Annotated in this window: 58 protein-coding genes and 1 pseudogene (2 of these 59 only partly in view); 24 read left to right on the top strand and 35 right to left on the bottom strand. The window is 66.9% G+C overall.

Annotated features, from left to right (window positions below; all coding sequences use genetic code 11):
- On the top strand, positions 1 to 19 hold the 3' end of the coding sequence (locus tag ON20_RS23695; protein WP_040838683.1) for a homogentisate 1,2-dioxygenase. The gene continues 1178 nt to the left of window position 1, outside the view; only the last 19 of its 1197 coding nucleotides appear in the window; the start codon falls outside the window, past its left edge; its stop codon occupies positions 17 to 19.
- On the top strand, positions 1 to 1239 hold the 3' portion of the coding sequence (gene fahA, locus ON20_RS23700; RefSeq protein ID WP_245547429.1) for a fumarylacetoacetase. Its footprint begins 12 nt before the window's first position; the window shows 1239 of its 1251 coding nt (coding positions 13-1251); its start codon lies off the left edge, out of view; the stop codon is at positions 1237 to 1239. The genes ON20_RS23695 and fahA overlap by 31 nt, the downstream gene beginning before the upstream one ends.
- 497 nt (positions 1240 to 1736) lie before the next feature.
- Positions 1737 to 2360 carry an NAD(P)-dependent oxidoreductase gene (locus ON20_RS23705; RefSeq protein WP_040838684.1) on the top strand — a complete coding sequence of 208 codons (624 nt, stop codon included), beginning with the start codon at positions 1737 to 1739 and terminating at the stop codon, positions 2358 to 2360.
- Positions 2361 to 2420: 60 nt separating this feature from the next.
- On the opposite strand, the gene ON20_RS39145 is transcribed toward ON20_RS23705, so the two are convergent.
- The 3 genes from ON20_RS39145 to ON20_RS23720 all read right to left on the bottom strand — a co-directional run bounded on the left by ON20_RS39145 (position 2421) and on the right by ON20_RS23720 (position 4812).
- Positions 2421 to 2642 carry a 5'-nucleotidase C-terminal domain-containing protein gene (locus ON20_RS39145; RefSeq protein ID WP_040838685.1) on the bottom strand — a complete coding sequence of 74 codons (222 nt, stop codon included), beginning with the start codon at positions 2640 to 2642 and terminating at the stop codon, positions 2421 to 2423.
- A 347-nt stretch (positions 2643 to 2989) separates the two neighbouring features.
- Positions 2990 to 4348 (bottom strand): hypothetical protein, encoded by a 1359-nt coding sequence (locus ON20_RS23715; RefSeq protein WP_040838686.1) that lies wholly within the window; start codon positions 4346 to 4348, stop codon positions 2990 to 2992.
- Between the two features lie 17 nt (positions 4349 to 4365).
- The gene (locus ON20_RS23720; protein ID WP_051163164.1) at positions 4366 to 4812 is read right to left on the bottom strand and encodes a site-specific integrase; all 447 of its coding nucleotides are present in this window, start codon (positions 4810 to 4812) and stop codon (positions 4366 to 4368) included.
- A 95-nt stretch (positions 4813 to 4907) separates the two neighbouring features.
- On the opposite strand from ON20_RS23720, the gene ON20_RS23725 reads away from it, so the two are divergent.
- Complete coding sequence (locus tag ON20_RS23725) at positions 4908 to 5990, top strand: IS630 family transposase (protein WP_157228976.1); 1083 nt, start codon at positions 4908 to 4910, stop codon at positions 5988 to 5990.
- A gap of 680 nt (positions 5991 to 6670) precedes the next feature.
- On the opposite strand, the pseudogene ON20_RS39150 reads toward ON20_RS23725, so the two are convergent.
- From ON20_RS39150 to thiD, 5 genes and pseudogenes are all read right to left on the bottom strand, one after another.
- A pseudogene (locus ON20_RS39150) lies at positions 6671 to 7381 on the bottom strand (Tn3 family transposase).
- A complete protein-coding gene (locus ON20_RS23740; protein WP_040838694.1) occupies positions 7366 to 7923 on the bottom strand; it encodes a DUF4158 domain-containing protein in 558 nt (185 codons plus the stop codon). The pseudogene ON20_RS39150 and the gene ON20_RS23740 overlap by 16 nt, the downstream one beginning before the upstream one ends.
- 140 nt (positions 7924 to 8063) lie before the next feature.
- Positions 8064 to 8633 carry a 5'-nucleotidase C-terminal domain-containing protein gene (locus ON20_RS39155; RefSeq protein ID WP_245547431.1) on the bottom strand — a complete coding sequence of 190 codons (570 nt, stop codon included), beginning with the start codon at positions 8631 to 8633 and terminating at the stop codon, positions 8064 to 8066.
- Complete coding sequence (locus ON20_RS39160; protein ID WP_051163168.1) at positions 8630 to 9811, bottom strand: metallophosphoesterase family protein; 1182 nt, start codon at positions 9809 to 9811, stop codon at positions 8630 to 8632. Before ON20_RS39160 ends, ON20_RS39155 begins: the two co-directional genes overlap by 4 nt.
- 358 nt (positions 9812 to 10169) lie before the next feature.
- Positions 10170 to 11009, bottom strand: a complete 840-nt coding sequence (thiD, locus tag ON20_RS23750) for a bifunctional hydroxymethylpyrimidine kinase/phosphomethylpyrimidine kinase (protein ID WP_040838695.1) — start codon at positions 11007 to 11009, stop codon at positions 10170 to 10172.
- Positions 11010 to 11447: 438 nt separating this feature from the next.
- Here thiD and thiC point away from each other — a divergent pair, with 438 nt between their 5' ends.
- Complete coding sequence (gene thiC, locus ON20_RS23755) at positions 11448 to 13076, top strand: phosphomethylpyrimidine synthase ThiC (protein ID WP_040838696.1); 1629 nt, start codon at positions 11448 to 11450, stop codon at positions 13074 to 13076.
- 250 nt (positions 13077 to 13326) lie between these two features.
- Here thiC and ON20_RS23760 read toward each other — a convergent pair whose 3' ends face one another.
- The 3 genes from ON20_RS23760 to ON20_RS23770 all read right to left on the bottom strand — a co-directional run bounded on the left by ON20_RS23760 (position 13327) and on the right by ON20_RS23770 (position 16118).
- Positions 13327 to 13872: a pyridoxamine 5'-phosphate oxidase family protein gene (locus ON20_RS23760; RefSeq protein ID WP_040838943.1), complete on the bottom strand. Its 546-nt coding sequence runs from the start codon at positions 13870 to 13872 to the stop codon at positions 13327 to 13329.
- A gap of 135 nt (positions 13873 to 14007) precedes the next feature.
- Positions 14008 to 14775, bottom strand: a complete 768-nt coding sequence (locus tag ON20_RS23765; protein WP_040838697.1) for an SDR family oxidoreductase — start codon at positions 14773 to 14775, stop codon at positions 14008 to 14010.
- Positions 14776 to 14873: 98 nt separating this feature from the next.
- The gene (locus ON20_RS23770) at positions 14874 to 16118 is read right to left on the bottom strand and encodes a KasA/KasB family beta-ketoacyl-ACP synthase (RefSeq protein WP_040838699.1); all 1245 of its coding nucleotides are present in this window, start codon (positions 16116 to 16118) and stop codon (positions 14874 to 14876) included.
- A gap of 39 nt (positions 16119 to 16157) precedes the next feature.
- Here ON20_RS23770 and ON20_RS23775 point away from each other — a divergent pair, with 39 nt between their 5' ends.
- The 5 genes from ON20_RS23775 to ON20_RS23795 all read left to right on the top strand — a co-directional run bounded on the left by ON20_RS23775 (position 16158) and on the right by ON20_RS23795 (position 19729).
- Complete coding sequence (locus ON20_RS23775; protein ID WP_040838701.1) at positions 16158 to 16715, top strand: TetR/AcrR family transcriptional regulator; 558 nt, start codon at positions 16158 to 16160, stop codon at positions 16713 to 16715.
- Between the two features lie 474 nt (positions 16716 to 17189).
- Positions 17190 to 17519 carry a WXG100 family type VII secretion target gene (locus tag ON20_RS23780; protein WP_040838702.1) on the top strand — a complete coding sequence of 110 codons (330 nt, stop codon included), beginning with the start codon at positions 17190 to 17192 and terminating at the stop codon, positions 17517 to 17519.
- 17 nt (positions 17520 to 17536) lie between these two features.
- A complete protein-coding gene (locus ON20_RS23785) occupies positions 17537 to 17872 on the top strand; it encodes a WXG100 family type VII secretion target (protein ID WP_040838703.1) in 336 nt (111 codons plus the stop codon).
- Complete coding sequence (locus ON20_RS23790; protein WP_040838704.1) at positions 17869 to 19359, top strand: ADP-ribosyltransferase family protein; 1491 nt, start codon at positions 17869 to 17871, stop codon at positions 19357 to 19359. The genes ON20_RS23785 and ON20_RS23790 overlap by 4 nt, the downstream gene beginning before the upstream one ends.
- Before the next feature lie 10 nt (positions 19360 to 19369).
- Positions 19370 to 19729 carry a hypothetical protein gene (locus ON20_RS23795; protein ID WP_040838705.1) on the top strand — a complete coding sequence of 120 codons (360 nt, stop codon included), beginning with the start codon at positions 19370 to 19372 and terminating at the stop codon, positions 19727 to 19729.
- Between the two features lie 90 nt (positions 19730 to 19819).
- On the opposite strand, the gene ON20_RS39165 is transcribed toward ON20_RS23795, so the two are convergent.
- Entirely contained in the window at positions 19820 to 20104 is a 285-nt protein-coding gene (locus tag ON20_RS39165; RefSeq protein ID WP_051163170.1) for a hypothetical protein, read from the bottom strand.
- 6 nt (positions 20105 to 20110) lie between these two features.
- Between ON20_RS39165 and ON20_RS39170 the strand changes: the two genes are divergently transcribed.
- Positions 20111 to 20314, top strand: a complete 204-nt coding sequence (locus ON20_RS39170; RefSeq protein ID WP_051163172.1) for a hypothetical protein — start codon at positions 20111 to 20113, stop codon at positions 20312 to 20314.
- Positions 20315 to 20480: 166 nt separating this feature from the next.
- On the opposite strand, the gene ON20_RS23805 is transcribed toward ON20_RS39170, so the two are convergent.
- The 3 genes from ON20_RS23805 to ON20_RS23815 form a co-directional block, all read right to left on the bottom strand.
- Positions 20481 to 20936, bottom strand: a complete 456-nt coding sequence (locus tag ON20_RS23805) for a helix-turn-helix domain-containing protein (RefSeq protein WP_245547433.1) — start codon at positions 20934 to 20936, stop codon at positions 20481 to 20483.
- A 499-nt stretch (positions 20937 to 21435) separates the two neighbouring features.
- On the bottom strand, positions 21436 to 21645 hold the full coding sequence (locus tag ON20_RS23810) for a DUF397 domain-containing protein (RefSeq protein ID WP_040838708.1): 210 nt from the start codon (positions 21643 to 21645) through the stop codon (positions 21436 to 21438).
- Positions 21642 to 22538 (bottom strand): helix-turn-helix domain-containing protein, encoded by an 897-nt coding sequence (locus ON20_RS23815; protein WP_040838710.1) that lies wholly within the window; start codon positions 22536 to 22538, stop codon positions 21642 to 21644. Before ON20_RS23815 ends, ON20_RS23810 begins: the two co-directional genes overlap by 4 nt.
- A gap of 283 nt (positions 22539 to 22821) precedes the next feature.
- Here ON20_RS23815 and ON20_RS23820 point away from each other — a divergent pair, with 283 nt between their 5' ends.
- Positions 22822 to 23190 carry a hypothetical protein gene (locus tag ON20_RS23820; RefSeq protein ID WP_040838711.1) on the top strand — a complete coding sequence of 123 codons (369 nt, stop codon included), beginning with the start codon at positions 22822 to 22824 and terminating at the stop codon, positions 23188 to 23190.
- On the opposite strand, the gene ON20_RS23825 is transcribed toward ON20_RS23820, so the two are convergent.
- On the bottom strand, positions 23177 to 23467 hold the full coding sequence (locus tag ON20_RS23825) for a hypothetical protein (RefSeq protein ID WP_157228965.1): 291 nt from the start codon (positions 23465 to 23467) through the stop codon (positions 23177 to 23179). The genes ON20_RS23820 and ON20_RS23825 overlap by 14 nt on opposite strands.
- Positions 23468 to 23659: 192 nt before the next feature.
- Here ON20_RS23825 and ON20_RS41070 point away from each other — a divergent pair, with 192 nt between their 5' ends.
- Entirely contained in the window at positions 23660 to 23836 is a 177-nt protein-coding gene (locus ON20_RS41070; protein WP_157228966.1) for a hypothetical protein, read from the top strand.
- A 257-nt stretch (positions 23837 to 24093) separates the two neighbouring features.
- Here the strand turns inward: ON20_RS41070 and ON20_RS23835 are convergent, their stop codons facing one another.
- From ON20_RS23835 to ON20_RS23885, 11 genes are all read right to left on the bottom strand, one after another.
- Positions 24094 to 24624, bottom strand: coding sequence for a hypothetical protein (locus ON20_RS23835; RefSeq protein ID WP_040838716.1), 531 nt, complete (start codon positions 24622 to 24624; stop codon positions 24094 to 24096).
- An 81-nt stretch (positions 24625 to 24705) separates the two neighbouring features.
- Positions 24706 to 25203 carry a hypothetical protein gene (locus ON20_RS33405; protein WP_051163173.1) on the bottom strand — a complete coding sequence of 166 codons (498 nt, stop codon included), beginning with the start codon at positions 25201 to 25203 and terminating at the stop codon, positions 24706 to 24708.
- A complete protein-coding gene (locus ON20_RS23845) occupies positions 25200 to 26363 on the bottom strand; it encodes a hypothetical protein (protein WP_157228967.1) in 1164 nt (387 codons plus the stop codon). The genes ON20_RS33405 and ON20_RS23845 overlap by 4 nt, the downstream gene beginning before the upstream one ends.
- Positions 26364 to 26538: 175 nt before the next feature.
- Positions 26539 to 27177 carry a DUF3558 domain-containing protein gene (locus tag ON20_RS23850; protein ID WP_083865168.1) on the bottom strand — a complete coding sequence of 213 codons (639 nt, stop codon included), beginning with the start codon at positions 27175 to 27177 and terminating at the stop codon, positions 26539 to 26541.
- Between the two features lie 223 nt (positions 27178 to 27400).
- A complete protein-coding gene (locus tag ON20_RS23855; protein ID WP_040838723.1) occupies positions 27401 to 28003 on the bottom strand; it encodes a TetR/AcrR family transcriptional regulator in 603 nt (200 codons plus the stop codon).
- Between the two features lie 7 nt (positions 28004 to 28010).
- Complete coding sequence (locus ON20_RS23860; RefSeq protein WP_040838725.1) at positions 28011 to 28796, bottom strand: enoyl-CoA hydratase family protein; 786 nt, start codon at positions 28794 to 28796, stop codon at positions 28011 to 28013.
- An 11-nt stretch (positions 28797 to 28807) separates the two neighbouring features.
- Complete coding sequence (locus ON20_RS23865) at positions 28808 to 29968, bottom strand: acyl-CoA dehydrogenase family protein (protein ID WP_040838948.1); 1161 nt, start codon at positions 29966 to 29968, stop codon at positions 28808 to 28810.
- A gap of 68 nt (positions 29969 to 30036) precedes the next feature.
- Positions 30037 to 32157 carry an acetyl/propionyl/methylcrotonyl-CoA carboxylase subunit alpha gene (locus ON20_RS23870; RefSeq protein ID WP_040838727.1) on the bottom strand — a complete coding sequence of 707 codons (2121 nt, stop codon included), beginning with the start codon at positions 32155 to 32157 and terminating at the stop codon, positions 30037 to 30039.
- A gap of 8 nt (positions 32158 to 32165) precedes the next feature.
- Positions 32166 to 33764 (bottom strand): acyl-CoA carboxylase subunit beta, encoded by a 1599-nt coding sequence (locus ON20_RS23875; RefSeq protein ID WP_040838729.1) that lies wholly within the window; start codon positions 33762 to 33764, stop codon positions 32166 to 32168.
- The gene (locus ON20_RS23880) at positions 33761 to 34903 is read right to left on the bottom strand and encodes an acyl-CoA dehydrogenase family protein (RefSeq protein ID WP_438803434.1); all 1143 of its coding nucleotides are present in this window, start codon (positions 34901 to 34903) and stop codon (positions 33761 to 33763) included. The genes ON20_RS23875 and ON20_RS23880 overlap by 4 nt, the downstream gene beginning before the upstream one ends.
- Before the next feature lie 5 nt (positions 34904 to 34908).
- Positions 34909 to 36624 (bottom strand): acyclic terpene utilization AtuA family protein, encoded by a 1716-nt coding sequence (locus ON20_RS23885; RefSeq protein ID WP_040838734.1) that lies wholly within the window; start codon positions 36622 to 36624, stop codon positions 34909 to 34911.
- Positions 36625 to 36797: 173 nt separating this feature from the next.
- Between ON20_RS23885 and ON20_RS37465 the strand changes: the two genes are divergently transcribed.
- Positions 36798 to 36953: a CG2302 family histidine operon protein gene (locus tag ON20_RS37465; protein ID WP_169332370.1), complete on the top strand. Its 156-nt coding sequence runs from the start codon at positions 36798 to 36800 to the stop codon at positions 36951 to 36953.
- A 20-nt stretch (positions 36954 to 36973) separates the two neighbouring features.
- Here the strand turns inward: ON20_RS37465 and ON20_RS23890 are convergent, their stop codons facing one another.
- Both ON20_RS23890 and ON20_RS23895 read right to left on the bottom strand, forming a co-directional pair.
- On the bottom strand, positions 36974 to 38110 hold the full coding sequence (locus ON20_RS23890; RefSeq protein WP_040838736.1) for an epoxide hydrolase family protein: 1137 nt from the start codon (positions 38108 to 38110) through the stop codon (positions 36974 to 36976).
- Between the two features lie 38 nt (positions 38111 to 38148).
- Positions 38149 to 38874 carry an NUDIX domain-containing protein gene (locus ON20_RS23895; RefSeq protein ID WP_040838738.1) on the bottom strand — a complete coding sequence of 242 codons (726 nt, stop codon included), beginning with the start codon at positions 38872 to 38874 and terminating at the stop codon, positions 38149 to 38151.
- Between the two features lie 169 nt (positions 38875 to 39043).
- Here ON20_RS23895 and ON20_RS23900 point away from each other — a divergent pair, with 169 nt between their 5' ends.
- From ON20_RS23900 to ON20_RS23910, 3 genes are all read left to right on the top strand, one after another.
- On the top strand, positions 39044 to 40405 hold the full coding sequence (locus ON20_RS23900) for a GlnX family signal transduction membrane protein (RefSeq protein WP_040838949.1): 1362 nt from the start codon (positions 39044 to 39046) through the stop codon (positions 40403 to 40405).
- Positions 40406 to 40491: 86 nt separating this feature from the next.
- Positions 40492 to 41418, top strand: a complete 927-nt coding sequence (locus ON20_RS23905; RefSeq protein WP_051163225.1) for a glutamate ABC transporter substrate-binding protein — start codon at positions 40492 to 40494, stop codon at positions 41416 to 41418.
- A gap of 4 nt (positions 41419 to 41422) precedes the next feature.
- Positions 41423 to 43903: a serine/threonine-protein kinase gene (locus ON20_RS23910; RefSeq protein ID WP_281032897.1), complete on the top strand. Its 2481-nt coding sequence runs from the start codon at positions 41423 to 41425 to the stop codon at positions 43901 to 43903.
- Between the two features lie 19 nt (positions 43904 to 43922).
- On the opposite strand, the gene thiE is transcribed toward ON20_RS23910, so the two are convergent.
- On the bottom strand, positions 43923 to 44621 hold the full coding sequence (gene thiE, locus ON20_RS23915) for a thiamine phosphate synthase (RefSeq protein WP_040838740.1): 699 nt from the start codon (positions 44619 to 44621) through the stop codon (positions 43923 to 43925).
- 54 nt (positions 44622 to 44675) lie between these two features.
- Between thiE and thiO the strand changes: the two genes are divergently transcribed.
- From thiO to ON20_RS23950, 7 genes are all read left to right on the top strand, one after another.
- Positions 44676 to 45869: a glycine oxidase ThiO gene (gene thiO / locus ON20_RS23920; RefSeq protein WP_174361926.1), complete on the top strand. Its 1194-nt coding sequence runs from the start codon at positions 44676 to 44678 to the stop codon at positions 45867 to 45869.
- The gene (gene thiS, locus ON20_RS23925) at positions 45866 to 46084 is read left to right on the top strand and encodes a sulfur carrier protein ThiS (RefSeq protein WP_040838742.1); all 219 of its coding nucleotides are present in this window, start codon (positions 45866 to 45868) and stop codon (positions 46082 to 46084) included. The genes thiO and thiS overlap by 4 nt, the downstream gene beginning before the upstream one ends.
- A complete protein-coding gene (locus ON20_RS23930; protein ID WP_040838744.1) occupies positions 46077 to 46835 on the top strand; it encodes a thiazole synthase in 759 nt (252 codons plus the stop codon). The genes thiS and ON20_RS23930 overlap by 8 nt, the downstream gene beginning before the upstream one ends.
- Before the next feature lie 115 nt (positions 46836 to 46950).
- On the top strand, positions 46951 to 47919 hold the full coding sequence (locus ON20_RS23935) for an ABC transporter ATP-binding protein (protein WP_040838958.1): 969 nt from the start codon (positions 46951 to 46953) through the stop codon (positions 47917 to 47919).
- Positions 47919 to 48686, top strand: a complete 768-nt coding sequence (locus tag ON20_RS23940) for an ABC transporter permease (RefSeq protein WP_040838746.1) — start codon at positions 47919 to 47921, stop codon at positions 48684 to 48686. Before ON20_RS23935 ends, ON20_RS23940 begins: the two co-directional genes overlap by 1 nt.
- Positions 48687 to 49269: 583 nt before the next feature.
- A complete protein-coding gene (locus ON20_RS23945) occupies positions 49270 to 50058 on the top strand; it encodes an adenylate/guanylate cyclase domain-containing protein (protein ID WP_086009060.1) in 789 nt (262 codons plus the stop codon).
- Between the two features lie 99 nt (positions 50059 to 50157).
- Positions 50158 to 50613, top strand: a complete 456-nt coding sequence (locus tag ON20_RS23950) for a hypothetical protein (RefSeq protein WP_040838747.1) — start codon at positions 50158 to 50160, stop codon at positions 50611 to 50613.
- A gap of 28 nt (positions 50614 to 50641) precedes the next feature.
- On the opposite strand, the gene ON20_RS23955 is transcribed toward ON20_RS23950, so the two are convergent.
- From ON20_RS23955 to fgd, 5 genes are all read right to left on the bottom strand, one after another.
- The gene (locus ON20_RS23955; RefSeq protein ID WP_040838748.1) at positions 50642 to 51097 is read right to left on the bottom strand and encodes a deaminase; all 456 of its coding nucleotides are present in this window, start codon (positions 51095 to 51097) and stop codon (positions 50642 to 50644) included.
- Positions 51094 to 51777: a RibD family protein gene (locus tag ON20_RS23960; protein WP_040838749.1), complete on the bottom strand. Its 684-nt coding sequence runs from the start codon at positions 51775 to 51777 to the stop codon at positions 51094 to 51096. Before ON20_RS23960 ends, ON20_RS23955 begins: the two co-directional genes overlap by 4 nt.
- Positions 51774 to 53036, bottom strand: a complete 1263-nt coding sequence (locus tag ON20_RS23965) for an acetate kinase (RefSeq protein ID WP_051163178.1) — start codon at positions 53034 to 53036, stop codon at positions 51774 to 51776. The genes ON20_RS23960 and ON20_RS23965 overlap by 4 nt, the downstream gene beginning before the upstream one ends.
- A 70-nt stretch (positions 53037 to 53106) precedes the next feature.
- The gene (gene pta, locus ON20_RS23970; protein WP_040838750.1) at positions 53107 to 55179 is read right to left on the bottom strand and encodes a phosphate acetyltransferase; all 2073 of its coding nucleotides are present in this window, start codon (positions 55177 to 55179) and stop codon (positions 53107 to 53109) included.
- 351 nt (positions 55180 to 55530) lie between these two features.
- On the bottom strand, positions 55531 to 56541 hold the full coding sequence (gene fgd / locus ON20_RS23975; protein WP_040838965.1) for a glucose-6-phosphate dehydrogenase (coenzyme-F420): 1011 nt from the start codon (positions 56539 to 56541) through the stop codon (positions 55531 to 55533).
- Positions 56542 to 56793 lie beyond the last annotated feature (252 nt).

A 56793-nucleotide genomic window follows, 5' to 3' on the forward strand; every position in this document is an offset into this window, starting at 1 on the left:
GAGACGGGGCCCGCGGTGAAGGTGCGGGTCGAGGTACCGCGGGATTGCCTCTTCGGGCCCGACAATCTGCCGTACGGGGTGTTCGCGCCGGGCGGCGCGCCGTTCCGGGCCGGGGTGCGGATCGGCGATCACGTTCTGGACTTGGCCGCCGTACTGGACGACGAGGTTTTCGGGCGCCCGGATCTGAACGCCTTCCTGGCGCAGGGCCCGCGACGGTGGCGACAGGTGCGGGACCGGGTACGGGAACTGGTCGACGGGGAGATCGCGGCGTCGGCCCTGTTCCCGGCGGCGGAGGTGCGGATGGCGCTGCCTGTCCGGATCGGGGACTACGTCGACTTCTACGCCAGTATCGACCACGCGATGAACTTGGGCAGGTTGCTGCGCCCCGACACCGAGCCGCTGCTGCCGAACTGGCGTCATCTGCCGGTGGGGTATCACGGGCGCGCCGGAACCGTGGTGGTGTCGGGAACCGAGATCGTACGGCCGTGCGGACAGCAGCGCGGCGACACCGGCGCTCCGGTCCTCGGCCCCTCGCAGCAGCTGGATATCGAGGCCGAGCTGGGTTTCGTCATCGGGGTCGGCTCGGACCGTCCGATGGCTGTCGACGAGTTCGCCGACCATGTCTTCGGGGTGGCGCTGGTCAACGACTGGTCCGCCCGTGATCTCCAGGCTTGGGAGTACCGGCCGTTGGGCCCGTTCCTGAGCAAATCGTTCGCCACGTCCATGGCGCCGTGGATCACTCCACTCGACGCGCTGTCATCGGCCCGGATACCGCTCGGCCCGCAGACCCCCGAACCCCTGCCCTATCTGCGTGGCCACCAGGACTGGGGACTGGATATCGAGCTGTGTGTGCGCTGGAACGGCGAGGAGGTGTCGCGTCCCTCGTACTCCCGCATGTATTGGTCACCGGCTCAGATGCTGGCCCATCTCACCGTCAACGGTGCCGGCACCCGTCCTGGCGACCTGTACGCTTCGGGTACTGTCTCCGGCCCGGCGAAGAACCAGTGTGGTTCCTTCATCGAACTGTCCTGGGGTGGTTGGGAACCGGTCCATGTCGCCGGCGCGGAGCGCCGCTTCCTGCTCGACGGCGACGAGGTCACCATCACCGCGACAGCACCCGGTCCTGTCGGCACGCGGCTGGGACTCGGCGAGGTCGCCGGCCGTGTGCTGCCCGCACGGGTCGAGGGCGCTTCGCTTCCCACGGCGTCCGATGCCTGTGCCGACCGCTCGGAGACGTAGCCGAACCGGCCTTGTTTTCCGCGGCGAGCGGGGATCTATGGTCTGGGGGAGCGGGTTTCCGGCCGTCGACCTCACCGGGAACGGCGGCCGGGATTCGCTGGGCGTCGAGTCGGTACCGAAGACCGTGGCACCGAAGCCCGGGCCGCGGGGCTCGGCCCGTGGGTGCCCGGCATCGGCCGAATCTGGTGTGCCCTGGCAGACCTGGCTCGGCGAGGCCGATGGGCTTCTCGCCGGCGGCGATCCGGCGGCCGTCGATCGCGCCCTGAAGGCCATGTACACGATGAAGAAGATCGATGTGCGGGCCATGCGGGACGCCTACGAGGGTAGGACCGCGGGCCGAAACCGCTGCCCGGTTCGGGTCCGATCGCGGGAGGGGCCAGACCGGAGATGTAGACGAACGCTTATGCAGCCGAGAGTTCTGACGATGGTTCGTCTCGGTTGTGGTTGCTGTACTGGTTCAACGCAAAGCCAACGGGTTTCGAACACCAGGAGCAACCATGCGAATCGCAGTTTTCGGCGCAACCGGTTCCATCGGACGGCATGTGGTCGAGCAGGCATTCGAGCGCGGATACGAGGTCACCGTCCTCACCCGTGACGCCGGCCGGGCCGCGTGGACCGGTCCTCGGCCGCACGTGGTCGAGGGGAACGTGCTGGATCCGGACGCGGTGGAACGGACCGTGGCCGGTCAGGACGCGGTACTGGTCACGCTCGGCAACGGCCGCAAGGGAGTGGTGCGAGCCGAGGGAACCCGGCAGGTCATCGCCGCCATGGAACGGCACGGGGTGAAGCGGCTGGTCTGCCAGTCCACCCTAGGCGCCGGCGACAGCCGCGGCAACCTCGACTTCCTGTGGAAATACATCATGTTCGGCCTACTGCTGCGCCCGGCCCACGCCGACCACGAACAGCAGGAGGAATATGTGCGGGCCGCCGATCTGGATTGGACCATCGTGCGACCCAGCGCCTTCACCGACGGCCCCCGCACCGGAAACTACCGGCACGGTTTCGCCGCCGACGAACGCGGACTCGACCTGAAGATCTCCCGCGCGGATATCGCGGAATTCCTGCTCGACCAGGTGACCGACCGCACCTACCTGCACAAGACGCCCGGAATCTCGAACTGAGGGCCGACGGCCGTATTCGAGGGGCGACCGCGCCGCACCGGGCGCCCGGGATCGGATCGCTCAGCGCCGCTCGATCCGCGGCATGGGCGGCCCGATCGCCCCTCGGGCGCGGAGATAGGTTTCGAGAGCGTCCAGGTCGGTTGGTCCGACGGTCATATCGACACCCCGGGTGAAGACATCGAATCCGTCACCCCCGGAGGCCAGGAAGTTGTTGGTGGTCACCCGGTAGCTCGCGACCCTGTTCAACGGCTGCCCACCGACCCGGACACTGTCGTCGAACACCTTATGTCCGGCGGCGCCGCGTCATCGTAGGCGTAGGTGACAGGGGTCCGGGTAGAAAACGGCCAGGATTGAACGCTGAACGCATTCACGCTGGTCGTGCCGGTAAGGAAGGATCGTGCCGCCAGGTATATGAAGACCGGTGTGGGTTTACCCGGCAGTGATCCGGAGGTCGTTTCGCAAGCTTTGTTCCAGAATCGTTGCGCGGTAACTACTTTCGGAAGAGGTGGGCCATGCCCGTCGGCTCCTGCGTCGGGGCTCCGGTCAGTACGGACAACACCATCCAGACCTTTGTCCTCGATCGCGAGCCTGATTCACGGTGATCTCGCCACTGCTCACGGTAGTTGTCGTCAGCCGCGCGGTAGCTCGAGTAGGTGCTCGGCGGAGGAGATGAGGATCGACTCGGGTGACCTGCCCCGGAAAAGCCGTGTCACCTCGGCTTCTGGCCACCCCGATATCCAGTGCAGCAGGTTTTCCCGGAACGTCGGCGGAACCCATATCCCGATCAGGCTCGGGTCATCGAAACGGGTTCTGTCGACGATTCCTATACCACCCGGGTTGGGGATGGTGTGACGGAGGTCCGTCACGGACTCGTCGAAGAGAATGATCGGATGGGCCGAGCCCGGAGTGACGTAGTACGAGGAGACGAACGAATCTTCACCCCTGACGTTTTTGATCGGGGCTTTGATCGGCTCTCCGTTGGCTGCGGCTCGTATTGCTACGGCATAGTCTCCAGGAGCTCCCAGGGATGCTTGCTCGACATTCAGCCCGTCCAGGCCGTCCGGACCCCGCAATCGCGTGGTACCCCAGGATTCGCTCGTCAATATCCCAGGAAGATTCAGCTCGCCCGTCATATGTGTGTATACTGTACTGCTACGTTCGGCCAGCGCGCCGAACGTAGCGAGCTGGGATCGGAAAGCTTCTCTTTGTGTGCCGTAGATATCGGAAGGAGCTACCCAGGGGAAGCGCTGTTCCTGTAGCGGCAGTGTTACACGCTGTTCCCAGGCATCCCACCCTGGCCTGTGATGATATGGATTCACAGAGAATTCGACGGTGTTTTTTTCGACATCAACCTCGACTCGTGTCCTGAGCCCTGGAATCACGTATGTGCCGCTTCGTGTCGGCGTTTCCGTGTGGCGAATGGAATTTGGTAGAGAATTCAGGAAGTCACCGTCGTACCTGGGTTCTTTGATAACCCTGTTCAATGGAATGTCGACATCCAAGGAACTCAGCAACTCGTCGGTTTCTTCTCCAGACATTTTGTTTTTCGTGATGATCTTCCTGACCGCTTCCCGATCGTCGGCCAGGATGGCATTCCGCATTTGCTCGCGCACTCTGCTCGATTTTTCGTACGCCTTGTTCGACTTGATTCTCTTTTCCGTGAGCATTTTCCTTAGTTGTTCGCGCGTGGCGTTGTCGCTCTGCGCCAGCGCGTGCAGCTGTCTGCCGCTGACACTCAATTCGACGGCGTCAGTGCCCTGAGCCCGTGCGCCGGGTGCACGATCCGCCCCCGTACCCTGTCCCTGCGTTCCCAGCCCCTCACCTGCTTCCTCGATCTCGCGGCCGCCGCCCTGGTCGAGGTGCACCTTCTCATCGACATCCTCCCTGACAAGACGAGTCATGCTTTCTTCGGTGTCTCCCCAGGCTTCCGTTTCCTTCCTGGTCAGGCGTTTCAGCTCTTCCTTGGCCCAGGTGAGGATCCTGGTCATACCGTTGCTCACCCGCGCTACACCGCTGGGGCAGGCGCGGGCTGTGCGGCCGCGGTGAGGCAGGCGGCGATCTCGTTCGCGCCGGGTGTCCAGGTGCGGCGGTAAGCGTCGATGGCGTCGAGCCGGCGGTGAGTGCAGTCCTTGCTGGGTTTCAGATACCGCTGCAGGGTATGGCGGTCCTCGTGCCCGGACAGGTGCATCAGATCGGCTTCGGTGGCGCCGTCCTCCCCGGCGTGGGTGAGCCGGGAATGGCGCAGGTCGTGCAGGTTCCACCCGCCGGTAGCCGCGCCCAGGTGCCGTTCGGCGGTGCGGTAGCTCATGCGCCGACGTCGTGTGACCGGGTCGATATCGGCGGCCGCGGCGGTGCCGTCGTCGGGAGCGACTCGCCGGGGCAGGAACACCGGCCCGTTCCGGTGCCCGGCCAGCAGCTGGCCGAGCAGCCGGGCGGTGCGGATGTCGTACATCAGCTCATCCGGTCGGCCGCCCTTTCGGACGGTGCTAGTGTCCCGCGTCGGGAATTCGATGAGTAAGTAGGTTGTAGGCTCGCCTGGTGGCGCGGATGGGTCGGCCGGTGGCCGAGGTGGTGTTGACCGATGAGGAACGGCAGACGCTCGTGCGGTGGGCGCGGCGGGCGAAGTCGTCGCAGGCGCTGGGGCAGCGGTGCCGCATCGTATTGGGGTGCGCGGCGGGGAAATCCAATAAAGAGGTGGCGGCTGATCTGGGGATCTGGCCGCAGACGGTGGGTAAGTGGCGTAACCGGTTCGTGGCGCGCCGGCTGGAGGGTTTGGTCGACGAACCGCGTCCGGGTGGGCCACGCACGATCACCGACGAGCAGGTCGAGTCGGTGTTGGTGGCGACGTTGGAGCGCCAACCCGCCGATGCCACGCACTGGTCGCGGGCCTCGATGGCGGCCGAGAGCGGATTGAGCAAATCGACGGTGGGCCGGATCTGGCGTGCGTTCGGGTTGGCCCCGCATCGGGTCGACGAGTTCAAAATCTCCAACGATCCGCAGTTCGTCGACAAGGTCTGTGACGTGGTCGGGTTGTATCCGAATCCGCCGGAGAAGGCGCTGGTGTTGTGTGTCGATGAAAAGTCGCAGATCCAGGCGTTGGACAGGTCGGCGCCGGTGTTGCCGATGATGCCGGGCATGCCCGAACGCCGTACTCACGACTACATCCGTCACGGGATCACCACCCTGTTCGCCGCCCTCGACATCGCCACCGGGGAGGTGATCGGCCAGATCCACCGCCGTCATCGCGCGACCGAGTTCAAGAAATTCCTCGTCACACTCGACAAGCAGGTGCCGCCCGAGCTGGACGTGCATCTGATCTGCGACAACTACGGCACTCACAAGGCGCCGGTCATCGTGAAATGGCCTGCGGCGCATCCTCGTTTCCACAGGCACTTCACCCCCACCTACTCGTCGTGGCCGAATCAGGTAGAACGCTGGTTCGGACTGCTGACCGACAAGAAACTGCGCCGCAGCACACACCGGTCGGTCCAAGCCCTCGAGCGCGACATCCGCGACCGGATCGCCCACTGGAACGAGAACCCGAAACCGTTCGCCTGGACCAAGACCTCCGACGAGATCCTCGACAGACTCGAATCATATCTTCAACGAATTCCTGGCGCGGGACACTAGCCCTCCGGTTCAGGCGGTCCAGGTCCGCGACATCCAGGCGAAGGACTTCCTCGGCGCGGGCCGCGCTCGCATAGAGCATCGCCCACAGAGCCCGATCCTCGAGCGGGTACCGCCTGTCGCCGACGAGTCGGTCGATCGCCTCCCGAGATCGCACCCGGTTGGAGTCGGGCTTGGGCTGATGCTCGCGGCCGACCCCGGTCAGCACCGCGCCCGCGTCGGCGATCCACTCCTGGACCTGGAAGTAGGCCAGGGCGCTGGCGACCGCGGCGCGCTTGGCGTTGAACGTCGCCGGTACCTTCGCGCTCCACGCTGTGCGGATGTTGCGGTGCAGCCGCGCCCTACCGGACTCATTGTCGAGTTCGGCGACATCGCCGATCCCCGCGAACGCCCGCGGCAGAGCAGAGGTGTAGGCGCGCACCGCTTCCGGCGAGGTGATCCGGCCCGACTTCCCGCGGTGCCCGGCCGGCCACCGCAGGTACTGCGCCAGCGCCGCGGCCGTCGCCATCCGGCCCGCCTCGGCGACGGAAGCGAGATGCCGGGTGGAGGTCATCGAGCCGACTCCTCGATTGTCAGATAACAGGCGGGAAGGGGTGTGGTCCGGCGGTGCGTTTCTCCAGGAGCGCCACCAGATGTTGTCGGATAATACGTCATTATCTGACCTCTGCGCCCGGCTCTGCCCCTCAACCGTCTTCTGCGTCAGCCCCGGGCTCGCGCAGGGGCCGCAGGCCCCCGCCACCCAGATCGGGTCGGATGATGGGGTAGCGACCGTTGAAGTTGATGTGGTCGAACATCAGCGGGTGGATCCGCGCTTTGACCTCGGGTGCGATCACCATGCCGTCGGCCTCCAGACGATGGACGGCGGCATCGATATACAGAGAGTTCCACCACGCCACACAGTTGAGACCCAATCCCAACGCCCCCAATTGGTCCTCCATGCCGGTCACGTACTTCTGCTGCAGCTCGCCGAGGTTGCCGAAGAAGATCCGCCGGGCCAGGGCGTGGCGGGCCTCGGTCAGGTTGAGCTGCGTGTTGATCGCCCGCCGCTACGACTCGTCGTGGAGGAATTGCAGGACGTGCAGGGTCTTGAAGATGCGGCCGTAATGCGCGAACGCCTCACCCAGGCTGGTGTGACGGCCGTCGGCGGACATCATCCGGATCAGGTCGTAGGCCCGGCCCTTCCCCGTCGTCAGAGAACCGGCGACCCGGAGTATGGCATCCCACTCCCTGCGGGTGACGTCGGGCCGGACGGTGTGTCGGCCCAGCTCTGCCAGCTTCACCGGCGGGATCCGCGCCAGGTCCACCTCGCCGGTCTTCAGTACCCGCACCTCGGCCACCCGCTCCAGTGCGTCCCGCATCCCCTGCCCGCTGATCGACGTTACCGGAGTCCGCATGGCCTCCAGCCCGAGACATGCCCGCCGTCGGGTACCTCCAGCAGGGTCTCCAACGCCGCCCGCAGACCGTCGTCCGCGGCGTCGGCGACCAGGGCATGGATCCGGTTGTACTCGCCCGAGCGCACCTCGGTGACCAGCCGGGACAGCACCGAGATCCCCGACAGCAACACCCGCTGCCGCACAAACCACACCACCGCCCGGTCGAACAACGCCCGCCGCGACTCCACCGAGTTCCACACCCGCGAGGCCACAAAAGACCGCAGCCCTATCTCCGCAGCCCAGAAATCCTTGTAGCCCAGCCATTCCTGGATCTCGCGGGCGTGTTCATGCTGGGTCGGCAACCGGTCCGGGTACAGCTTCACACATGCCGGGTCGTCCACCCCGACCTGCTCGGCCATGAACTCCGCGACTACATCGGGCACCTCAGCCGGCGTGGGCAAGAACGTGCCGAGCATCCGTACTGTCCCCCACTGCACCGCCCACCCCACCTTGTTGTGCGGCCGGCGCTTCGCCCTCGCGTACTCCGCCGTCGCGGAGTCCATCCGGAAAACAACTCCAGCTCACCCGGCGACAGATCCTCCACGAAACACCGATACCGGAGAGTCTGCCGCTCGGACAAGTACTCATGCGACACGAGCCGCCACCCTAGGCCAAGACTCTAGGCCACACACCCCAAGCGTGATCAACCACCAGCACCAGGACTCTGACCAGCATGAATGCGCTTAGCGTTCAATCCTGGCCGATTACTACCCGGACCCGTGATACCGGCCACCGACAGCACCGTCGGTTTGCTCGGGTTGTCCCACTGCTGTTCCAGCAGGTCCAGGATCCGGCTGCCCGTCAGGGTGACAGTGACGACCTGGTTGCCGAACGGCTGCGCCTCGTAGATGGCGCCGAAGGTGATGGGACCGGGCCCGATATCGGCGCGCACCCCACCGGGATTAACGAACGCCGTCACCGACTGCGCGGGTTCGTCGGTGACATCGAGCATGGCGTCGGCGATGACGTCGCCGAGTGGGGATTCACCGGACTCGCGCACGGCACGGGGCAGCGGCGCGGCGGCCGCGCCGACCACCCGCTCGGCGCGCGGCGCGGCCTGTGCGGCGAAGAAGTCGACCATGCGATTGACCTCGGGATCGGTGTCGACATCACGGGTCACCACCCGGTTCACCGCGGAGACGGTGACGTCGCCGGCGCCGAAGCGCAAGGTGATGTCGGTGATCAGCCGGCCGTAGGAACCGGCCTGTGTCACCACCTTGCCGTCGATGGAGACACATACGCTTGACGGCTGTGGCCGGTGAGGATGGTACGCACCATCGGATCGGTGCGGCGGGCCAGTTCGGGGATGTCCGGGGTGATCTCGGCGCAGCCGTTGTAGTCGGTGGACGCCGCCGGCGTCCGCTGCCCACCGCCGTCGTGGACCAGCGCCACCACGGTTTCGGCACCCGCCTTCCGCATATCGGGCACATACCTGTTGACGGCCTCGATCTGATCGCCGAAGGTATAGCCGCGGATCCCCTCGGGAAACACCAGATGCTCGGTCTCCGGGGTGACGGTCCCGACCACCCCGATCCTGTGCCCGCCCACTTCCAGCATCGTCCAGGCCCGCACCCCGGGCACCAGGCCACCCTCGGCGTCGGTCAGGTTGGCGGCCAGGAACGGGAAGTCGGCTCCGGTGAACGGCGCGCCCGGCGAACAACCGTCGAGCGCGCATCCGCCCTGCCGCAGCCGCGCCAATTCCAGGACACCGTGGTCGAGTTCGTGGTTGCCCACCGCGGATGCGGCCACCCCGACCTCGTTCAGGAAATCGATCGTCGGTTCATCGTGAAACAGCGACGACACCAGCGGGCTCGCGCCGATATTGTCGCCGGCCGACAGCACCGCACTGTCCGGGTACGCCTCACGCAACCGGTCCAGGTGGGCGGCCAGATAACCGCCACCACCCGCGGTATGGTCCGCGATCAGCCCGTTGCTCGCCTCCGGCGGCCGCAGATGACCGTGCAGATCGTTGAAACCGAACAGATGCACCTCGCCCGGTTCGGCGACGGGCAGATCGTCGGTGGACATCAGCGGTATTCCACCGGGCGGCGTCTCGGCCGCGTCGGAGCATCCGGCGACCAACACGAGACTCAGCAGTACGGCGCATCCCCCGACCGCCCGGCGCACAGGACTCATACCTTCCGACTCTGGCAGAGCGGAACGGCCGGTGGGCGACACGATGGTGAATTCCTCCCCTTTCGCCAGGAACCGATGAGTCTCGCCGCTTCGGTCGGTCCGGTCACACGCGAACGCTCGCCGTACTAGGTATTCGTGCAGCCGACGCACACGGACACCGAGGTCCGCTTCCTCGTTGTAGACGGGAACGACCACATCCGGCACCGGTGGCGCCGATGGGGTTTCCGGGAGTTTCGCCGTGTCGGCGACGGCCACGATATCGGTTATAGGACCACGTTCGGATGCGTGGCCGGCGTAGACCTCCGAGCAGAGTGTGAGGTTCCTGGGAACCTACCCGTCTCGGTACGGGCCCACGGCAACTGCCGTACGTTTCGTTATCGGTGCGGTACTCCCATAGCCATCCCCTCATCTCGTCCGGAACGCCACCACAACGGTCCGATCTCGGCGTCGGAGGAGGTGGACCGGCATTCCACTCGGGTGCGCCTCGGCCGCCCATCCGACACGGTGAGCTGTCGCGTTCACGCGAACCTCGTTGTTCTCACCTGCCGCGCCGTTGCGGTCGGTGGTGTTCGCGACATGGCCAGTATGCCCCTTGCCACCGACAGAAAACCGGCTAGGAAAGACGCCACAGCGGAGATACCGGACCGTGGCCTTTCCCCAGGTCATAGGAGGCTTCCAGACAGCGACGAGTCCACTCCTTGGCGAACTCGAAGGCATCCGGCACCGAGTATCCATGGGCCAGCGCGCACGCCAGGGCGGCGGCCAGCGTGTCACCGCCGCCGTGATCGTTGCCGGTCTCGATCCGCGCCGCGCCGAACTCCAGGAAACGCTCCCCGTCGAACAGCAGATCGGTGCTGGTGGGCGAGGACCGTAGATGCCCGCCCTTGACCACCACCCATCGCGGACCCAACGCGTGCAACGCCTCGGCGGCCTGCCGCGCGGACGCGTCGTCGGTGACCTCGACCCCGGTGAGCAGCCGTACCTCGTCGAGATTCGGGGTGACGATCGTGGCCAGGGGGAACAGGGTGTACCGGAGCGCATCGAGCGCCTCGGCGTGCAATAGCGGATCCCCGTGCATGGAGGCCGCGACCGGATCCACCACCAGCGGCATCTCTCCGTCCCGGCCTATCCCGACCTCCCGGCACACATCCGCGACGGCCTCGATGATCGCGGTCGAGGCCAGCATGCCGGTCTTGGCCGCCCCCACGCCGATATCGCCTACGACCGCACGGACCTGATCCGCCACCGTCTGCGGCGGGATCTCGTGGAAACCGGACACTCCGACCGTGTTCTGCACGGTTACCGCGGCCACCGCCACCAGCGCGTGCACTCCGCACAGTGCCATGGTTCGGGTATCGGCCTGGATACCGGCCCCGCCCCCGGAGTCGGTCCCGGCAATGGTGAGCGCCCGCACCGGTGTCCGGCCGGCGGGCGGTAACGGCAGGAACTTCACGGCGTAACACTACGTGTTCGTCGTACTGCCGCGGGCGCGCAGGTCACACTTCCTGTCGGCGCTACGGAAAGGCCGCCAATACCGGGTCCGGACAGCGTGAGCCGGTCGGTTCCCGGGGCGCGCGACCGGCCGGCCGGACCGCGTCCGCATCGGCCGATTGCTGTGCGGGAAGAGCGCACGGTACCGGTTCACCTCCGATACGGCGACCGGTACCGGGTCAGCGCAACCGTATCGGTCGCGTCCGGACCGGACACGCGGCCGATTCGCCCATACCCGGGCGGGTCGGAGGATGGGCGGGTATGGTCGGCTGCGGAAAAATTCACATGCCAACGGGGGCTCGCACCAGCGGGCTGAGAGGACGGCTAGCCCATTCCACGGGCGGATCAGGGCCGTCGACCGTATGAACCTGACCGGGTAATGCCGGCGTAGGGAGGAAATATGACGACCGCACCCGTCGACACCGTCACCACGGGACCGATCGAGGGCAGTGTCAAGCACTATCGCGAGGTGGACGGCCTGCGTATTCCGGTGCGCCGGATCAACCTCACCAACGGTGAGCACTTCGATGTCTACGACACCTCGGGCCCGTATACCGACGAGACGGCGACCATCGACCTGGAGGCCGGTCTGCCGAAGCTGCGCGACGGCTGGACCAAGCCGGATATCGAGGGGCCCCGCACCCAGCTCGCCTGGGCGCGAGCGGGTGTCATCACCCCGGAGATGCGGTTCATCGCCGCCCGGGAAGGGATGGACGCCGAACTGGTGCGCGCGGAGGTCGCGGCCGGCCGCGCCGTGATCCCGGCCAACCACAAACACCCGGAGCTGGAGCCGACCATCATCGGCAAGAAGTTCCTGGTGAAGATCAACGCCAATATCGGCAATTCGGCGGTCTCGTCCTCCATCGCGGAGGAAGTGGAGAAGATGGTGTGGGCGACCCGTTGGGGTGCGGACACCATCATGGACCTGTCCACCGGCAAGAACATCCACGAAACCCGGGAGTGGATTCTGCGCAACTCTCCGGTCCCGGTCGGTACGGTGCCGATCTACCAGGCGCTGGAGAAGGTGAACGGCGACCCGACCGAGCTCACCTGGGAGATCTACCGCGATACGGTGATCGAGCAGTGCGAACAGGGCGTGGACTATATGACCGTGCACGCGGGTGTGCTGCTGCGGTATGTGCCGCTCACCGCCAAACGCGTCACCGGCATCGTCTCCCGCGGCGGTTCCATCATGGCCGCCTGGTGCCTGGCCCACCACAAGGAATCGTTCCTCTACACCCATTTCGAGGAACTGTGTGAGATCCTGGCCCGCTACGACGTCACCTTCTCCCTCGGCGACGGCCTGCGCCCGGGCTCCATCGCCGATGCCAATGACGAGGCCCAGTTCGCCGAACTGCGCACCCTCGGCGAATTGACGAAGATCGCGAAATCCCATGGCGTGCAGGTGATGATCGAAGGCCCCGGCCACGTGCCCATGCACAAGATCGTGGAAAACGTGCGGTTGGAGGAGGAACTGTGCGAGGAAGCACCGTTCTACACCCTCGGCCCGCTGGCCACCGATATCGCACCCGCCTACGACCACATCACCTCGGCCATCGGCGCGGCCATCATCGCCCAGGCCGGCACCGCGATGCTGTGCTATGTCACCCCGAAGGAACACCTCGGCCTGCCCAACCGCGACGACGTGAAAACCGGTGTGATCACCTACAAGATCGCCGCCCACGCCGCCGACCTGGCCAAGGGACATCCGCACGCCCAGCGCCGTGACGACGAATTGTCCAAGGCGCGTTTCGAATTCCGCTGGCGCGACCAGTTCGCCCTCTCCCTCGATCCGGATACCGCGCGCGAGTACCACGACGAGACGCTGCCCGCGGAACCGGCGAAGACCGCGCACTTCTGCTCGATGTGCGGTCCGAAGTTCTGCTCCATGCGGATCTCGGCGGATGTGCGCGAGTACGCGGAGAAGCATCGGTTGACGGATGTGGATGCCATCGAAGCAGGGATGGCGGAGAAGTCGGCGGAGTTCACCCGATCAGGAGGGCAGGTGTACCTGCCCGTCGTGTCGTAGCCGCTGAGGCGGATCGGCCTCGGTGAACATGCCGTTGATTCGGGGAGCCACAGTGGGACCACCTGTGGCTCCCCGAATTACGGAGCCGGCGCAAGGTCGAGAGGCCGGTTGACACATTCGGCCGTCGACGCATCATTCGGGCATCTTCCTCGAATACCGGACGCACCGGTTCACCGACGATGAACCGGGTTGGTGGCGACGGTGGGACGTGTGCGCACGCCCTGGCCCGTACACGGTTCGTCGTGAGGCTTCACTCGACCCCATTGTCGAACCGCCAGCGGGTCGCCCCTCCCGGATCGACGGTGGCCAGGGCCGTCGCGGTGTACGGGGTGATGCGGTACACGTGCCACGGCGGCGGGCCCGCGGAGGGGGCGCTGAACTCGGCGGTGAGCGCTCGGCCCGTCTCGTCCACCCGCGCCGGCCAGCCGCCGGCGGCCCAGCGGGCGGCCATATCGGCGACCGTCGCCGGATCGGTGATCCGCGTGGCCGTGCCTTCGACGACGAGATCGAACTCGTGCGTGGCGACGCTGAGCGAGCAGCGGGCATCACGAGCCAGGCTGCGCCCTTTCCGCGTGCCCTCGCCGGTTTCGAACCAGAAGGCACCGTCGACCCATAGCGCGCCGATCCCGGTCATATGTGGGCTGCCGTCCGAGTTGATCGTGCACAACCAGCAGGTGTGTCGTCCCGGACCGCCTGCGCCGGGCGCCTGAGGCAGGCCGTCTTCGAGCCGTGCCCGGATATCGGCCCAGTCCAGTGCGGGCAGATCGTAGAGGGTGGCGAGGTTCGTCGTTTCCATGTCCATGGAGACCGGACGACCACCGCAAACTCATCGGACGCCACGACCGGTCGAGCTACCGCCGGCGCCTCGATGGTTCCCTCCTCTTGGCCGCATCCTCGCCACGCCGCCGCACGGGTCGGTGAACAGCGCGTTTCAGCTGCCGGCGCCATCCGCCGGGTAGTGCTGGTCGAGCCAGGCGTCGAAGGTGGGACCGGCGATGATGGCGTCGGGACCGGGGAGAAGGGCTCCCGCCGCCTGGACTTCGCTGTTGGGGTCGGTGGCGTCGACGACTTCCTCGACCCGCGCCGGGGCGCCGCGGCGCGCGGCCAGTTGTGCGGTGGCGGCGGCGAGGTTCAGTTCCCGCGGACCGGCGATCTCGACCAACTCGGGAGCCGTATCGGCCAGGGCCAGCTTCGCCAGCTCTTCGGCGACGGTGCGGGCGGCGACGAGGCGGGTGCGCACGCGCGGGACGTAGGCGGTGTCGCCGCGGGTGGTCCAGTCGAGCATCATTTCGGTGAATTCGTGGAATTGGGCAGCGCGCAGAATCCGCACCGGCACCGGCCCTTCGCGGTAGGTCCGCTCCTGGGCGAGTTTGCCGGCGTAGTGACCGGCCGTGAACGCATCGATACCGATGATCGACACCACCGCGATCCACCGCACGCCGGCGTCGGCCGCCGCACGCCCGACGTTTCGGGCGATGGTGTGGAAGAAGTCGGTGACCGCGGCGGTCTCGGTGGTCTCGGTGCTGGTCGCGTCCACAACGATCTGTGTCCCGGTCAGCGCCGCGGCCAGACCGTCACCGGTGTAGGCGTCGACGCCGGCCGACCGGGTGATCTCGACGACCTCGTGCCCCTGGTTCTTCAGCACATCGGCCACCTCGCGGCCGATCCGCCCGCTCGCCCCCAGTACCGCGATCCGCATTACCTACCTCCTCGTTCCGAACTCTTCATCAGGAAGACGACGCAGCTACAACGGTTGTGACATCGGTGTGGGGAGACCCGCCGCCGGGACGGCGTGTTTCACGCTCGCCCCAGGGCCAATGTCACATTGTGCCCGCCGAAGCCGAACGAATTGGTGAGGGCGTAGTCGACACGCTGGGGGCGGGCCGTGCCGTGGACGATGTCGAGGTCCACATCGGGGTGCTCGAGGTTGAGAGTGGGTGGGACGACCTGGTCGCGCAGGGTGAGCGCGGTGAGGATGGTTTCCAGGGCGCCGACGGCGCCGATGGAGTGGCCGAGCGCGGATTTGGGGGCGTACACCGAGGCGTCGGGGGTGACGGCGGTGATGGCGGCCGCTTCCGAGGCGTCGCCGATGGAAGTGGAAGTGGCGTGGGCGTTCACATGCCCGATATCGGCGAGGGTGAGGCCCGCGGTAGCGATCGCATTGCGCATGGCCCGGGCCGCGCCCTCGCCCGCCGGATCGGAGGCGACGATGTGGTGGGCGTCGGAGGTGATACCGGCGCCGAGCACCCGGGCGTGGACGCGGGCGCCGCGGGCGCGGGCGTGCCGTTCGGATTCGAGTACCAGTAGGGCGCCGGCCTCACCGAAGACGAAACCGTCCCGGTCGCGGTCGAAGGGGCGCGAGGCACGCTCGGGTTCGGCGTTACGGGTGCTCATGGCGCGCATCATGGCGAAACTCGCGATCGGGACCGCGTCGATATGCCCCTCGACCCCGCCCGCCACGACCACCTCGGCTTCGCCGGTGGCGATCAGCCGCCACGCCTGCGCGATTGCCTCGGTCCCTGAAGAACAGGCCGATACCGGTGCGAAAGCGCCTGCCTTGGCGCCGATTTCGAGGCTGACGGCCGCGGCTGGCCCGTTGGGCATGACCATCGGCACCGACATCGGTGACACCTTTCGGTAACCGCCCGCGCGCATGGCGTCGACGGCGGCGACCAGCGCGTCGCCACCGCCGAGACCGGTTCCGATCGAGACCGCCAGCCGCGCGCCGTCCACCTCCGGCGTACCGGCTTCGGCCCATACGCGGCGGGCGAGCACCAGAGCCAACTGCTCCACATACGAATACCTGCGCTGCTCCACTCGGGTGAGTTGCGCGCCCGGATGGGACTTCAGCTTGCCCCCGATACGTACCGGCAGGTCGTACTCGGCGATGAAATCGTCGTCGAGTGCCGCGATGCCGGTGTGGCCGTCCAGCAGCCGCGACCAGGTCAGGTCCATATCGTCGGCCAGCGAGGTGGTGGCCGCGTAGGCCGTGACGACCACCGGCGTAGCTACCCGGGTTTCTGAAGCGGTTGTTACAGTCACGGGGTCATGAATACCTGTACCATTCGCTACAGTCAACCCATGGCCCGCCCTCTCGACCACGCCAAACGCACCGAACTACTGGATGCGGTGGTGCGCTATATCGCCGAGCACGGGCTCGCGGACCTGTCCCTGCGCCCGCTGGCCGCCGCGCTCGGCACCAGTTCGCGCATGCTGATCTACTACTTCGGAACCAAGGAAGAACTCCTGGTCCAGGCACTGACCGGACAGCGTCCCGATATCGCCGCCGTATTCGCGGATATCACCGACGCCGAGAGCCTGCGCGAGCGGCTGTGGGAATTCTGGCGGGAGAACACCACAGGATCCGGTGCCGTCAGCGTCAAAGTGATGCTCCAAGTCCTCGGCGCGGCCTGCGCCGCACACGCACCGTATGCCGGTTACGTACGGGGCGCCATCACCGCATTCGTCGCCGCACTCACCGAGGGGCTGCGCGGAATCGACGGCGTCGACGACCCGGAAGTGGTGGCGACCCTGCTGGTCTCCGGGCTACGCGGAATATTGCAGGACCGCCTCGTCACCGGCGACACCGAACGTACGGACCGCGCCGCGCGCCGCCTCATCGAGCAAGCGGTGCGTTGACGGAAGTCCGGCAGATGAGACCGCCCTCCCGATTCGGGAGTGAGTACGCGGTCGACATCCGCGATCCGGAGGTAGCTCGGGATAGGAACACCTCGTAGGTTCGCTTCTCGAACCTCGGGACCGGCTCCGCCGGTTCATGCCGCGGTCCGGATATACCCGGCATCGGCGCCTCCGCCATCATCGTCCCAAAACCCTTGACAGCGAACCGGTCTCGTCTCACTCATATTCGAGGAGCCCGATATCCATCGGCACACCGGCGCATCGGGCCTCGTCCAGGTCCGGGAGTGGTCCATCCGGCGGCGGCATGGGTCCCCTAAAGTTCCGCGGACAGGCCGCGGGGCCGACCATACCGATGCGGAATCTACCGCGCCGCCGGCGTATCCCACCAGGGCGGAACCGATCCGCCGTGCTGCGCGTCGGATTGTTTGTGAGAATCGGTGACCAACGAACAACGAGAACGAGAGCCGGGGGGCTGTGACGACGACACCAGACCCGATCACGGTGGACGCCACGACGCTCACCGACGCGGGTGCGTTTCTGCGCCAGATCGCCACCGCCGTGGGCGATGGATTCCGTCGGATGGACGCCGAGATCGACGGCATGGCCTATTGGGGTGGCCCGGCCGCGGCCGCATTCCAATCGGGATGGCGGGAAGCCAGTGCCGGCGCGGTCATGCTGCTGTCCTCCCTGGAGAGCATGGCCGACCTGTTGGGTGTGCAGGGCGACGAGTTCGCCTCGGTGGACGAGACCCTGGCCGCCGACCTCGCCGATACCGGCCCGCGCCCCAGTTCACTCAACCTCTGACCGGAAGCGGTTCCCAGATGTCTCAGTATCATGTCGACACCGAGCAACTCGACGCGCTCACCATTCAGTTGCGCGGCCTGCTCGGCTTCACCGAGGACGCGCTGGTGCAGCTGCGGCAGCGGATGGAGCGGCTGCACAACGGTGACGGCGATACCGCGCCGTGGACCGGTGATACCGCCGACGCGGCCCGCGACGCCATGACCACCTGGACCAACGGCGCGCAGAAGATGCGCGACGGGCTGGCAGAAATGGAGGCCGCGAGCAAAACCGCCCACGACTCCTACAGCACCGCGTTCGCCGCGATCCTGGCACGGCTCGATCGGGGCCCCGCCCCCAACGGCAGCCCCCGGTGACGGTTGCCGACGTCGATACCGACGTCTACAACCAGGCCGGGAACGCACTGATCACCGCCGCGGACAATTTCATCCTGGCCGTGGACGCGAGATGGACCAGGCTCGCCGATACCGGCGAGAACATGACCGGCTCCTACGACGAGGCCAAAGCGTGGGCGGCCGGCTACGACACCAAAGCCAATGACCTGCTCATGCAGGTCAAAATGCTGGCGAACAACGTCAACGGTTACGGCAATGTCCTGCTGGAACTGGGTTGGCTGCATGCGCTGGCCGACCACAACGCCAACATGACCCCGGGTCCGGCACCGACCGAACCGGTCTATCCGCCGTTGACGATGCTCGTCGGCTGCCGGCCGCCGCTACCCTCGGTCGGCGGGCCCGGTAACGGCCTGGTGGAGGGCGCGATCGGGCTGCTGGAGGAAATCGGCATCGTCGTCCCCGACGGAGACACCGACAAGCTGTGGACGGTAGCGGCGATATGGCGCGAGATCGGAGCCGACACGGCGGTCGCGGGGCTCGCCGCGGAAATCGAGCGGGTCGCGGGAATGTTCGCCCCCATCACCGCACCCGAACTGGACCATATCGACGAAGACCTGAAAGCACTGTCCGCCGCCGCGAGAGAAACGGTGCTCGGTTTCGGCGCGATGGCCACCACCACCAGCGAGCATCATGACGAACTGGAGGCCATGCGCAAGGAGATCGAGGATCTGTTGCGCCAGTTCGTGATCGATTCCGCGGTGGAGGTCGCGGTCACGGCCGCGGTCACCGTGGCCGCCTCGTTCATCACCTTCGGGGCCGCGAGCCCGATCGGCGCCGCGATCGGCGCGTCCCGGCTGGCGGCGCTATGCGCGAAGTACGGGCCGAAGATCCGGCCGTTCATCCAGATCTTCAAGGCGCGCGGGCTCGGACGTGGGTTCAAGGACGTCCCCGACTGGACGACCCACAAGCAGCGCATGCAACAGATCTGGGACATGATCAACAAGAAGAGTCCCAACGGGATGCGGCCCGTCTCGTCGAACTGGTCGCTGACTCCCGAGGACGTGAAAGCCCTACAGGCGGGGCAGATGTCGCGCCGCCCCGACGGCACCACCCTGAACCAGTTGCTCTACCGGGGGGAGAAATTGACTCCGGAAGAACAACAACAGGTCAACGCGCTCAATCAGGCATTGGCCAAGATCCCGCCGCATGAGGGCCCCCTCGTGCGGCATATGAACCTGTCCACGGAACAGCTCGCCCGCTACGAACCGGGCAAGCCGGTCACCGAAAACGGTTTCCTCTCGACCAGCCTCAAACCGGAAGGCACCAATTCGGCGTTCGCCGACACCCAGAACGTCGAATTCCAGATCGTGAGCAAGACCGGACGGCCCGTCGGGGAACACTCCGGACTCGACGACGAAGTCCTGTTCCAATCCGGAACACCGTTCATGGTGCACAACAAGATCGTGACCCCGGACGGAAAAACCATCATCCAGATGACCGAGATCTGAGGAAAGCTCCATGTTCAAACGAATCATCGGCCGCACCGGGAAGGGAAACAGGCCGATTCCCAGCGCCGAAGAATACGTCAACAGCGACGAATATGCCCGTAATCAGGCCATATTCGATCAACTCAATGCCGAAATCCGCGAGCGCAGAGCCGCCCTCGCCGCCAACCCCGAACCGTTCGATCCCGTGCGGGCCGAACGGTGGCGCCAACGTGGCGACATCATGGGCACCGAAGGCTTCCCGGACCACCTCTATGACGGCGCCGGGAACATCGTCTACACCCGCCGCGGGTTCGACGGTTGGTACGACAACGACGGTATCCGCCGATTCGATCTGAGTATGCGTCCGGTCGACAGCCCCGGCGCGCAATGACCCCGGCCTGCGGAGCCGAGCGCCGACCACCGCGCCGCGCGCCGCCTCACCGAGCAAACAGGGCGCTGACGGAGGGTCGACAGATAGAGGTCACCCTCTCGATTCGAGAGTGAGCACGCGGTTGACATCTGTGGTCTGCAGGTAGCTTCGGATACGCTCGGCGAACACATGCGCCCCGGCCTCCCGCAAGGCCTCGGGAAGGGATTTGCCGCTTCGGGGCACCCAGTAGGCCAATTGTTCATGCATGACCTGGCGTACGAGCAGTGGATGGGAGTCGTCTATGAGCTGGAAGAAGTCGTCGGCGCTGTAGAATTCGTAGACCAGGTCGTCGCGATCTTCGAAATCGGAGCAGTTGGCCGTCAGCACGATATCCATTCCTCCATGCACCGCAGCGCAGTGCACGTGAGCATCGAATACGTCGGGATACTCCAGAGTGCTATCGATCCTGTAGCCGGTGATCAGGCTGTCGCCACCCAGTGTTTCGGCGATTCCGCGGCGTATTCCGCCGACTTGTTCGTCGGACAGGAACGGATTGCTCTTGCGGCGGTGGTAGAGGTTTCGGCCATGATGTCCTCGGTCCAGTAGACCTGGAACATGGCAGAGCCGCCTCGTAAGTACAGGAGGCAGATCCAGTCCCGAAGTGTATGCGAGTACAGGATATTCGCGTCTACAAGGACTTTCGTCAACTCTCCACCCGCCATGCCCGCAATGGTACGAGCAACATCCCGGCCGAGAGATGGTGTCGACGATCTCAGTCGCCGACACCCCACTCTTCCTCGAGGGCTCTCAACTCATCGAATGCCTTGCTCTGCCGTTCCAGCCGGTTACGCCGGTACGCCAGCACGTCCTTGCTGTACAGGCGAGTGTGCGAACCCACCTTGTGGGCCGGGAGTTCACCCTCTCGAACAAGTTTCATCAGCGAGGGCCGCGATATACCGAGCATGCCGGCGGCCACCGTAGTGGTGACCTCGTTGGGAACGCCGCCGACCGTAACGGTACAACCGCGACCGACCAAATCGAGGAGGTGCAGCAGTAGGGAAGTCAGCTCGGTAGGGATTGTCAGGCCCTGACGGGCGTCGCCCTCGATGGTGACCGCCGCGGACGACGCATCGGTCCCGGCGAGGAATGCCCGCACAGCCCGAGCTTGCTCGAGCTCGCGAGGGCTCACCGCTACGGTGGCCCGCCCATCGCGCTGAAGCGTGTCCACAATGGTCCTCGTTTCGACTCTGCGCTCGGCATTACTGCTGGTAAGCACCATTACCCTAACCCTTGTGCACTTATAAGTGCAAGGAAATATCGGCTATAAGCGCAACTCATTGGGTCGACAGCGGCGTGGATCCGCCCTGAAGTGCCACATAACTCCGCCCCACCTTTCGGGTGAGGACGAAACACGTACTACCGGGACCTCCGCGTCATCGACCGAACATGGCGGGTAGCCGACTGTCTTCTGATGGTTGCCACATATAACGAACCGGAATTCCAGCCGGCTTGCCGTAGCGGAGTCCTTGGCCCTCGCGATGGTCGCGCACGGCGCGGTTGCGTAGACCTTGCAGAGGTGAGCGGTCAGGCCGCCGCCGCTTTCCGGGGTGACGCGGTGGATCCGATCTCCAAGCCACTGCCGCACGGGACGAGCGAGATGGCGATAAGGATGCGCCAAGCGAGGGTGCGCGCCAGGTGGTTCTCGAGCCTTCCCCGGTCAGAGCGCGTCAGGCCGGTTGAGTCGGGCCGGCCTTCCGGACACCGGAGGTGAACGCCGCCCACGCTTCAGGAGCGAAAACCAGCGCTGAACCGACCGGATCCTTGGAATCACGGACTCCGATGCTGCCGTCGCGCAACCAGGCCACCTCGACACAGTCGGTCCGACCTCCGCTATGGCTGCTCTTCAACCATGTGGCCCCAGCGAAATCAGTGCTCACGCCGCATAACTCCTTGCTGCCCGCCTCAACAGGTCTCGCGATTGCGTCTCATCCAATGCTGTACTCCGAATAGCCGAAGCAAGTTCATGGTAGCGCCGAACGTCATCGGCATGTTCGAGGTACAGATCAGGCCGCATCGCCCCTTCCAAATACACGAGTGGCGGTTCCGCCGGCCTGCCCTTGCCATCTACACCGAAGTCGAGAATCACGAACGGCCCATGAAACAGTCCCATCGAGCACCCATCGGCGAAGGGGTGGATACGTAAAGTGACGTTCGGCAACTTGCTGATCTCGGCCAGATGTCTCAACTGGTGTGCCATCACCCTCGGTCCGCCCACGACACGATGCAATGCCGACTCGTGCAACAGCAGTTCGAGTCGCACCGGATCCGCCTTGCGCGTCACGATGGACTGTCGTTTCATGCGCAGTTCCACCCTGCGCTCGATATCTTCCGGGCTGTCGTCCCGATAGAAACTGCTGATCAAAGCACGCGCGTAATCAGGTGTCTGGAGGAGACCGAACACGATCTCCTGGTACGAAATCATTTGTTGCGCAGAGCCGGACAGCTCCACATACATGTTGAACGTCGGATCGCTGTAGAGCCCGGCGAACGCCGTGTACCACGACGTCACCTTCGCCTGCTCAGCCAGATCCAACGCGCGTACCGTCTCCTCCCGCGACACCTCGTACAGGTCACACAGTGCGCGAATGTCGACCGTGCGAACCTTCTTCGTCTTCGCGGTCTCGATGCGCTGTAGCGCCGCCTGGCTCAGCTCCGCCAGCGCGGCGGCCTTCGCCAGGCTCAATCCGATTGCCTCGCGGTGTTCGCGCAGGAACCGGCCCAGCTGCCGCCGGGGAAGGGTCGATGGTTCCGCCCCCTCGTCATTGGTCATATCTGCCCCTCCATCCGAAAACGAATCATTGGAACCCCCGAAATCGAATCGATTCCGAATCTGAATTCGAAACCCGTTCTGGGGCTGCGCCCCAACTGGTTCGAGATGGCCGATTCGGCTTGGACCAGCGTATATCCCATGATCTGCTGTGGGCAGGCGTTCAGGTGACATCATCGGCAGCGAGCAACCGACCTCGCTCGAACATCACGACCGCACCTCACCGGTCGCGCGTCGTGGCAGGACGTCGTTCAGCGCATGCCTACCACTGGTTCCTGGAGGAACAATGCCGTACACGCACGCCCATGAGCCGCCGGCGGATACCGGACCCATCGCAATCGGGTTCGTTCGCCTCGAACTCTCCGCCCACCACGCGCCACGTCACGCTGACGAAATCCAGCGGCACGCCCGCGAATCCGGCTACCGCTACCTCTATACGGTGCGCCCACCGGTCGACGAACCGAACCCGCTCACCTACGTCCGCGCTCTTGCGACCGAACTCGGCGCCCAGGTGATCATCGCCTTCGATCTCGGCCAGGTGAACAACCAACCCCGGCTCATCTGCGACCTCGGATACCGCCTGGAAACTGTGTGTCCGCACCTGGTTTGGGAGCCCAGTACACCGCTGGGAAGAACGGGGGTCACCTCGATATGAGTGTCTGGAACACACTGTCCACGATCGTCGTCACCGTTGTCCTGTCCGGATTCGCCGTGGTCGCCCTCGGGTGCGCCTGGCCCGCCGACTCACTGGAACCGTCCGCCCGCGCGCGGCCGCCACGGGTACGGCATCGGGCCACGACAGTCGCCGCCGATACGGAATGGACCTGCGCGCTGCCGGGGGTGCCGTTGAGCATCGACGACGCCCACAACGCCATGCGCCGCCACCGCGGCCACGACTGTCCCCGCAAATGCGCCGCCTTCGCCACGCTCATCGCGCACGGTTGCCTCACCCCCGATCCCACCCGCCGGTCGTACCGGCAGAAAGCCCTACCAGGAACCACATCGTCGTCCCCGGCGCCGGATTCCTCGGCTTGCACCTGTGCCGCGCCCTACTCGAGCGCGGCGACCGGGTCACCGCCATCGACAATTTCAGCCATCACCACCGCGAGGGATGATCTCGACAAGTGGGCATCGACAACTCCACCCAGCTCAGGCGCCACCGTTGGAAGATCGAACGCCCCCTCGCCTGGCTCGCGGGATACCGACGATTGGTCATCCGCTACGAATGCCACAGGCATCTGTTCGCAGCCTTTGTCGACCTTGCTGCCGAGCTCATTTGCTACCAGAAAATCCCCACATGAGACACCTTCTTATCCTCTTCGCCATCTGTATTCGCTCGGCTCGTACCTGCCGGGGCCTGCCAGAACACGTTTCATAGTTGAATGTCGAGTTGGCCGGTCCGGCGAGAGAAAGGCTTGAACAGCGGATACGGTTCGGTTTCTCGCTTCGCGGTTGGACACAGGCATAGGGCGCCTGCCCCCTTCGGGAAGTACCGCTTCGTCGGTCGGTGGCCGGCGTGAGGAGTTGGACTCGCCGAGCTGGTGGCCATAGGTGATGGTTACCAGATATCGGCCCAGACCGGCCGTTTGGGAATGTCGAACAGCGCGGAATTCCTGTGGACTACGACGGGAACCGAGGCGTCGGCACTCAGCTGTTCGGCCAGCGCGCGTGCCTTCGCCCCCTGGAACTGAGGGTAAAAGTATTGCTTCTGCACGCGGGTTTCGCTATCCGTTCCCGGATACGGGAACCGTACTTCGACCCGTACCCGCCACAGGTCGAGGTCGAACGGTCCCCGATTGCTCTTGCGCCGTAGATCGGACTCGACCACCACCGCGGACACCGCATTCCCGACGCGTCGCAGATATGTCCGGCGTAACCGCCATGCCACGGCCAGGACGAGCATCCACGCGACGATACCCAGCGCCACGCTCACTGGGAGGAATAGCGCCATGGCGACTTCCGAACCTGTCGCCCGGGCGATAGCGGAACCCAGGTTCAGCGCGCCGGCCATGAACGCCACCGCCGCTATGGGGACGCCCAGCGTCCACACCAGTGACATCGGACCGAGCATCTCCCGGGACCGTCCCATGTCAACTCCCCGCACTCGGCCGGCCGGCGATCGATCGACCGAAACGGCGGTCGGGTACGAACAGCGACGGCGGCATTCGTCTCAACGCCACCGCCGCTCGCCGGGATATTCCTCGAAGTCGTCGGGCCAGTCGCTGGGCCCGACAACGGCTTCGCCTGTTCGTGGCCGATGGGTCGGGGACCGATGCGGCGACCATGTGGGGGCCGGCGGCGATGCGGGTACTTGCGGTGGTTCCGGAGTCCACTTCCAGATGAACTGCGGCGAGTTCTTCATCTCGGCGACTTCCGGTGGCACCGGATTGGCGAGGGTTTCGATATCGCACCATTGGCATTCGCCGCCGGCGACTCGTTCGGCATACACCTTGAGCGCCGGGGACGCGGTGTCCATCCCGGCGACCAGGGAGATGAATTCCTCGTTTACCTCGGTGGGGCCGCCGAAAAGTTCCTCGACGTCGATATCGGCCAAGCGAATCGTGGCTGTGCGCAGATTATCCACCGCCTGCATGACTTTCCGGGCGATAGCCTCCACCGCGGGATCGATATCGGGCTCCCGCATGCTGCCCCATTGCGGTTTGCTCACGCGTCCTCCCACGGTGCGGTGCCGGAGCCCACGTCATAGGACTGGGTGGGTCGGTTGGTGGTGGCACCGTAATCCGCGATCTGCCCGATGTCCTGGCCGACGGCCGCCGCGCGGGTCGCGTTATCGATCTTACTGGTGATGGGCGCGATGACCTCTTCCAGCTTCTGTTTCGCGTTCTCGCTCAACTGGCCCACCGGGTCCTTGAGGATATCGAGGAGGCTCTTGAAGGCATCGGCAAGCTCTTTGATCTTGTCGACCACCTTGATCGCAGAGTTGACGAGGATACCGATATCCACAACCAGCTTGGCGATACGGGCAGCTCCGAGTCCCGGGAGCGCTGAGGAAAGGATGTTCGCAACCGACTTGAGGGCGCCTTTGATGTCGTCGAAATCGACATACTTGTTGAGCATCCCCCAGAGCTTGTCGAGGATGGTTCGGATGCCGTCCCGGATCATGTCGGCAACCTCGCCCGCACAATCGCTGACGACCCGGCCGACCGGGCCTTCCCATTTCATCGCCGCGATCTGCCTGGTCGCCCAATCATGGAAAGATATGGCGGCCTTGCCGTCCCAATTGGGTTGGCCGTTCGTACTTCCGTCGATCCGCTTCAACCCGGATTCGAGGTTTTTACCACATGCCTCGATCCCGTTGCCGGCCGCCTTGTACACCTCACCGAGCCTGCGGATCTCGGACCAATTCCCCGGAATCGGCTCCAGACATTTAACCAACGGGTCGAATTCGTTTCCCGCGGCCCGGGTGATGCTCTTGATGGACTCGTTCACGCTGCGGAGCACCGGGAAAACTTCACCGATGAGGCCGGCGAGCTCTTCTTTGTTCGCGGCCGGCGCCTCGAGCTTGAACGACTCCGGCTTGGAATAGTTGGCAGCACTCGCGTATTGCGCGGTTGCGCCGCTCTCCTCGGTGCTGTCATCTCCCGGAAGGGCCGACTCGGTGGCCGCGTTCAGCGCGGCATAGGTCTTCTGGTCCTGGTCGTGATACATCCAGGCGGCCTTGTTGAGTTCCGTACCGCTGCCGGTGATGGTGTCGGCGAGCACCCGGTGTCGCTGCGACATCCAATCCGCCGCATCGTTGACAGGGGCCACCAGGGTGTCGATGATCGGCCCGTGGAGCCAATCCGCCGCTTTTCCCTCCTTCGCCACGAAATCCGACGCCGAAAGGAGATCGGCCCCGATCGAGGTGAGGAGAACACCCAGACCAGCGATCTCGCTGGGATTCGCCGATAGTGTCTCGGTCATCGATATCCTCTGAATCCGTTCGCTTCTTCGTTGTCTTCGCGCCGACCGAATCATCCGATCGTTATGGCGAATGGGGGTTCTAGTCGGTGCCGAGCGATTCGCTCAGAATTTCTGCCACCCTGCGGATCTCGCCGCAGGGCGCAGGCGTCTCGACCGGACCTGCCGGCAGCGCAATGATGCCCACATTGAAGGTCCCGTCGGATGATTCGACAGCCGCCGAGCAGGCGCCGGCATTCGCCGGGGTCCGGTACAGAACGGCCTCTCGCCCGCCGATCGGATCCGAGTTGAAAACCTCGTGTCCGGCGTTCTTTCGTATATCGTCGAGAGTCAGATCGCTCGACGTCACCGAAACCGCCCCGGTGGGGTACTTCTCGCCATCGACCAGCGTTTCACGCCAGAACTGGCAGCCGATTTCCGTGAAGATACCAACGCCTTCGGCAGTGGCTCTTTCCCGGGTTCCCGGGTCGAATCCCGCCCTGGTCACCAGATCATCGCCCACACTCACACATGGGTCGAACCGAACCGGCTTCGCGCCGGTCTGCACCGGCGCGGGTGGGACATTCACCCTCACGGAGACGCTCGTCCCCGCGGACGCCGTCGGCGAGGCGGTCGCCGAAACCGCCGTTTTCGCACCCTGGCCGGTGGAACCACCAGAACAGGCGACCAATGCCACCACACCCACCACCAGACAACCGGTGGCGGAGATCGTCCTCATCATCGAAACCCCCGAACCTCGAAATCGCCGCCCGCTCCCCTCGGGTACAGACAGCCACCAGCAGTCGGTAATGATGGCACAGTCCGATGCTCCCGTCTCGTGGAGTCCTTGACGTGGAAATTTCGAGCTCCGAACCCGGTTCGGGCGAGTTCACGAGGCCGAAGCCAGGCCAGAGCAGGAAGGTACGGAACCCGGGACGATTCACTCTCGGCCTGAGCCGCTTCGGCTACCGCCTGGCTTCCAGGGCTTCGTGCAAGGTCGCCGCCCACTGGGCGACGATTTCCTTGCGGCGGGCCGAGTCGTCGGTGAGCACATCGGCCAGGCCCAAACCGCGGGCCAGGTCGAGGGTGGCCTGCACGAGCCGGTGGGTGACCGGGTCGGAGTCGTCCACGCCGAGGGCCGCGACGGCACGTCGGTGGGCGCCGCGGCCGAAACGGGCCTCCAAGGGGACGATGCGTTCTCGGAGTACCGGGTCGGCGGCGGCATGGGTCCACACCTGGAGGGCCGCCTTGAACAGCGGACTGGTGTAGGACTCGACCAGGCCGGTGACCACCGCCTCGGTGCGCGCCCGGCCGGTGGCGGTGACCGCGGGATCCAGGGCCTGCTCGGTGCGGGTGTCGAACATATAGGTCAGGGCCGCGGTGATCAGGTCTTCGCGGGTCGGGAAGTGATGCTGGGCGGCGCCGCGCGAAACCCCGGCCCGCTCGGCCACCACCGCGACCGTGGCCGCCGACCAGCCCATTTCGGCCAGACAGTCGATGGTCGCCTCGAGTAGCCGCTGCCGCGTGGCCCGGCTGCGGTCCTGTTTGGGTTCGTTCAGTGTCGTCATAGCGAGCCTATTGTGCCCAAGTGGGCGGACGCTTCTGCAAGAAGGCGGTCGCCCCCTCGATCACCTCGGGAGTGCCGAAGAACCTGCCGGAGCGGGCGGCGAGCTCCTCGGCGGATCGGTCGAATTCGGCCAGGATCGCGGCGGTGGTGAGGCGTTTGCTCTCGGCCAGCCCCTGTGGGGAACCCTTGCGGAGTTCGGCACGCAGCCGCGCCACCTCGGCGGCCGGGTCGTCGACGGCGAGGGTGATCAGGCCGATGCGTTCGGCCGTGTCGGCGTCGAATTTCTCACCGGTCAGGAAGTACCGGTCGGCGGCGCGCGTGCGCATCCGGGGCAGCAGGGTCAGGGAGATGACGAACGGTGCGAGGCCGAGCCGGGCCTCGGTGAGAGCGAAACTGCTGCCGCGGCCGGCGACGGCGATATCGCAGGCCGCCAGGATTCCCATACCACCGGCCCGGACATTGCCGTCGACCTGCGCGATCACCGGTTTCGGCAGTTCCAGGACCGCCCGCAGCAACCGCACCATCCACCGGGTGCGCTGGTCGGCGGCCACGGCCGGGTCGGCGTCCACCGCTTCCTTCAGGTCCGCGCCGGCGCAGAAGGTGTTGCCGGTGTGGGTGAGTACCACCCCCCGCACCGCCGGATCGGCGGCGGCGCGGGCCAACCCGTCGAGCAGTTCGGTGACCAGCCGGGAGGAGATGGCGTTGCGATTGTGCGGGGAGTCCAGGGTGAGGGTGGCGAAGCCGTCCTCGGCCGCGTAGCCGACAAAGGGGCCGGTGGTAGGGGTATCCGTCACGGTCCCTCCGATCAGTACGACTTCGGCAGGCCGAGCGAATGCTGGGCCACGAAGTTGAGCACCATCTCCCGGCTGACCGGGGCGATCCGGGCGATCCGCGCCGCCCCGAGCATGGCGGCCAGACCGTATTCCGCGGTCAGTCCGGCGCCGCCGTGGGTCTGGATGGCCTGGTCGAGCGCCTTGATACTCGCTTCACCGGCGGCGTATTTGGCCATATTCGCCGCCTCCGCGGCGCCCATCTCGTCGCCCGCGTCGTAGAGGGTGGCGGCCTTCTGCATCATCAGCTTGGCCATTTCCAGCTCCACCTTCACCGCCGCCAGCGGATGCGCGATGCCCTGGTGCGCGCCGATCGGGGTCTTCCAGACGGTGCGCTCCTTGGCGTATTCGACGGCCTTGTCGATGGCATACCGGCCGACGCCGACGGCCATGGCCGCACCCATGATGCGTTCCGGGTTCAGGCCCGCGAACAGCTGCATCAACGCGGCGTCCTCCTTGCCGACCAGGGCTTTCGCGGGCAGCCGGATATCGTCGAGGAACAGGGTGAACTGGTGGTCCGGTTCGATGATGTCCATGTCCTGCGGCGTCTTCACGAAGCCGGGCGCGTCGGTGGGCACGATGAACAGCGCCGGCTCGAGCTTGCCGGTTTTGTGGTCCTCGGTGCGTGCCACGATCAGCACCGCCTCGGCCTGGTCCACGCCGGAGATGAAGATCTTGCGGCCGTTGAGGACCCAGTCGTCGCCGTCACGGCGGGCGGTGGTGGTGATCTGGTGCGAATTGGAACCCGCGTCGGGTTCGGTGATACCGAAGACCATCTTGGTGGAGCCGTCGGCGAGTTTGGGCAGCCAGGTGGCCTTCTGCTCGTCGGTGCCGTACCGGGTGATGATGGTGCCGCAGATCGCCGGGGACACCACCATGAGCAGCAGCCCCGCGCCCTGCGCGGACAGTTCCTCCATCACCAGCGCCAGCTCGTACATTCCGGCGCCACCGCCGCCGTACTCTTCCGGCAGGTTCACGCCCAGGAAACCGAGTTTCCCGGCCTCGTCCCACAATTCGGTGAGCGGCTCGTTCTTGCGTGCCCGGGGCAGCACATAGTCGCGGTAGGTGTACTTGGCGGCCAGCGCGGCGACGGCGGCCCGCAACTGCTTGCGTTCCTCGGATTCGATGAAGCTCATGATCACTCCTGGTTGAATGGGCGGTCGAGCTGCGCCTGCGTGGTCACGCTGCGCTGCCTCCTCCGGCGCTAACGCTCGGCCGCTGTGTTGTCGCCGATGGGTTCCACCACGGCAAGGACGGTGCCGACATCGACCTGCGAGCCGACGGAGACATTGACGGCGGTGAGCACACCCGTGGCGGGGGCGGCGATGGTGTGTTCCATCTTCATCGCCTCCAGCCACAGAATCGGCTGTCCCGCTTCGACGGCGCTGCCCACCTCGGCACCCAACCGGATCACACTGCCCGGCATGGGGGCCAGCAGCGATCCGGTGGCCACCTGGTCGGCGGGATCGGTGAAGCGCGGCAGCCGGCGCACGCTCACCGGGCCCAGCGGCGAATCGACGCATACCAGATCGCCGTACCGGGCCACCGTGAACCGCCGGCGGACCGGGCCGTGTTCGCCGGGGACCGCGAGTACCACGGTGTCCGGGGCGGCTTCGATCAGTTCGAGACCGTCGAAACCGTCCACCACCACACCGCTGCGGGTGAACCGGTAGCCGACCTCGTGTTTTCCGGTGGCGCGGCTCTCGTAGGACTTGCGCTGCGACTGCGAGGACAGGTTTCGCCAGCCGCTCGGCACCCCGCCGACGACCCGGGCCGCGGCGCGGTTGGCCGCCGCGTCGGCGAGGGCGGCGGCCACCACCGACAGCGCCTCGTCCGCCTCCGACACCACCGGCGCGGACAGGGCGTCCAGGCCATGGGTGGTGAAGAACGCGGTATCGGTGTCGCCGGCCAGGAACGCCGGATGCCGCAGCACCCGGACCAACAGATCCCGGCTGGTGGCCAGGCCGTGGATTCGGGCGCGGTGCAGCGCCGCGGCCAGCAGCCGGGCGGCCTCGTCGCGGGTGCGGCCATAGGAGATGAGTTTGGCCAGCATGGGGTCGTAGTGCACCCCGACCTCCGAGCCGGCCACCACACCGCTGTCGAGCCGCACACCGGGCCGGGTCAGGAGATCGAATTCCGTTTCCACCGAGGGGATATCGAGAAGGTGCACGGTCCCGCTCTGCGGCTGCCAGTCCTGTGCCGGATCCTCGGCGTAGAGCCGCGCCTCGATCGAATGTCCCCGCGCGGCGGGCGGTTCGACGTCCAGCGCGGCACCTTGGGCGATCTCCAGTTGCAGTTGCACCAGGTCCAATCCGGTGGTGCATTCGGTGACCGGGTGTTCGACCTGCAGTCGGGTGTTCATCTCCAGGAAGAAGAACTCGCCCGTCTCGTCGGCCAGGAACTCGACGGTGCCCGCACCGGTGTAGCCGATGGCGGCGGCCGCCTTGCGGGCCGTCTCGAACAGCCGGTCCCGCATACCGGGCTCCGCCGACCCCCGACCGCGCGCGGCAGCATCATCGGCCGCGCGCGGAGGGCCTCCATGGTCACGCTCCGCTACCGTCTCCGGCCCCTGACCGCGCGCGGCATCGATCCGCTCCACCAGCGGTGACGGTGCCTCCTCGAGAACCTTCTGGTGCCGGCGCTGAATCGAGCACTCCCGCTCGCCGACCGCCCAGATGGTGCCGTGCGTATCGGCCATCACCTGCACCTCGATATGGCGGCCGGTCTCCAGGTAGCGTTCGCAGAACACCGTCGGGTCGCCGAACGCCGATTCCGCCTCCCGCCGCGCCACCTCGAGCTGGGCGGGCAGTTCGGCCAGGTCACGCACCACGCGCATACCCCGCCCGCCACCGCCGGCCGACGCCTTGATCAGCACGGGAAGCAGGTCCTCGGTGACCTCGTCCGGGTTCAGCTCGGCCAGTACCGGAACTCCGGCCGCGTCCATCATCTTCTTGGCCGCGACCTTGGACCCCATCTCCTCGATGGCGGCCACCGGCGGTCCCACCCACACCAGACCGGCTTCCCGCACGGCCCGAGCGAATTCGGCGTTCTCGGAGAGGAATCCATAGCCGGGGTGGATCGCGTCCGCCCCGGTGGCCCGTGCGGCGGCGATGAGGAGATCGGCCCGCAGATAGGTTTCCGAAGGCGTGTTGCCCGGCAGTCGGACGGCGGCGTCCGCCTCCGCCACATGCGGGGAATCGGCATCGGCGTCGGAATACACCGCGACGGTACCCAGGCCCATTCGCCGACAGGTCGCGAAAACCCGCCGGGCGATCTCGCCGCGATTGGCGACCAGGACACTGGTGATGATCTGCGAATCGGTCACGGCCGGCCTCACATTCGGAAGACGCCGAAGCCCTCGGCGCCCTTGATCGGAGCGGTGTGGACGGCCGACAGGGCCATACCCAGCACCGTTCGGGTATCGCGCGGATCGATGACCCCGTCGTCGTACAGCCGCCCGGACATGAACATGGCCAGCGATTCGGCCTCGATCTGCGCCTCGACCATGGCCCGCATACCGGCATCGGCTTCCTCGTCGAATGCCTGCCCCCGGGCCTCGGCGGCGGCGCGGCCGACGATGGAGATGACGCCTGCCAATTGCGCGCCACCCATCACCGCGGATTTCGCGCTGGGCCAGGCGAAGACGAACCGCGGGTCGTAGGCGCGACCGCACATACCGTAGTGCCCGGCGCCGTAGGAGGCGCCCATGAGCACCGAGATATGCGGGACCTTCGAATTGGATACGGCGTTGATCATCATCGAGCCGTGCTTGATGATGCCCTTCTGCTCGTATTCCTTGCCGACCATATAGCCGGTGGTGTTGTGCAGGAACAGCAGCGGCGTATCGGTTTTGTTGGCCAGCTGGATGAACTGGGTGGCCTTCTGCGATTCCTCGGAGAACAACACGCCACGGGCATTGGCCAGAATGCCGATCGGGTAACCGTGCAGTTCCGCCCAGCCGGTGACCAGGCTGGAACCGTAGAGCGGTTTGAATTCGTCGAAGTCGGAACCGTCGACGATCCGGGCGACCACCTCGCGCGGGTCGAACGGGATTCGCAGATCCGGCGGAACGATACCGAGCAGGTCCTCGGCGTCGTACAGCGGTTCCCGGATATCGGCTCGCGGCGCCGGTCCCTGTTTGCGCCGGTTCAGCCGCTTGACGATCCGGCGTCCGATCCGGATGGCGTCCTGTTCGTCGACCGCGTAATAGTCGGCCAGACCGGACACCCGGGCATGCATATCGGCCCCGCCGAGCGATTCGTCGTCGGATTCCTCACCGGTGGCCATCTTGACCAGCGGCGGACCGCCGAGGAACACCTTGGAGCGTTCCTTGATCATCACCACGTGGTCGGACATACCGGGGATATACGCGCCGCCCGCGGTGGAATTGCCGAAAACCAGGGCGATGGTGGGGATACCGGCCGCCGAGGCCTGGGTGAGGTCGCGGAACATCCGGCCGCCCGGCACGAAAACTTCCTTCTGCGTGGGCAGATCGGCACCGCCGGATTCGACCAGGGAGATCACCGGAAGTCGGTTCTCCCGAACGATATCGTTGATGCGCAGCGTTTTTCGCAGCGTCCACGGATTGGAGGTGCCGCCGCGCACCGTTGGATCGGGCGCGACGATCATGCATTCCACGCCCTCCACCACGCCGATACCGGCTACCGTGCTCGCGCCGACGTGGAATTCGCTACCCCAGGCGGCCAGAGGGCACAGTTCCAGGAACGGCGAATCCTCGTCGATGAGCAGTTCGATCCGCTCCCGCGCGGTGAGTTTGCCGCGTTTGCGGTGCCGGGCCAGTTTCTCCGGGCCGCCGCCCGCGATGACCTTCGCGAATTCGGCATCCAGTTCGGCGAGTTTGGCCGTCATGGCCTCGGCCGCGGCGAGGTACTCGGGCGAATCGGTGTCGAGGGTGCTGCGTAGCGTCGTCACGACTGATACCCCAATCGTTTGGCGGCCAGGCCGGTGAGGATTTCGGTGGTACCGCCGCCGATACAGAGAATCCGCATATCCCGGTACTGGCGTTCCACCTCGGATTCGCGCATATAGCCGAGTCCACCGAACAACTGCACGGCCTGGTTGGCCACCCATTCGCCGGCCTCGACGGCGGTGTTCTTGGCGAAACACACTTCGGCGATCAGGTCGGTTTCCCCGGCGGCGGCGCGGGCGGCCACCTCGCGGGTGTAGACGCGAGCGACATCGATACGGCGGGCCATTTCGGTGACGGTGTTCTGCACCGCCTGCCGGCCGATCAACGGGCGGCCGAACGTCTCCCGGTTGCGTACCCAGTCCAGGGTCAGATCCAGGCAGCGCTGCGCGCTCGAATACGCCTGCACCGCCAGACCGACGCGTTCGCTGACGAATGCCGCAGCGATCTGGGCGAAGCCGGAATTCTCCGGACCCACCAGGTTCGATACCGGAACCCGCACATCCTGGTAGGACAGTTCGGCGGTATCGGAGGCGCGCCAACCCATCTTGTCCAGTTTGCGGCTCACCGTGAACCCGGAGGTGCCGCGTTCCACCACCAGCAGCGAGATGCCGGAGGCGCCCTCCCCGCCGGTGCGTACCGCGGTGACCACGAAATCGGCGCGGCAGCCGGAGGTGATGTAGGTCTTGGCGCCATTGACGATGTAGTGGTCACCGTCGCGACGCGCGGTGGTGGTGAGATGTCCGACGTCGGAACCACCGCCGGGCTCGGTGATGGCGAGTGAGCCGATCCTCTCCCCGGCCAGTGTCGGTTTCACCCAGCGTTCGATCTGTGCGGAATCGCCGGCGGCGATGAGATGGGGAACCGCGATACCGCAGGTGAACAGGGAGGCGAACAAACCTCCGGAGGCCCCGGCCTGGTGCATCTCCTCACAGACGATCGCCGCGTCGATACCGTCGCCGCCCGCGCCGCCCGCATGCTCGGGAAACTGGATGCCGAGCAGTCCGAGCGCCCCGGCCTTCTTGTGCAATTCCCGCGGGATCTCGCCCACCCGCTCCCATTCGTCCAGGTAGGGCAGGATTTCGCGTTCCACGAACCCGCGGACGGTGGCACGCAGTTCGCGCCGCTCCGGGGTGTTCCACACAGTGCTCACGGCAATAACTCCACAGGGATGTCGAGATGACGGGACCGCAGCCATTCCCCGAGACCCTTGGCCTGGGGATCGAACCGCGCCTGATAGGCCACGCCCTTACCGAGCAGGCCGGATACGATGAAATTGAGCGCCCGCAGGTTCGGCAGCACATGCCGGGTGACCGTGAGCGGGGCAGTTTCCGGTAGTAGTTCCCGGAGCAGGTCGACCGTGAGGGTGTGCGCCAGCCAGCGCCACTGCTCATCGGTGCGGACCCAGACGCCGATATTGGCGTCCCCGCCCTTGTCGCCGCTGCGCGCCAGGGCGATGGTACCCAGGGGAAGCCGGCAGGTCTCTCCGACCGGGAACGGTGCGGGCAGCGGCGGTTCCGGAACCTCGGCCAATTCCCGGGTTTCACCCGGGGCGCCGACCAGGACCCGGCAGGCGTCCGGGAGCACGGCGGTATGCGGCACCTTCTCCGCGTCGACGTATCCGGGACCGAACACCCCGTACGGCGAGCCGTTTCCCGGCGGCGCGGTGAAACTACAGCCCGGATAGCTCGCCAGAGCCAGTTCGACCGCGACACTCGAGAAGGCCCGTCCCACCACATTCGGGTCGGGATCGCGGACCACACAGCGCAGCAGCGCGCTGGCCTGTTCCTCGGTGTCGGCGTCCGGACGGTCCAGGCGTGCCAGGGTCCATTCCAGTTCGGCGGGTTTGCGCGGCATCCAGGCCTCCAACTGCCGCCTCGCCAGGTCGGCCTTGGCCTCGATATCGAGGCCGGTGAGGATGAAACCCATCTCGTTGCGGAAACCGTCGAGGGTGTTGAGCGAGACTTTCAGCCGGGGTGGCGGTGCCTCACCCTCCACGCCGCTGATCAACACCCGGTCGGGACCGGCCGATTCCAGCCGGACGGTGTCCAGGCGAGCCGTGACGTCGGGACCGGCGTAGCGGGCGCCCTGGATCTCGTACATCAACTGCGCTCGCACCGTATCGACGGTGACCGCGCCACCGGTGGTCTCGTGTTTGGTGATAACGCTGCTACCGTCGGCATACACCTCGGCGATCGGGAACCCCGGCCGGACCGGATCGGGGATCTCGGTGAAGAACGCGAAATTGCCTCCGGTGGCCTGGGTCCCGCATTCGACCACGTGTCCGGCGACCACCGCGCCGGCCAGCCGGTGATAGTCGGCGCGACTCCAGCCGAAGTGGGCGGCGGCGGGGCCGACAACCAGCGAGGCGTCGGTGACACGCCCGGTGACCACCACATCGGCACCGGCGTTCAGGCATTCCACAATGCCCCAGGCCCCGAGGTAGGCATTGGCGGTCAGCGGCTTGCCGAGCCCGAGTTCCGCGGCCCGGGCGGTGAGGTCGTCCCCTTCCACATATCCGACCCGCACCCGCAGTCCCAGCCGGTCGGCCAGTTCTCGCACCTTGTCCGCGAGCCCGGCCGGATTCAACCCACCGGCATTGGTGACGATCTGAACATTGCGCTCCAACGCCAGTCCGAGACAGTCCTCGAGCTGCCGGAGGAAGGTCTTGGCATAGCCGAGCCCCGCGTCCTTCATCCGGTCCCGGCCTAGGATCAGCATGGTCAGTTCGGCGAGATAGTCGCCGGTGAGCACATCGAGCTGCCCGGCCTCGAGCATCTCCCGCATGGCGCTGTGCCGGTCACCGTAGAACCCGGAACAGTTGCCTATCCGTATGACGTTCGGATCGGCCGCCAGTCCATTCATCAGTGGATCTGCCTCCTACTGCGACACAGGCGCATACGCCATGGTCCGTACGTGACCGCCCACGTACGTAACCAGCATCACAGCCCCACAAGAAAAAATCAAGCATGCGTGCTTGTTAATAGCGCCGGCGCTCCTCATCCGTCCACCCGCGCCGTACCCGCCAAGATGGACCCATGTCCTCCGACGTCACGGTAGTCCTCCTCGTCGCCTTGACCGGCTTCCTCCTCGGCGGCGCCTTCACCACCTGGAAGAACGTCCGCCCCCTCGCGATCGGCCTCGGCGTCTGCGCCGTCCTGGCGGCGATCGGCGCCATCGTCTGGCTGCTGTGAGGGCAACCCGCCGAGAGGGCTCAGCGCAGCTTGCCGAAGAACTCCCGCACATCCCGAACGAACAGATCCGGCGCCTCCATGGCCGCGAAATGGCCGCCGCGGTCGAAATGCGACCACTGCACCACGGTGTTCTGCTTCTCCGCGATACCGCGGATCGTCCTGCCGCCCGGGAATACCGCCACCCCGGTCGGCACCCCGGAATCGGGCAATTCGGCGCCCCACTGCTCTGATTCCTTGTACAGCCGCAGCGACGATCCGGCGGTATTGGTGAGCCAGAGGATCGCGAGGTTGGTCAGCAGCATGTCCCTGTCCATGGATTCCTCGGGCAGCGTTTTGGACGGGTCGATATAGCTGCGCACCACATCCACGATCCAGGCCAGCATGCCCGCCGGGGAATCGCTCAGCGCCGGCGCGAGGGTCTGCGGACGAGTGGAGTGGATGGCCGCGTAACCGGAGGTCTGCGAAGACGACCAGTCCCGCAACTCCCGCAGCCTCGCCCGATCGTCCTCGCTGTAACCGGCGCCGTCGTCGTCCCGGGCCGGAATGGTGATCGGGTCGTTGAGATGCACCCCGATCACCTGTTCGGTCGCGATACGGCCGACCTGCGGCGCGATGAACGACCCCGCGTCACCGCCCTGCAGGCCGTAGCGCCGATAGTCCAGGCGTCGCATCAGGGTCACGATCCGTTCGGCGCTGCGCTCGGTGGCGGCCGCGCCGGGTGTCCGCGTCGGACCCGAGAAGCCGATACCGGGCAGAGTCGGTATCACCAGGTGGAACGCGTCGGCCGGATCCGCGCCGTGGGAGCGCGGATTCGCAAGCGGGCCGATGACCTCGGTGAAATCGGTGAACGGCCAGCCCTGCACGAGCACCAGCGGTACGGCGTCCGGTTCGGGTGAGCGAACGTGCACGAAGTGCATCCGCTCCCCGTCGATTTCCGTGACGAACTGCTCGTACGCATTGCGCGCGGCCTCGTGTGCGCGCCAGTCGTAGCGGGTTCGCCAGTACTCGGCGAATTCGCGCACATAACCAGTCGGTATGCCATGGCTCCAACCGACATCGGGCAGTTCGTCCGGCCAGCGGGTAGCGGCCAGCCGGGTGTTCAAGTCGTCGATGGCGGATTGCGGGATGGCGATTCGGAAGGGCTCGATGCTCGTCATGCCGCCGAAGTTAAGCACTCCTCAGGACATTTCCGTCCTCAATCGAACAGATCCGCTCGAGACAGCAACTGCTCACGCGTCACCGTGAGCGCGAACGGCGGTACGCCGGGCGCATCCGCCCCCGGAAGGACCGCCCGCTCGGGCGCATCGACGACGAGCAGGTCGAGGGCGGCCCGACCGCCGGGGCCGTCGGGATGGGCGTGCAACCAGACGAAACCATGTTCGGCCGACTCGATGGTCCGCGGCAGGACCTTCACCAGTTCGGTGGCCGTCTCCTCCGCGAGACCGCTCAGATCGATCCGGGCCTGAAGCGCGCGCAGCGACGGCCAGGCCGCGGCGAAACCGGGATGCAATGGATGGCGCTCCACCTCGCGCTCCGGCACCCACGCCAATGCGGTGCTCTCCTGGTTGGCGCTGGTCGGCAATGGTGTGGCGGCATCGGCGACCACGGTGGTGTACGTCCAACCACTGGGTGCGGTGGCGGTCAGCCGCTCGGCCCGCACCTGTACGTCGTCGGCCGCGATACCGGCTTCCTCTTCGGCCTCACGGACAGCGGTGTGCACCGCTGTCTCGTCACTGTCCCGCGCTCCACCGGGCAGTGCCCATGTTCCGCCTTGATGGCTCCAGAGGGCACGGTGCTGCAGCAGCACCGCCGACCCACCGCCTTCCAGCGGCGCACGCAGCAGCAACCCCGCCGCACCGAACCGACCCCAGTGCCGCACCCCTCCCGGGCTCAGCGCCCAGCCGTCACCATCACCGCGCATCTCGTACCGTCCTCGTCAACCGACCCCATCCCATCCTGCCGCAAACCGGACAGCAGATGGCGTGGTGGTGCGGGAGGATAACGTCGGAATACACCGTCGAAGCGCGCGACGGGGCATAACCGAATACGCTCGACACAGCGCACACGGCGCCCCGAGCGGGGAGGTGGACATGACGCGGGTGGCAGCGGATCGGGTGGCGGTCGAACCCGAGTCGACGGCCGGCCCTGAACCGTCGAGCAGGACCGGGCAACTATTTCCGCTACGCCCTCGCGTGGCGACGGTCCGGGAACGACTCGCAATCGGTCGGTTACGGTCGTTCGCGCAGTCGTCGCCGGGACGGCTCATCGGTATCGGCCTACTTCTGGTCGGCCTGTGCCTGGCGGCCGGAGTGGTGAGCGCGGCCTCGGTGAACGACCGGCAGCACGGTCTGGACCTCCTGCTCACCGATATCGAACCGGATGCCAATGCGGCACACCACCTCTACACCTCGCTGTCGGTCGCCGACGCCGCCGCCAGTACGGCCTTCATCTCCGGCGGCCTGGAACCGCAGGCCGTGCGCGACCGATACAGCCAGGCCATGGGCGAGGGCGCGGCGGAACTGGTGCGGCTGTCCGGCAACGACGGCGAGGATCTACGGCAGCGCATGGGGATCGCCGCCGGACTGCCGGTCTACTCCGGACTCGTGGAAACCGCCCGGGCGAACAACCGCGCCGGACATCCCGTGGGCGCCGCCTACTTGAGCGAGGCGTCCAACCAGATGCAGACCGTTCTGCTGCCGATGGCCGAACAACTGCACCAGCGGCGTGCCGCCGCGGTGGACGACGCCCAACGCCACCAGATTCGGCCGCCCTGGCTCGCATTCCTGTTGCTGCTCGCGGCCCTGGGCACGCTGATCTGGGCACAGATCCTGCTGGCCCGACACTGGCACCGGACCTTCAACCCCGGACTGCTGCTGGCATCCGGGGCGATGCTGATCCTATTGGCCTGGACGGTGTTCGCGGGCGCCATCGCGGCGGCGTCCATGGCCGGTGCGCGCGCCGACGACGCGGTCCTGTCGGCCCGGCTCATCGAGAGCCGAATCCTGGCCCAGCAGGCGCGCTCGGCGGAAACGCTGAAGCTGGTGCGCCGCGATACCTCCGGCGATTACGATCGCACCTTCGACGCCAACATCACCAGACTGAACGAATTGCTGTCCGAACACGACGACCCCGCGTCCACCACCGCCCGCTCGGCGCTGGACCGGTGGCTCGGTGCGCACCGGCGCATGAACGACGCCCTGAACCGGGGAGATTTCGCCCGCGCCGCCACATCGGCCACCGGTCCCGGCGCGGTGAACGCCACCATCCATGTCGAGGAATTGGATCAGGCGCTCGGCCAGGGAATCTCCGAGGCGCGTGACACCTTGCGCGACAAGATCTCCCGAAGTGCCCGAGTCTTCGACTATCTGGCGCCCGGAGCGGCGATCCTCGGTATCGCCGCCGCAGGCTACATCGTATTCGGTATCTGGCCCAGACTGCGGGAGTACCAATGACCGCCGCGCATACACCGACACCGCGAATACCGGCACGCCCCTCACGAACCCGCGTCTCGCGGACCCTGTTCGCACTCACCGCGGTAATGCTGTTGGGCGGCTGCGCCACCGGGCCGGACCCCGGCGAAGACCCGGGACACCTCAGCTATACCGAACCTCCGCTACCGGCACAGGCGATTCCGGTGGACAAGGACGATCCGCTGTCCGGCCCCGGCGACTCCGAGTGCGGTGACCCCACCGCCAGTCTGCGGCCCATCGCCGATCCGCGCGGGCTCAATCTGGACGCCATCCGGGCCCGGGGACGACTGGTGGTCGGATTGGACGCGGGCAGTAACCTGTTCAGCTTCCGCGATCCGGTCAGCGGTGTGATCGTCGGCTTCGACGCCGATATCGCCCGCGAGGTGGCCCGCGATCTCTTCGGCAATCCCGATCTGATCGAATACCGCAGCCTCGGTTCGGAGGACCGGGAACGGGCACTGGTCAACCGCACGGTCGATATGGTCGTCAAGACCATGAGTATCACCTGCGAACGGCGGGAGAAGGTGACGTTCTCCACCGTCTACCTGCACGCGCACCAGCGGGTGCTGGCGGTGAAGGACTCCGGTATCCGTGGTTTCGGCGACCTGGCGGGCAAGCGGGTCTGCACGGTACGCGGCACCACCTCGCTGGAACATATTCACCGTATCCAACCCGAGGCGGAGGTGCTCACCGTCCCCACCTGGGCCGACTGCCTCGTCGTCCTACAGCAGCGGCAGGTGGACGCCGTCAGTACCGACGACGCGATCCTGGCCGGTCTGGCCGTGCAGGACCCCTACACCGAGTTGGTCGGTCCGAGTATCAGCGTGGAGCCGTACGGAATCGGCATCCCCATGGGGCACGACGATGTGGTGCGGTTCGTGAACGGCACCCTCGACCGTATCCGCGCCGACGGCACCTGGAACCGCCTCTACAACCGCTGGCTGTCGCTACTGGGGAACTCGCCCGGACCTCCGCCGCCGACCTATCGGGATTGACCTCGTGTCGGCGGAAGAACTCGGGCGCTCGCCCACGGACTCCGGAGATTCCCCGGATCCGCGGGTCTCGTCCGACGCCGTCCACGAATCCGACGATACGGCCGATCCGCGGACCGCGGCCGGGCAAGCGACCCGACGCACACCGACCGCCGGAATCGACGGCGGCCGCCGAACGGATTCCGGCCGCAGAGCGCGGGCGGCGCCGTTGGACGGCCCGGGAACCGCCGCGGTCGCCGGAACGGCGGCGATGCCGGGTACCACGGCGACACCCGACGCGACGGCGGCCGGTTCGCGGCCGGGAACATCGCAGCGGGGCTCGATGCCGTCGATGCGGACCACGGGCCGCAGCACCCGCACCGTCCGCGCCCGTCCCGCGGTCCGGACCCTGGGTGAGGGACTGGTCGAGATCCCCACCGTCGATCCCGTCGATCCGAGTGCCGCCGTCCTGACCGATCCGGTGGTTGCCGAAAGCAAGCGATCCTGCTGGCGCTGCGGTAATCCCGTCGGGCGCGCCGGCACTACCGGAGCGGCCACCACCAGCGGATACTGCGGAAAATGCGGTGCTTTCTACGATTTCCGCCCCGCACTGGAGCCGGGCGATATGGTGGCCGGCCAGTATGAGGTCCAGGGCTGTCTCGCACACGGCGGCCTGGGCTGGATCTATCTGGCGATCGACCGCAATGTCAGCGACCGCTGGGTGGTGCTCAAAGGGCTACTGCATTCCGGGGACGCCGAGGCACGCGCGGTCGCGGTGGCCGAACGCGAATTCCTCGCCGAGGTGGCCCATCCCACCATTGTCAAAATCCACAATTTCGTCGAGCACCGCGACCGCGACGGCGAGCCGATCGGCTTCATCGTCATGGAATATGTCGGCGGCCGCTCGCTGCGGAAACTGCTCGACGCGCATCCGCGTCCCGAGCGGATGCCGGTCCCCGAGGCCATCGCCTACATACTGGAGATCCTGCCCGCCCTGGACTATCTGCACTCCACCGGGCTCTCCTACAACGACCTCAAACCCGACAACGTGATGGTGACCGAGGACCAGGTCAAGCTTATCGACCTCGGCGCGGTCGCTCCCATCGAGGCCTACGGGAACCTGTACGGAACCAAGGGCTTCCAGGCTCCCGAGATCGCCGATACCGGTCCCACGGTCGCCTCCGATATCTACACCGTGGGCCGCACCCTCGCCGTGCTGACCCTGAATATGCCCACCGACCGCGGGCACTATCTGGATGGTCTCCCCGATCCGGGGCAGGAGCCGGTTCTGGCCCGCTACGAGTACTTCCACCGATTGCTGGTGCGCGCGACCGACCCCGACCCGCGGCGACGCTTCCCCTCCGCCCGCGCCATGGCCGCGCAACTGTCCGGGGTGCTGCGGGAAATCCTGGCCCAGGACAGCGGCGTCGAACATCCCCAATCGTCCACGGTATTCGGGCGGCAGCGCAGGACATACGGCACCGACGAGCCGATCACGCAGATCGATGCGCTCGCCGACGGTATCGCGCGCAGTCCCCTGCTGAATGCCGCAGCTATCGCCGCGGCGCTACCGCTGCCCCTGATCGACCCGGGCAATCCGGCCGCCACGATTCTGGCCGGCACCGGCCACCCCGACCCGGACCACGCGTTGGAGGAACTGCGCGCGGCCCGCGAACGTGCCGAAGCCGACCCCGATTCCGTGCCCGACACCCTGGCACTAGAGATTCGGCTGGCCGAGGCCCGGATCCGCTTGGACCGCGGCGACACCGACGCCGCCACCGAGTTGCCGGCCGCGATCCCGGATGCCGATCCGCGGGATTGGCGTATCGACTGGTACTCCGGCCTGGCCGCGCTGTGGCGACGGGACTACGAGAACGCTTACAGCGCCTTCGACGCCGTGCTGTGGGCGCTGCCCGGCGAGATCGCGCCCAAACTCGCCCTCGCCGGTACCGCGGAACTCGTCCTGCAGCAGGGGGATACCGACGAGCCTGAGGTCTGGCGCGGTCACGCCGAGCGGTTTTACGCGACCGTCTGGCGCACCGACCGCAGCGTGGTGAGCGCGGCCTTCGGCCTGTCCCGACAGCTCGCCGCTGCCGGACGGGTCGACGAGGCGGTCGGCGCCCTGGACGAGGTGCCATCGACCTCGCGGTACTTCACCACCGCCCGAATGACGGCCATCCTGCTGCTGCTCACCTCGGCCCCCGTCGCCGGTCTCCCCGAAGCCACCCTGCACGACGCCGCGGCCAGAACCGCGGCCCTTCCCGCCGAGGAACGCCGAACGATACAGCTGCGCGTCATGGTCCTCGGCAGCGCTCTCGCCTGGCTGCGGGCGGGCAACACACCGCGACGCCCCCGCACCGGCCTGCTCGGCAGCGGCTTCACCGAACGCGACCTGCGCGACGGCGCCGAAGCCGGCCTGCGCACCCTCGCTCGGATGGCCCCGGACCGCCGCCACCGCTACAAGCTGGTGGACCTGGCCAATTACATCCGCGCCACCACCTGGTTCTGAGCCGGGAGTCCGCGCCGGTTCAGTCGGCTTCCAACAGCGCGGTTTTCAGCTCGCGGGCAGCGGCTTCCGGATCATCGGCCGCGGCGATCGCGCGGACCACGACCACACGGGTAGCTCCCGCCGCGAGGACCTCCGGCAGCGTGCCGTGGTCGATACCGCCGATGGCGAACCACGGACGGGTCGGTCGGGAGTCGGCAGTGGCCCGGACCAGCTCCAGACCGGCGGCCGGACGGCCCGGCTTGGTGGGGGTGGCCCAGACCGGGCCGGTGCAGAAGTAGTCGATGTTCTCGTCGACGGCGGCCGGGCCGGCCTGGGAACGGTCGTGGGTGGAGCGGCCGATCACCACGTCCGGGCCCAGGATACGGCGGGCGTACCAGGGCGGCAGGTCCTCTTGCCCCAGGTGCAGCACGTCGGCTCCGGCGGCCAGTGCCAGATCGGCGCGGTCGTTCACCGCGAACAGGGCGCCGTACCGGCGCGCGGCGGCCTTGAGTTCGGCGAGCGCTCCGAGTTCGGCCTTCGCCTCCAGCGGTCCGAACTTCGCCTCCCCCGGGGAGCCCTTGTCGCGAAGCTGGATGATATCCACTCCGCCGGCCAGCGCGGCCTCGGCGAACTCGGCGAGGTCGCCCTTCTCCCGGCGGGCATCGGTGCACAGGTACAGACGCGCGGTGGCCAACCGGTCTCGCGGCGGCAGCGCTCGGCGGGCGTGGGACGGTTGCACGCCTATGACCGTAGCCGCGCTACCGTGGGGAAGCGAGCAGGAGGTGGACCAACAGTGCGGACGCTGGCAGTCGTGGGCGGTGGTGCCATCGGGCTCGCAGTGGCGTGGTGCGCCGCCGAGAACGGGTGGGCGGTGACGCTCTACGACCCCGAGGTGGGCTCGGGCGCCTCCTGGGTGGCCGGGGGGATGCTGGCCCCGCTGTCGGAAGGCTGGCCCGGTGAAGACGCCGTCCTGGCGTTCGGGGCCGCCGCGCTGGCGCGCTGGCCGCGGTTCGGCGCACGTATCGAGGCCGCGACCGGAATCCGGGTGTTCGTCGCGAACGAGACACTGACCGTGGCGCAGGACACCGCCGACGCCGCCGACCTGCGTACGGTCGCCGAATGGGTGGGCGGCCACGGCCACGATATGCGCGTTCTCGACCGGGCGGGGGTACGCGCCCTCGAACCGGCGCTGGCCCGTACCGTCCGGGCCGGTCTGCTCGCCCCCGCCGAACCCGCCGTGGACAACCGGCTGCTGGTCACCGCGCTGCGGACCGCCGCGGTCGCGGCCGGAGTGACGCTGCGCGCGGAGTCGGTGTGCCAACTCGAGGAGCTGCCGCACGAACAGGTGGTATTGGCCGCGGGCGCGTTCTCGGCGCGGCTGTGGCCGGACCTGCCGGTACGTCCGGTGAAGGGGGAGATTCTGCGCCTGCGGCACCGGCCCGGCGCCCAACCACCGCCCACCCGGGTGATCCGGGCGCGGGTGCACGGCCGACCCGTGTACTTCGTACCCCGCGCGGAGGGGATCGTGGTGGGCGCGACCCAGTACGAGGCCGGGTTCGACACCGCCGTGACCGTTGCCGGTGTGCGTGATCTGATCGCCGACGCCGAGACGATTCTGCCCGGTATCGGCGAATACGAGTTGGCCGAGACGAACGCCGGTTCCCGACCCGCCACCCCGGACAATCTGCCGCTCATCGGCCGGCTGACCGATCGGGTGGTGGCCGCCACCGGGCACGGTCGCAACGGCATGCTGACCGTCGCGCTCACCGCCGAGGCCGTGCTCGCCGAACTGGCCGATCGACCCCTGGCCGCGGCCCGGGTCGCCGACCCCCATCGCTTCTCGACGTCATCGGCCACACATGCTCGGTCCACGGCCTGTCCCGAACCCGGAGCGACCGAGCGCGGAAGCGATGACCCGGGACAGCAGGGGGTCACCAACCCGCCCGTGCGAACGCGCGGGCAATTGGACACAGGAGGAGTTCGATGACCGCGTCGTCGGTACCGGTGGGTGTCACCGTGAACGGGCACGACCACGAATTCGCCGCACCTCTCACGGTGCGCGAACTGCTCGAACGGCTGGAGTTGCCCTGTCAAGGGGTGGCGCTGGCGGTGAACGGTGCGGTGTTCCCGAAATCCCGCTGGGACGAGCAGGTCGAGCGGGGCTGGGAGATCGATGTGCTGACGGCGGTTCAGGGTGGCTGAGCAGCGGCTCGAGATCGCGGGCAGACAGTTCGGCTCCCGGCTCATCATGGGCACGGGCGGGGCGGAGAATCTCGCCGTCCTGGAGGACGCGCTGGTGGCGTCCGGTACCGAACTGACCACGGTCGCCATGCGCCGGGTGGACGCCGCGGGTGGTACGGGGGTGCTCGACCTGTTGAAACGGCTGGATATCGCCCCCCTCCCCAATACCGCGGGCTGTCGGACCGCCGCGGAGGCGGTGCTCACCGCGCGCCTGGCGGCCGAGGCCCTGGACACCAACTGGGTGAAGCTGGAGGTGGTGGCCGACGAGCGCACCCTGCTGCCCGACCCGGTCGAACTGCTCGACGCCGCCGAGCAGCTGGTGGACGCGGGTTTCGTGGTCCTGCCCTACACCAATGACGATCCGGTGTTGGCCCGGCGCCTCGAGGACGCCGGTTGTGCGGCGGTGATGCCATTGGGCGCGCCGATCGGCACCGGTCTCGGTATCGGCAATCCGCACAATATCGAGATGATCGTGGCCCGCGCGCAGGTCCCGGTGATCCTCGACGCCGGTATCGGCACCGCCAGCGACGCCGCGCTCGCCATGGAGCTCGGCTGTTCGGCGGTACTGCTGGCCACCGCGGTGACCCGGGCCCGCGAACCGGCGCTGATGGCCGCGGCCATGGCGGACGCGGTGCGCGCGGGGTATCGGGCGCGAGTCGCGGGCCGTATTCCGAAGCGGTTCTGGGCGCAGGCGTCGTCCCCGCAGCGGTAAGGGTGTCCCCTGGCCTTCGGTCCCACCGCTGTCGGGGTCGGATCATCCTCGAGGATGACCGGCGACAAGACCACCGAGCGACGCGCCGCCGACGGTGATACGGCATGCTGTGCTCATGATCGAGCTGAAGGGCCTGACCAAACATTACGGGCAGACCGTCGCGGTTCAGGATCTGACCTTCACCGTGCGCCCCGGACAGGTGACAGGTTTCCTCGGGCCGAACGGCGCCGGTAAGTCCACCACTATGCGGATGATCCTCGGACTGGACAAACCCACGGCCGGTACCGCCTTGATCGGCGGCATGCCGTATCGGCAGTTGAAGCATCCGCTTCGCGAGGTGGGCGCCCTGCTGGACGCGAAATGGGTGCATCCGAACCGTTCCGCCCGGGCCCATCTGCAGTGGATGGCGGCCTCCAACGGCATCCCGAAATCGCGGGTGGAGGAGGTACTGCGGCTGGTCGGCCTGTCGGAGGTGGCGGGCAAGAAGGCGGGCGGATTCTCCCTGGGGATGTCCCAGCGGCTCGGCCTGGCCGGTGCGCTGCTCGGTGATCCGAAGGTACTGCTGTTCGACGAGCCGGTCAACGGCCTGGACCCGGAGGGCATCCTGTGGATCCGCCGGTTCATGCAGCGACTGGCCGCCGAGGGCCGCACCGTGCTGGTGTCCAGTCACCTACTGTCGGAGATGGCACAGACCGCCGAGCACCTGGTGGTGATCGGACGGGGACGGCTGATCTCCGATTCCACCACCAAGGAGTTCATCGCCCGCGCGTCCGAGGCGTCGGTGCGGGTGCGCAGCCCGCAGTTGGACCAGCTGCGCAGCCTGCTCACCTCCAATGGGATGACCGTCCGGGAGGACGGCACCGACACCGACGGCTCGGCGATCGTGGTGACCGGTGTGACCAGCGACGCGGTCGGCAAGCTGGCCGGCGCCAACGACATCACCCTGTTCGAGCTCGCGCCCATGCACGCCTCACTGGAGGAGGCGTTCATGCGAATGACCGGTGGCGAGGTCCAGTACCACGGACAAACCGAGACACTCCCGGATCGGATGGACCGGGACGAGGCAATGGGAGGTGCGCTGTGATGGGCGTGCTGGCGGCGGAACGTATCAAACTCACCTCGACCAAGTCGCCGTGGTGGTGTTCGGCGGTCGTGGTGGCCCTCGCGCTCGGCTTCGCCGCTCTCATGGCGTTCATCACACGGATCGCGGCCGACCAGCCCGAGGCGAACGCCCCGGCACTGACGGTCGACACGGCCTTCCTCGGCCTCAGCGGTTTCGGGATGATGGTTCTGATGATCCTGGCCACCCTGACCGTGACGAGCGAATACCGCTTCGGCATCATCCGGACGACCTTTCAGGCGATGCCGAACCGTTCGCTCGTCCTGATCGCCAAGGCGGGCCTGATCGGCGTGTTCGGGGCCGTACTCACCACTGTGCTCGCCTTCGGGGCATTCGCGGTGGCGAAGGCGGTCGGCGGCGATATGGCCGGCTCGCTGGTGTTCGAAGGGAACTGGCGGGCCGTCTACGCCATCCCTATCATGGCCGTACTCCATGTGATGCTGGCCATCGGTGTCGGCGCGCTGGTGCGGCAGTCGGCGGCGGCCATCTCGCTGCTGGTGCTGTGGCCGCTCATCATCGAACCGCTCGTCGGCGTACTCGGCAGCGTGGGCCGCGATATCAGCGCCTTCCTGCCGTTCCAGAACGCCGGTCGTTTCCTGACCATGGACCAGTCGTCCATGGTGATGGTGGACTGGCATTGGGGAGTGTGGGGCAGCCTGTTCTACTTCATCGGTTTCACCGTTGTGGTTTTCGGTGCCGCGCTATACGTGGTGAACGTGCGCGACGCCTGAGAAGACAACCCGAGCCGCTTTCCCTCGCCACTCGGGTTGCCGGTGAGGCGACCTTGTCGGAAGGTCGGTCCACCCCTCGCACCGTCGGTCACTGCCCGGCCGACGGGGCGCACGCCGGCCCGGCGCGTGGTGCGCGCCGGGCCGGTGGCGGTTCTCACATTCCGCATCGGACCCGGTCGGGCGGGGGAGACCCGGGTTCGCACATGAACGTCGCATTAACTGTAACGGCCAGTTGTCTTTTCGAGCCGAACGCCGACTAGCATCGAAACGGCACCACACGTTAACCGATCGGCGGGCCCAATGGTGTGGCCGCACCCGTCCGATAGAGAGGTGACAGGTGGCGATCATCGGCACTCCTCCCACGTCGAAAGCGCTGAGATACGCTCATGGCGTGAACGATAAAGCTTCCGGCCGTGCTGCCCCCGCACCGGAGCCGGAAGTCGATGAATCCGAGTCCCACTCCATCGATATCGCCGGTACGGTCGATGCCGCGGCCCTCGAATCCGATGAGATTCCGGTAATAGAGCTGCGGCCCGTCCCGGAGACCGAGGGCACGGCAGGACACCACGATTCCCGCTCGTATATCGGTCGTCCACTGTCGGCGCTGGTCAAAAAAGCGAACGAACACGCGGACGTGATCGGCGTCCTGCGCAGGGCGCGCGAACAACTACCCGGCGACCCGTCCTTCGGTGATCCGCTGTCCGTCTCCGGTCCCGGCGGTGCCCGCGCCGTCGCCCGCGCGGCGGACAAATTGGTCGGTGGTACGCCCAGCGCGGCCCGCGAGATCGGCTTCGGTGCCCTCCAGGTGTGGCAGGCGTTCCTGGAGCGTCTCGGCCGCGGTAAGGGCGAACAAGAGATGACCGTGATGTTCACCGACCTGGTCGCCTTTTCCGGCTGGTCGCTCACCGCGGGCGACGAGGCCACCCTTGCGCTGCTGCGCCGGGTTGCCGGGGCGATCGAACCCCCCATCGGCGAACACGGCGGTCATCTCGTCAAACGAATGGGTGACGGTGCCATGGCGGTATTCTGCTCGGCAGACGATGCCGTCCACGCGGCCGTCGCCGCCAAGCGCAACCTGGCCGATATCTGTGTCGACGATTACCGGCCCCGTATGCGCATCGGTCTGCACACCGGTTCCCCCCGGGAAATCGGCGGCGACTGGCTGGGTGTCGACGTCACCATCGCCGCCCGTGTCATGGAGGCAGGCGGCAACGGCCGCACCATGATCTCCGAGGCCACCCTGGACGCGTTGTCCCCGGAAACCTTGACCGACCTGGGGTATACGGTGCGCCCCTTGCGCCGGAGCTTCTTCAGCGCTCCACTCAACGGTGTTCCCGAGGATCTGCGCATCTACCGGCTCACCGCCGGCTGACCGCATCACCGAGCGGGACCGACCCTCCCGAGTGCGAGCCGGTTGCGGAATTCCGTGACCTGCCGGGGCAGATCCCTCACATGTCCCCCGAGCCGGCAGATGATCGAACGGCCGCAGTCACGATCGCCGTTCGAAGGAGGAGTCATCGACCTCACCGTGCTCACCGGCGCTGCCGTGCTGATCGCCGGTGTCCTGTCCGTATTCGCTCCGCCGGCCGCAGCGGACGGGCCGGCCCCCGCGCCCATTCCCGCTCCACCCGCGAGCGCCGCATGGCCGCCCATCGAGGATTGCGGCCGGTACTTCTGCCCGTGTCCGGACGTCTTCCGGCTGCCCACCGAACCCGATGCCTGGGGGAGCCGCCATATGCTGCTGTTCGGCAGCCCGTACGGGCGGGGCGATATCGTCTGCCACTACGACCGGACGAACGGATTCCTGGACGCGTGGCAGAAAGGCATCGACGGCTACCATCAGCTGTACAACGTGCAGACACTGTCCAGTGCGCAGACGGGCAGAGTATACCTGTGGAATCCGGTGGGTGTCCGCGAGAACCTTTGAGCCGCCACAGCGCCGGTGAGCTCGGCGGTTACGATAGATCGAGGTGCCGATTCATCTCCATGGCGGCCTCGGCCAGCTCGGGGAGTTCGATCACCGTCCGCCCGTGCCGTCTCAGTTTCTCCACCCCGACACAGTTCTCGACGAAGGTCGCCGGTTCCCGCCACGCGATGACAATGGTGGGGATACCGGCGGTGATAATGCGGTCGGTGCATGGCGGCCGGGTCGCGGTGGCGCGCTCGGAACAGGGTTCGAGGGTGCTGTAGATGGTGGCACGGCTCAGCCGGGGATCGTTCGGCTCGAGTTTGTCGAGCGCGGATTCCTCGGCATGCACCTTGGGATCGGTCTCCCGCGAGTATCCGTTGGATATCTCCACTCCGTCGGCGACGATCACCGCCCCGACCGAGAACGCCCCGGTAACGGCCGGACTGAGCCGGGCGAGCTCTATGGCCCGAGTCATCCAGTAGTGGTGGTCGTGCTCGGTCACGAACTCTCCTTCGGTCGGTAGCGCAGCAGTGCGACATCACCGAGACGGGTGATATCGAGCAGACGCATACGGCGGGCGGATCCGCCGGGGAAGGCCGCCGGCTCGAGGAACCGCGGTGCGTGCGGATCACCCACCAGAGTAGGTCCGATCGCGAGATGCAATTCGTCGACGAGGCCGGCGGACAGGAAAGCGGTATGGATACGACTACCGCCTTCCACCATCAACCGATCGATCCCGCGACCGCCGAGATCGTCGAGCAGAGCACCGAAGTCGAGGCCCTCGCCGAGCACGACGATCTCGGCGAGATCGGCGGGAACGGCCAGCTTCTCGGCTCCCGTCCCGGTGGTGTAGACGAGCGGTCGCTGCCCCTCGGTGCCGTGATGCCAGAACGCCGCGGCCGGGTCCAGATCTCCGCTGGCCGTCACGGTGACCTTCCGCGGATATGCCGGGCGACCGGCCGCTACCCGGGCGTCTCGGCGATGTGCGGCCCGCACGATCAGCCGGGGGTTGTCGCGGCGCACGGTCTCGGCGCCGACGAGGATGGCGTCCGACTCGGCCCGTACCTGGTCGACCCGGTCGAAATCGGCCGCGTTCGACAACAACAACCGCTCCGGACCGGCGTCATCGATATATCCGTCGACGCTCACCGCCACGGACAACACCACGAACGGGCGGGTCATGCGGCCGGTCCGGCCGAACGTTCGTCCGTCGACGACGCGCGCATGTCCGAATCGGTGGCGCGGGTGCGTTCGGCCACGGCCACGGCCGCACGGGCAATGGCGAGTTCCTCATTGGTCGGCACGACCAATACGGCCACCTCCGCGTCCGGTGGCGAGATGAAGCGCGCGGAGCGATCTTCGGCGGTATTGCGCTCCGGGTCGACGGCGATACCGAAACGGGACAGGCCCGCAAGGGTGTCGGCCCGGACATCGGGAGCGTTCTCACCGACACCCGCGGTGAAGGTGATGACATCGACGGCACCCAGCCCGACCAGGTAGGCGCCCAGATAGCGGCGCAGTCGATGGATATAGACGTCGTAGGCGAGCCGGGCCGCGCGGTCACCCTCACCGATGAGGCGACGCAGTTCGCGGAAGTCGTTCACCCCGGCCATCCCCCGCAGACCGGAGTCGCGGTTCAACAGCCGATCGATATCGTCGATATCCAGCCCGGCCGTGCGCATGAGGTGGGGGATGATGCCGGGGTCCAGATCGCCGGAGCGGGTACCCATGACCAGGCCCTCCAACGGGGTCAGGCCCATGGTCGTATCGACCGGCCGGCCGCCGCGGATGGCCGAGGCGGAGGCGCCGTTGCCGAGGTGGAAGACGATCTGGTTCACCGATTCCGCCGCTCGACCGACCAATTGGGCGGCACGGCCCGATACGTACTCGTGCGAGGTGCCGTGGAAACCATAGCGGCGGATACCGTGCGTGTCGGCGACCTCCGCGTCGATGGCGTAGGTTTTGGCGGCATCGGGCAGGTTGTGGAAGAACGCGGTGTCGAAAACCGCGACCTGGGGGATATCCGGTAGCAATGTGCGCACCGCCTCGATGCCCAGCGCGTTCGCCGGATTGTGCAGCGGTGCCAGGGAGGACAGTTCACGGATCGTCGTCACCACTCGGTCATCGATCAGGGTGGGCCGGTAGAACACCTCCCCGCCGTGTACGACCCGGTGTCCCACAACCCTGATCCCGGCATCGGCCAGGTCGTGACCGGTCTCGGCGAATTTCGCGAACGCCAGCTGCAGCCCGGCGGTGTGGTCGGGGATCGGTTTCCGTTGGGTGAGGGTCCGGCCCCCACCATGGTGTTCGATCGCCCCGTCGGGCTCGCCGATTCGCTCGACCAGCCCGGACGCCGCCACGGCACCCGTATCGGGTTCCAGTAGCCGATATTTGATCGACGAGGAACCGGAGTTCACGACCAGTACCGGGTTGTTGCTCATTACGCTCCTACCTGCCCGCCGGCGCACACGGTGACGAACCCCGACGGCCCGCCCGAGCGCGGGATGTGGGTCATTCTCCCTGTGCCTGTATCGCGGTGATGGCCACGGTGTTCACGATATCGGCGACCAGTGCGCCCCGGGACAGGTCGTTCACCGGTTTGCGCAGACCCTGCAGCACCGGCCCGATCGCGACGGCGCCCGCGCTGCGCTGTACCGCCTTGTAGGTGTTGTTGCCGGTATTGAGATCGGGGAAGACGAAAACCGTCGCCCGACCGGCCACCTCGGAGTTGGGCAGTTTGGCGTCGGCGACCGTCGGCTCGATGGCGGCGTCGTATTGGATCGGGCCCTCCACCGGGAGCTTCGGCGCGCGCTCGCGGACCAGTTCGGTCGCCACCCGCACCTTGTCCACGTCGGCGCCGCTGCCCGATTCGCCGGTGGAGTAGGAGAGCATGGCCACCCGCGGCTCGATACCGAACCGCCCCGCGGTGGCCGCCGAGGAGATGGCGATATCGGCCAACTGTTCGGATGTCGGGTCGGGGACGACGGCGCAGTCACCGTAGGCGAGCACCCGGTCGGCCAGGCACATGAGGAAAACGCTCGAGACGGTGGAGACGCCGGGCACGGTTTTGATGATCTCGAACGAGGGCCGGATGGTGTGCGCGGTGGTGTGCGCGGCGCCGGAGACCATCCCGTCGGCCAACCCACGGTGCACCATCATCGTTCCGAAATACGAGATATCGACGACCATTTCCCGGGCACGTTCGGGCCTCATACTCTTGTGTTTGCGCAATTCGGCGTATTCGCGGGCGAATTCGTCCAGATATTCCGAACCGCGCGGATCCAGGACCTCGGCGTCGGAGATATCCACCCCGAGTTCGGCGGCCCGGGCCCGAATCAGGGATTCATCGCCGAGAATGATCAGGTCCGCGATCTTGCGCTGCAATACCCGCCCCGCGGCCCGCAGGATACGGTCGTCGCCACCTTCGGGCAGCACGATCCGTTTCCGGTCCGCCCGCGCCCGCTCGATGAGCTGGTATTCGAACATCTGCGGGGTGACCACATCGGACAGCGGAACCTGCAGGCGGCGCAGGAAATCCGCGGCGTCGACATGTTGTTCCATCAACGCCAGCGCGGTATCCACCTTGCGCGGATTGCCGAGCGCCATCCGCCCGCGGGTGCGGTGCGCGGCACCCGCGGTCTCGTAGGTGCCGAGCGCGGTGGTGAGAATCGGCAGCCGCGGTTTCAAACCCGACATGAGCCGCGCCACCGCCGGATGCGGGAGCAGGCCGCCGTTCATGATGACCCCCGACAGCGAAGGAAACCCCTCCGCCTCGTGGGCGTTCACCACGCTGAGCAGCACATCCGACCGGTCCCCGGGCGAGATCACCACCACCCCGTCGGACAATCGCTCCAGAATGTGTTCGGCCGTCATCCCGCCGACCAGTACCTGCAGCGCCTCCCGGTGCAGCAATTCCGGATCGCCGCTGTACATTTCGCCCTCCACCGCCTCGCACAGCTCGGCCATGGTCGGCGCGATCAGCAGCGGCACCTCCGGCAGGGTCCACGACGGAACCCCGAATCCGGCCAGGACGGAACCGACATCGGCCAAATCCTTCGGCGCGCAGCGGTTGGCGATGATCGCGACCAACTGCGCGTGTTCCTGGGCCAGCTCGGCGGCACATACTTCGGCCAGCCGGCCCACCTCGCCGGGACCGCGGTCCGCGCCGCGCAACACCAACAGCATCGGGGCGCCCAGATTCACCGCGATCCGGGCATTGAACCGCAGCTCGCTCGGACTGGCCACATCGGTGTAATCGCTGCCGACCACCACCACGGCATCGCATACCTGCGCGACCTCATGGTACCGCATGACGATCTCGCTGATGGCGGCATCGGGGTCGGCGTGAACCTGCTCATAGGTCACGCCGACCGCCTGGCCGTAGTCGATATCGGCGGTGCTGTGCTCGAGCAGTAACTCCAGGATGTAGTCGGGTTCGGTGGCCGACCGCGTTATCGGCCGGAACACGCCCACCCGCGCCGTGGTCGCGCACAGCATCTGCAGCACTCCCAGCGCGACCGTCGATTTGCCGGTATCGCCCTCGGGGGACGCGATATACACACTGGACGCATCAACCTCGGCCATACCCAGCAGCCTAGCGGTGTTCGGTCACCCGGCCGCCGACGGCCGGACCGGCCCACCCCGCCGCAGCGCCGCCGCTACCACCCCTTTTTCGAGGCCGGAGCCCGCCCCGGGTCCGGCCCGACCGGAGCGAATCCGCGCCGACGGATTCGCGGAGAAAGAGCAGACCCCGATCACGAGGAACACCGGACCACCACAACCCTCAGGAGGCACATCACCCCACGGTCGGGGCCCGCCCCGGGTCTGGACCGACCGGAGCGAATTCGCGTCAGCGGATTCGCGGAGGGAGGGAAGACCCGGGGTCACGAGGGCCCCGACCCGCGCCGCCGAAGGCGGCGCCATCAAACACAGCCATCAAACACTCTCTCGCAGGCGGGGGGCCAGATCGCGGGCGAAGAGGTCCAGGAACCGGCGCTGGTCGTGGCCGGGGGCGTGGAAGACCAGGTGGTTCAGCCCGGCGTCCAGGTAGGGCTTGATCTGCTCGACGGCCTGATCCGGGTCACTGGCCACGATCCACCGCTTGGCGATCTGCTCGATCGGCAGCGCGTCGGCGGCGGCCTCCATCTCGATCGGGTCGGTGATGCTGTGCTTCTGTTCCGGGGTCAGTGACAGCGGCGCCCAGAACCGGGTGTTCTGCAGCGCGAGTTCCGGATCGGTGTCGTAGGAGATCTTGATCTCGATCATCCGGTCGATATCGTCGACCGTGCGGTCGGCCTTGGCCGCACCCTCGGCGAGGGCGGGCATGAGTTTGTCGGTGTAGAGGTCCATCCCCTTGCCCGAGGTGCAGATGAAACCGTCGCCGGCCCGGCCTGCGTATCGGGCCACCAGCGGGCCGCCGGCCGCGATGTAGACCGGGATACCGCCTTCGGGGACGTCGTAGATGGACGCGCCGACGGTCTTGTAGTACTGCCCGTCGAAGTCCACCCGGTCGCCGGTCCACAGCTGTCGCATCAGGTCGACCGCCTCGCGCAGCCGGGCGAACCGTTCCTTGAATTCCGGCCATTCGCCGAGATATCCGGTGGCGATCTCGTTCAGCGCCTCACCGGTGCCGATACCGAGCATCACCCGGCCCGGATACAGACAGCCCATGGTGGCGAAGGCCTGCGCGATCACCGCGGGGTTGTAGCGGAAGGTCGGGGTGAGCACCGAGGTGCCGAGCTGGATGCGCCGGGTGCGTTCACCCACGGCGGCCAGCCAGGCCAGCGAGAACGGCGCGTGCCCACCCTTGTGCCGCCACGGTTGGAAGTGATCGCTGATGACCGCGCTGTCGAGGCCGTGTTCCTCGACCTGTACCGCCAACTCCACCAGCTCCCGCGGCCCGAACTGCTCCGCCGACGCCTTGTACCCGAGCTTGAGCTCATCCATCTGCGCCACTCCTATCGCTGCAGTTGTCGTCCGAACATCACCGGTCGCAACCCGTTGCGGCCGGACGGTTGTTCCCACGCCGCGGTGACCACGACGCCGCGTGACCGTTTCACCCGTCCGCATTCGACCATAGCCGGCCGGCCCGACCGCTGTGTTATCGGTCTCACTCCGTGGTCCGCGGAGCGCCGGACGGTGTGCCGTATCGACCGGTCCGACGTGCGCCGACAGCATCTGCCGGACCGTCGACGGCCC

Source organism: Nocardia brevicatena NBRC 12119, from assembly GCF_000308495.1.
Classification (GTDB): domain Bacteria; phylum Actinomycetota; class Actinomycetes; order Mycobacteriales; family Mycobacteriaceae; genus Nocardia; species Nocardia brevicatena.

What these genes read in the sequence shown, in the direction of transcription:
- ON20_RS23850 (WP_083865168.1), bottom strand. Translation starts at nt 27,177, where the DNA reads ATGATGAGGACGATCTCCGCCACCGGTTGTCTGGTGGTGGGTGTGGTG.
- ON20_RS23725 (WP_157228976.1), top strand. Translation starts at nt 4,908, where the DNA reads ATGGGTCGGCCGGTGGCCGAGGTGGTGTTGACCGATGAGGAACGGCAG.
- ON20_RS23760 (WP_040838943.1), bottom strand. Translation starts at nt 13,872, where the DNA reads ATGGAAACGACGAACCTCGCCACCCTCTACGATCTGCCCGCACTGGAC.
- ON20_RS23890 (WP_040838736.1), bottom strand. Translation starts at nt 38,110, where the DNA reads ATGACGAGCATCGAGCCCTTCCGAATCGCCATCCCGCAATCCGCCATC.
- ON20_RS23960 (WP_040838749.1), bottom strand. Translation starts at nt 51,777, where the DNA reads ATGACCCGCCCGTTCGTGGTGTTGTCCGTGGCGGTGAGCGTCGACGGA.
- ON20_RS23765 (WP_040838697.1), bottom strand. Translation starts at nt 14,775, where the DNA reads ATGCGGATCGCGGTACTGGGGGCGAGCGGGCGGATCGGCCGCGAGGTG.
- ON20_RS23720 (WP_051163164.1), bottom strand. Translation starts at nt 4,812, where the DNA reads ATGTACGACATCCGCACCGCCCGGCTGCTCGGCCAGCTGCTGGCCGGG.
- ON20_RS23825 (WP_157228965.1), bottom strand. Translation starts at nt 23,467, where the DNA reads ATGAGCGTGGCGAAGGCGGCGCATTTGCGGGGACAGTCGTGGCCGCGG.
- ON20_RS23950 (WP_040838747.1), top strand. Translation starts at nt 50,158, where the DNA reads ATGATCGAACGGCCGCAGTCACGATCGCCGTTCGAAGGAGGAGTCATC.
- ON20_RS23905 (WP_051163225.1), top strand. Translation starts at nt 40,492, where the DNA reads ATGCTGTTGGGCGGCTGCGCCACCGGGCCGGACCCCGGCGAAGACCCG.
- ON20_RS23785 (WP_040838703.1), top strand. Translation starts at nt 17,537, where the DNA reads ATGTCTCAGTATCATGTCGACACCGAGCAACTCGACGCGCTCACCATT.
- ON20_RS23795 (WP_040838705.1), top strand. Translation starts at nt 19,370, where the DNA reads ATGTTCAAACGAATCATCGGCCGCACCGGGAAGGGAAACAGGCCGATT.
- ON20_RS23940 (WP_040838746.1), top strand. Translation starts at nt 47,919, where the DNA reads ATGGGCGTGCTGGCGGCGGAACGTATCAAACTCACCTCGACCAAGTCG.
- ON20_RS23895 (WP_040838738.1), bottom strand. Translation starts at nt 38,874, where the DNA reads ATGCGCGGTGATGGTGACGGCTGGGCGCTGAGCCCGGGAGGGGTGCGG.
- thiC (WP_040838696.1), top strand. Translation starts at nt 11,448, where the DNA reads ATGACGACCGCACCCGTCGACACCGTCACCACGGGACCGATCGAGGGC.
- fgd (WP_040838965.1), bottom strand. Translation starts at nt 56,541, where the DNA reads ATGGATGAGCTCAAGCTCGGGTACAAGGCGTCGGCGGAGCAGTTCGGG.
- ON20_RS37465 (WP_169332370.1), top strand. Translation starts at nt 36,798, where the DNA reads ATGTCCTCCGACGTCACGGTAGTCCTCCTCGTCGCCTTGACCGGCTTC.
- ON20_RS23885 (WP_040838734.1), bottom strand. Translation starts at nt 36,624, where the DNA reads ATGAATGGACTGGCGGCCGATCCGAACGTCATACGGATAGGCAACTGT.
- ON20_RS23820 (WP_040838711.1), top strand. Translation starts at nt 22,822, where the DNA reads ATGCCGTACACGCACGCCCATGAGCCGCCGGCGGATACCGGACCCATC.
- ON20_RS23865 (WP_040838948.1), bottom strand. Translation starts at nt 29,968, where the DNA reads ATGAGCTTCATCGAATCCGAGGAACGCAAGCAGTTGCGGGCCGCCGTC.
- ON20_RS23705 (WP_040838684.1), top strand. Translation starts at nt 1,737, where the DNA reads ATGCGAATCGCAGTTTTCGGCGCAACCGGTTCCATCGGACGGCATGTG.
- pta (WP_040838750.1), bottom strand. Translation starts at nt 55,179, where the DNA reads ATGGCCGAGGTTGATGCGTCCAGTGTGTATATCGCGTCCCCCGAGGGC.
- ON20_RS23715 (WP_040838686.1), bottom strand. Translation starts at nt 4,348, where the DNA reads ATGACCAGGATCCTCACCTGGGCCAAGGAAGAGCTGAAACGCCTGACC.
- ON20_RS23815 (WP_040838710.1), bottom strand. Translation starts at nt 22,538, where the DNA reads ATGACCAATGACGAGGGGGCGGAACCATCGACCCTTCCCCGGCGGCAG.
- ON20_RS39170 (WP_051163172.1), top strand. Translation starts at nt 20,111, where the DNA reads ATGCACCGCAGCGCAGTGCACGTGAGCATCGAATACGTCGGGATACTC.
- ON20_RS23855 (WP_040838723.1), bottom strand. Translation starts at nt 28,003, where the DNA reads ATGACGACACTGAACGAACCCAAACAGGACCGCAGCCGGGCCACGCGG.
- ON20_RS23775 (WP_040838701.1), top strand. Translation starts at nt 16,158, where the DNA reads ATGGCCCGCCCTCTCGACCACGCCAAACGCACCGAACTACTGGATGCG.
- ON20_RS39165 (WP_051163170.1), bottom strand. Translation starts at nt 20,104, where the DNA reads ATGGATATCGTGCTGACGGCCAACTGCTCCGATTTCGAAGATCGCGAC.
- thiS (WP_040838742.1), top strand. Translation starts at nt 45,866, where the DNA reads ATGACCGCGTCGTCGGTACCGGTGGGTGTCACCGTGAACGGGCACGAC.
- ON20_RS23740 (WP_040838694.1), bottom strand. Translation starts at nt 7,923, where the DNA reads ATGGACTCCGCGACGGCGGAGTACGCGAGGGCGAAGCGCCGGCCGCAC.
- ON20_RS23835 (WP_040838716.1), bottom strand. Translation starts at nt 24,624, where the DNA reads ATGGGACGGTCCCGGGAGATGCTCGGTCCGATGTCACTGGTGTGGACG.
- ON20_RS23900 (WP_040838949.1), top strand. Translation starts at nt 39,044, where the DNA reads ATGACGCGGGTGGCAGCGGATCGGGTGGCGGTCGAACCCGAGTCGACG.
- ON20_RS23935 (WP_040838958.1), top strand. Translation starts at nt 46,951, where the DNA reads ATGATCGAGCTGAAGGGCCTGACCAAACATTACGGGCAGACCGTCGCG.
- ON20_RS23965 (WP_051163178.1), bottom strand. Translation starts at nt 53,036, where the DNA reads ATGAGCAACAACCCGGTACTGGTCGTGAACTCCGGTTCCTCGTCGATC.